General features: G+C 64.0%; 56 protein-coding genes, 2 pseudogenes and 1 riboswitch (2 of these 59 only partly in view). Of the genes and pseudogenes, 25 read left to right on the plus strand and 33 right to left on the minus strand.

Translation table 11 applies throughout. The annotated features are described in order from the left end of the window. Nucleotides 1-282 carry the 3' portion of an urease subunit beta gene (gene ureB, locus OO015_RS02330; protein ID WP_265939390.1) on the plus strand. The gene continues 108 nt to the left of window position 1, outside the view, so only the last 282 of its 390 coding nucleotides appear in the window; its start codon lies off the left edge, out of view; its stop codon occupies nt 280-282. 9 nt (nt 283-291) lie between these two features. Continuing rightward, nucleotides 292-1,992, plus strand: a complete 1,701-nt coding sequence (locus tag OO015_RS02335) for an urease subunit alpha (protein WP_265939392.1) — start codon at nt 292-294, stop codon at nt 1,990-1,992. A gap of 22 nt (nt 1,993-2,014) precedes the next feature. Here OO015_RS02335 and OO015_RS02340 read toward each other — a convergent pair whose 3' ends face one another. The 6 genes from OO015_RS02340 to OO015_RS02365 form a co-directional block, all read right to left on the minus strand. Next, a complete protein-coding gene (locus OO015_RS02340) occupies nt 2,015-2,653 on the minus strand; it encodes an urea carboxylase-associated family protein (protein WP_265939394.1) in 639 nt (212 codons plus the stop codon). Beyond that, nucleotides 2,628-3,599 carry an agmatinase gene (speB, locus tag OO015_RS02345; RefSeq protein WP_265939396.1) on the minus strand — a complete coding sequence of 324 codons (972 nt, stop codon included), beginning with the start codon at nt 3,597-3,599 and terminating at the stop codon, nt 2,628-2,630. Before speB (OO015_RS02345) ends, OO015_RS02340 begins: the two co-directional genes overlap by 26 nt. A gap of 69 nt (nt 3,600-3,668) precedes the next feature. Then, on the minus strand, nt 3,669-4,628 hold the full coding sequence (speB, locus tag OO015_RS02350) for an agmatinase (protein WP_265939398.1): 960 nt from the start codon (nt 4,626-4,628) through the stop codon (nt 3,669-3,671). A 12-nt stretch (nt 4,629-4,640) separates the two neighbouring features. Continuing rightward, nucleotides 4,641-5,996, minus strand: coding sequence for a beta-ketoacyl-ACP synthase II (gene fabF / locus OO015_RS02355; protein ID WP_265939401.1), 1,356 nt, complete (start codon nt 5,994-5,996; stop codon nt 4,641-4,643). Between the two features lie 61 nt (nt 5,997-6,057). After that, nucleotides 6,058-7,149 (minus strand): iron-sulfur cluster carrier protein ApbC, encoded by a 1,092-nt coding sequence (gene apbC / locus OO015_RS02360; protein ID WP_265939403.1) that lies wholly within the window; start codon nt 7,147-7,149, stop codon nt 6,058-6,060. A 74-nt stretch (nt 7,150-7,223) separates the two neighbouring features. After that, nucleotides 7,224-8,426 carry an NnrS family protein gene (locus OO015_RS02365; protein WP_265939405.1) on the minus strand — a complete coding sequence of 401 codons (1,203 nt, stop codon included), beginning with the start codon at nt 8,424-8,426 and terminating at the stop codon, nt 7,224-7,226. Between the two features lie 97 nt (nt 8,427-8,523). Between OO015_RS02365 and OO015_RS02370 the strand changes: the two genes are divergently transcribed. Genes OO015_RS02370 through OO015_RS02390 form a run of 5 tightly spaced genes read left to right on the plus strand, consistent with a single transcriptional unit; the run spans nt 8,524 to nt 14,180 of the window. After that, nucleotides 8,524-9,972, plus strand: a complete 1,449-nt coding sequence (locus tag OO015_RS02370) for a bifunctional folylpolyglutamate synthase/dihydrofolate synthase (protein ID WP_265939407.1) — start codon at nt 8,524-8,526, stop codon at nt 9,970-9,972. 54 nt (nt 9,973-10,026) lie between these two features. After that, nucleotides 10,027-11,145 (plus strand): ABC transporter ATP-binding protein, encoded by a 1,119-nt coding sequence (locus OO015_RS02375; protein ID WP_265939409.1) that lies wholly within the window; start codon nt 10,027-10,029, stop codon nt 11,143-11,145. 14 nt (nt 11,146-11,159) lie between these two features. Continuing rightward, nucleotides 11,160-12,074: an ABC transporter permease gene (locus OO015_RS02380; RefSeq protein ID WP_265939411.1), complete on the plus strand. Its 915-nt coding sequence runs from the start codon at nt 11,160-11,162 to the stop codon at nt 12,072-12,074. Continuing rightward, nucleotides 12,071-12,934: an ABC transporter permease gene (locus OO015_RS02385; RefSeq protein ID WP_265939413.1), complete on the plus strand. Its 864-nt coding sequence runs from the start codon at nt 12,071-12,073 to the stop codon at nt 12,932-12,934. Before OO015_RS02380 ends, OO015_RS02385 begins: the two co-directional genes overlap by 4 nt. A 16-nt stretch (nt 12,935-12,950) precedes the next feature. Beyond that, nucleotides 12,951-14,180: a polyamine ABC transporter substrate-binding protein gene (locus tag OO015_RS02390; RefSeq protein ID WP_265939415.1), complete on the plus strand. Its 1,230-nt coding sequence runs from the start codon at nt 12,951-12,953 to the stop codon at nt 14,178-14,180. A gap of 77 nt (nt 14,181-14,257) precedes the next feature. Here OO015_RS02390 and OO015_RS02395 read toward each other — a convergent pair whose 3' ends face one another. Together OO015_RS02395 and OO015_RS02400 are read right to left on the minus strand one after the other, a co-directional pair. Then, nucleotides 14,258-14,863: an HD domain-containing protein gene (locus OO015_RS02395; protein ID WP_265939417.1), complete on the minus strand. Its 606-nt coding sequence runs from the start codon at nt 14,861-14,863 to the stop codon at nt 14,258-14,260. 19 nt (nt 14,864-14,882) lie between these two features. Continuing rightward, entirely contained in the window at nt 14,883-15,389 is a 507-nt protein-coding gene (locus OO015_RS02400; protein ID WP_265939419.1) for a hypothetical protein, read from the minus strand. Between the two features lie 103 nt (nt 15,390-15,492). Between OO015_RS02400 and OO015_RS02405 the strand changes: the two genes are divergently transcribed. Further along, nucleotides 15,493-16,119: a class I SAM-dependent methyltransferase gene (locus OO015_RS02405; RefSeq protein ID WP_265939421.1), complete on the plus strand. Its 627-nt coding sequence runs from the start codon at nt 15,493-15,495 to the stop codon at nt 16,117-16,119. Between the two features lie 3 nt (nt 16,120-16,122). Here the strand turns inward: OO015_RS02405 and OO015_RS02410 are convergent, their stop codons facing one another. Genes OO015_RS02410 through OO015_RS02430 form a run of 5 tightly spaced genes read right to left on the minus strand, consistent with a single transcriptional unit; the run spans nt 16,123 to nt 19,873 of the window. Continuing rightward, a complete protein-coding gene (locus tag OO015_RS02410; protein WP_265939422.1) occupies nt 16,123-16,989 on the minus strand; it encodes a sulfurtransferase in 867 nt (288 codons plus the stop codon). 6 nt (nt 16,990-16,995) lie between these two features. Next, entirely contained in the window at nt 16,996-17,358 is a 363-nt protein-coding gene (locus OO015_RS02415; protein WP_265939424.1) for a helix-turn-helix domain-containing protein, read from the minus strand. Beyond that, nucleotides 17,351-17,773: a secondary thiamine-phosphate synthase enzyme YjbQ gene (locus OO015_RS02420; protein WP_265939426.1), complete on the minus strand. Its 423-nt coding sequence runs from the start codon at nt 17,771-17,773 to the stop codon at nt 17,351-17,353. Before OO015_RS02420 ends, OO015_RS02415 begins: the two co-directional genes overlap by 8 nt. After that, a complete protein-coding gene (locus tag OO015_RS02425; protein ID WP_265939428.1) occupies nt 17,770-19,278 on the minus strand; it encodes a leucyl aminopeptidase in 1,509 nt (502 codons plus the stop codon). The genes OO015_RS02420 and OO015_RS02425 overlap by 4 nt, the downstream gene beginning before the upstream one ends. Before the next feature lies 1 nt (nt 19,279). Next, nucleotides 19,280-19,873, minus strand: a complete 594-nt coding sequence (locus OO015_RS02430; protein WP_265939430.1) for a DUF1684 domain-containing protein — start codon at nt 19,871-19,873, stop codon at nt 19,280-19,282. Between the two features lie 447 nt (nt 19,874-20,320). Between OO015_RS02430 and OO015_RS02435 the strand changes: the two genes are divergently transcribed. Then, nucleotides 20,321-22,384: a thioredoxin domain-containing protein gene (locus OO015_RS02435; RefSeq protein WP_265939432.1), complete on the plus strand. Its 2,064-nt coding sequence runs from the start codon at nt 20,321-20,323 to the stop codon at nt 22,382-22,384. Here OO015_RS02435 and OO015_RS02440 read toward each other — a convergent pair. Further along, nucleotides 22,354-23,256, minus strand: a complete 903-nt coding sequence (locus tag OO015_RS02440) for an acetamidase/formamidase family protein (protein ID WP_265939434.1) — start codon at nt 23,254-23,256, stop codon at nt 22,354-22,356. The two genes, OO015_RS02435 and OO015_RS02440, sit on opposite strands and share 31 nt — an antisense overlap. 83 nt (nt 23,257-23,339) lie before the next feature. Here OO015_RS02440 and selB point away from each other — a divergent pair, with 83 nt between their 5' ends. Further along, on the plus strand, nt 23,340-25,232 hold the full coding sequence (gene selB, locus OO015_RS02445) for a selenocysteine-specific translation elongation factor (protein WP_265939436.1): 1,893 nt from the start codon (nt 23,340-23,342) through the stop codon (nt 25,230-25,232). Further along, complete coding sequence (locus tag OO015_RS02450) at nt 25,216-26,028, plus strand: PIG-L deacetylase family protein (protein ID WP_265939438.1); 813 nt, start codon at nt 25,216-25,218, stop codon at nt 26,026-26,028. Before selB ends, OO015_RS02450 begins: the two co-directional genes overlap by 17 nt. Here OO015_RS02450 and OO015_RS02455 read toward each other — a convergent pair. From OO015_RS02455 to pdo, 8 genes are all read right to left on the minus strand, one after another. Beyond that, a complete protein-coding gene (locus tag OO015_RS02455; RefSeq protein ID WP_265939440.1) occupies nt 25,953-26,582 on the minus strand; it encodes a hypothetical protein in 630 nt (209 codons plus the stop codon). The two genes, OO015_RS02450 and OO015_RS02455, sit on opposite strands and share 76 nt — an antisense overlap. Further along, a complete protein-coding gene (locus tag OO015_RS02460) occupies nt 26,579-28,228 on the minus strand; it encodes a D-alanyl-D-alanine carboxypeptidase family protein (protein ID WP_265939442.1) in 1,650 nt (549 codons plus the stop codon). The genes OO015_RS02455 and OO015_RS02460 overlap by 4 nt, the downstream gene beginning before the upstream one ends. Nucleotides 28,229-28,465: 237 nt before the next feature. Next, nucleotides 28,466-28,981: a 6,7-dimethyl-8-ribityllumazine synthase gene (gene ribE / locus OO015_RS02465; protein ID WP_265939445.1), complete on the minus strand. Its 516-nt coding sequence runs from the start codon at nt 28,979-28,981 to the stop codon at nt 28,466-28,468. Then, on the minus strand, nt 28,978-30,234 hold the full coding sequence (locus tag OO015_RS02470; RefSeq protein WP_265939447.1) for a bifunctional 3,4-dihydroxy-2-butanone-4-phosphate synthase/GTP cyclohydrolase II: 1,257 nt from the start codon (nt 30,232-30,234) through the stop codon (nt 28,978-28,980). The genes ribE and OO015_RS02470 overlap by 4 nt, the downstream gene beginning before the upstream one ends. Beyond that, nucleotides 30,231-30,896, minus strand: coding sequence for a riboflavin synthase (locus OO015_RS02475; RefSeq protein WP_265939449.1), 666 nt, complete (start codon nt 30,894-30,896; stop codon nt 30,231-30,233). Before OO015_RS02475 ends, OO015_RS02470 begins: the two co-directional genes overlap by 4 nt. 5 nt (nt 30,897-30,901) lie before the next feature. Beyond that, nucleotides 30,902-32,059 carry a bifunctional diaminohydroxyphosphoribosylaminopyrimidine deaminase/5-amino-6-(5-phosphoribosylamino)uracil reductase RibD gene (gene ribD, locus OO015_RS02480; RefSeq protein ID WP_265939451.1) on the minus strand — a complete coding sequence of 386 codons (1,158 nt, stop codon included), beginning with the start codon at nt 32,057-32,059 and terminating at the stop codon, nt 30,902-30,904. A 90-nt stretch (nt 32,060-32,149) separates the two neighbouring features. Further along, nucleotides 32,150-32,298: riboswitch (FMN riboswitch) on the minus strand. A 10-nt stretch (nt 32,299-32,308) separates the two neighbouring features. Continuing rightward, the gene (locus OO015_RS02485) at nt 32,309-33,892 is read right to left on the minus strand and encodes a phytoene desaturase family protein (protein WP_265939453.1); all 1,584 of its coding nucleotides are present in this window, start codon (nt 33,890-33,892) and stop codon (nt 32,309-32,311) included. Then, the gene (gene pdo / locus OO015_RS14125) at nt 33,889-34,608 is read right to left on the minus strand and encodes a protein disulfide oxidoreductase (protein ID WP_416236563.1); all 720 of its coding nucleotides are present in this window, start codon (nt 34,606-34,608) and stop codon (nt 33,889-33,891) included. The genes OO015_RS02485 and pdo overlap by 4 nt, the downstream gene beginning before the upstream one ends. A 110-nt stretch (nt 34,609-34,718) precedes the next feature. Between pdo and OO015_RS02500 the strand changes: the two genes are divergently transcribed. Continuing rightward, nucleotides 34,719-35,567: a DUF72 domain-containing protein gene (locus OO015_RS02500; protein ID WP_265939457.1), complete on the plus strand. Its 849-nt coding sequence runs from the start codon at nt 34,719-34,721 to the stop codon at nt 35,565-35,567. Here the strand turns inward: OO015_RS02500 and OO015_RS02505 are convergent. Beyond that, nucleotides 35,561-36,460, minus strand: coding sequence for a LysR family transcriptional regulator (locus OO015_RS02505; protein WP_265939459.1), 900 nt, complete (start codon nt 36,458-36,460; stop codon nt 35,561-35,563). The two genes, OO015_RS02500 and OO015_RS02505, sit on opposite strands and share 7 nt — an antisense overlap. Before the next feature lie 314 nt (nt 36,461-36,774). On the opposite strand from OO015_RS02505, the gene OO015_RS02510 reads away from it, so the two are divergent. Beyond that, on the plus strand, nt 36,775-37,935 hold the full coding sequence (locus OO015_RS02510) for an isocitrate lyase/PEP mutase family protein (protein WP_265939461.1): 1,161 nt from the start codon (nt 36,775-36,777) through the stop codon (nt 37,933-37,935). A 98-nt stretch (nt 37,936-38,033) separates the two neighbouring features. After that, nucleotides 38,034-39,605, plus strand: a complete 1,572-nt coding sequence (aceB, locus tag OO015_RS02515) for a malate synthase A (RefSeq protein ID WP_265939463.1) — start codon at nt 38,034-38,036, stop codon at nt 39,603-39,605. Nucleotides 39,606-39,815: 210 nt separating this feature from the next. Here aceB and OO015_RS02520 read toward each other — a convergent pair whose 3' ends face one another. Beyond that, nucleotides 39,816-40,547, minus strand: coding sequence for an NUDIX hydrolase (locus tag OO015_RS02520; RefSeq protein WP_265939465.1), 732 nt, complete (start codon nt 40,545-40,547; stop codon nt 39,816-39,818). A gap of 74 nt (nt 40,548-40,621) precedes the next feature. Between OO015_RS02520 and OO015_RS02525 the strand changes: the two genes are divergently transcribed. Both OO015_RS02525 and OO015_RS02530 read left to right on the plus strand, forming a co-directional pair. Next, entirely contained in the window at nt 40,622-40,966 is a 345-nt protein-coding gene (locus OO015_RS02525) for a tRNA-binding protein (protein WP_265939467.1), read from the plus strand. Between the two features lie 183 nt (nt 40,967-41,149). Further along, complete coding sequence (locus OO015_RS02530; RefSeq protein WP_265939469.1) at nt 41,150-42,784, plus strand: MFS transporter; 1,635 nt, start codon at nt 41,150-41,152, stop codon at nt 42,782-42,784. Here the strand turns inward: OO015_RS02530 and uppP are convergent. Further along, complete coding sequence (uppP, locus tag OO015_RS02535; RefSeq protein ID WP_265939471.1) at nt 42,781-43,617, minus strand: undecaprenyl-diphosphatase UppP; 837 nt, start codon at nt 43,615-43,617, stop codon at nt 42,781-42,783. The two genes, OO015_RS02530 and uppP, sit on opposite strands and share 4 nt — an antisense overlap. After that, complete coding sequence (locus OO015_RS02540) at nt 43,614-44,600, minus strand: lysylphosphatidylglycerol synthase transmembrane domain-containing protein (protein ID WP_265939473.1); 987 nt, start codon at nt 44,598-44,600, stop codon at nt 43,614-43,616. Before OO015_RS02540 ends, uppP begins: the two co-directional genes overlap by 4 nt. A gap of 450 nt (nt 44,601-45,050) precedes the next feature. Here OO015_RS02540 and OO015_RS02545 point away from each other — a divergent pair, with 450 nt between their 5' ends. The 9 genes and pseudogenes from OO015_RS02545 (at nt 45,051) to OO015_RS02590 (ending at nt 52,149) form a co-directional block, all read left to right on the plus strand. Continuing rightward, nucleotides 45,051-45,776, plus strand: a complete 726-nt coding sequence (locus OO015_RS02545; RefSeq protein WP_265939475.1) for an ABC transporter permease — start codon at nt 45,051-45,053, stop codon at nt 45,774-45,776. 268 nt (nt 45,777-46,044) lie between these two features. Further along, nucleotides 46,045-46,584: an ABC transporter permease gene (locus tag OO015_RS02550; protein WP_416236582.1), complete on the plus strand. Its 540-nt coding sequence runs from the start codon at nt 46,045-46,047 to the stop codon at nt 46,582-46,584. Then, nucleotides 46,535-46,732, plus strand: a pseudogene (locus tag OO015_RS14130) (hypothetical protein); the annotation flags it as partial. The gene OO015_RS02550 and the pseudogene OO015_RS14130, both read left to right, overlap by 50 nt. Continuing rightward, nucleotides 46,726-47,523, plus strand: a complete 798-nt coding sequence (locus OO015_RS02555; protein ID WP_265939479.1) for an FKBP-type peptidyl-prolyl cis-trans isomerase — start codon at nt 46,726-46,728, stop codon at nt 47,521-47,523. The pseudogene OO015_RS14130 and the gene OO015_RS02555, both read left to right, overlap by 7 nt. 19 nt (nt 47,524-47,542) lie before the next feature. Beyond that, a pseudogene (narH, locus tag OO015_RS14065) lies at nt 47,543-49,027 on the plus strand (nitrate reductase subunit beta). 3 nt (nt 49,028-49,030) lie between these two features. Beyond that, nucleotides 49,031-49,759 carry a hypothetical protein gene (locus tag OO015_RS02575; RefSeq protein ID WP_265939484.1) on the plus strand — a complete coding sequence of 243 codons (729 nt, stop codon included), beginning with the start codon at nt 49,031-49,033 and terminating at the stop codon, nt 49,757-49,759. Continuing rightward, nucleotides 49,756-50,445 carry a respiratory nitrate reductase subunit gamma gene (narI, locus tag OO015_RS02580; RefSeq protein ID WP_265939486.1) on the plus strand — a complete coding sequence of 230 codons (690 nt, stop codon included), beginning with the start codon at nt 49,756-49,758 and terminating at the stop codon, nt 50,443-50,445. The genes OO015_RS02575 and narI overlap by 4 nt, the downstream gene beginning before the upstream one ends. Before the next feature lie 8 nt (nt 50,446-50,453). Then, nucleotides 50,454-51,080, plus strand: a complete 627-nt coding sequence (locus tag OO015_RS02585) for an FmdE family protein (protein ID WP_265939488.1) — start codon at nt 50,454-50,456, stop codon at nt 51,078-51,080. Then, complete coding sequence (locus OO015_RS02590; protein WP_265939490.1) at nt 51,037-52,149, plus strand: tellurite resistance/C4-dicarboxylate transporter family protein; 1,113 nt, start codon at nt 51,037-51,039, stop codon at nt 52,147-52,149. Before OO015_RS02585 ends, OO015_RS02590 begins: the two co-directional genes overlap by 44 nt. 32 nt (nt 52,150-52,181) lie before the next feature. Here the strand turns inward: OO015_RS02590 and OO015_RS02595 are convergent, their stop codons facing one another. The 7 genes from OO015_RS02595 to OO015_RS02625 all read right to left on the minus strand — a co-directional run. Beyond that, nucleotides 52,182-52,919 (minus strand): PIG-L deacetylase family protein, encoded by a 738-nt coding sequence (locus OO015_RS02595; RefSeq protein ID WP_265939492.1) that lies wholly within the window; start codon nt 52,917-52,919, stop codon nt 52,182-52,184. A 33-nt stretch (nt 52,920-52,952) separates the two neighbouring features. Continuing rightward, a complete protein-coding gene (locus OO015_RS02600) occupies nt 52,953-53,324 on the minus strand; it encodes a DUF309 domain-containing protein (RefSeq protein WP_265939493.1) in 372 nt (123 codons plus the stop codon). A 26-nt stretch (nt 53,325-53,350) separates the two neighbouring features. Then, the gene (locus OO015_RS02605) at nt 53,351-54,646 is read right to left on the minus strand and encodes a S41 family peptidase (RefSeq protein ID WP_265939494.1); all 1,296 of its coding nucleotides are present in this window, start codon (nt 54,644-54,646) and stop codon (nt 53,351-53,353) included. Nucleotides 54,647-54,727: 81 nt separating this feature from the next. Beyond that, nucleotides 54,728-55,099, minus strand: coding sequence for a carboxymuconolactone decarboxylase family protein (locus OO015_RS02610; RefSeq protein ID WP_265939496.1), 372 nt, complete (start codon nt 55,097-55,099; stop codon nt 54,728-54,730). A gap of 155 nt (nt 55,100-55,254) precedes the next feature. After that, nucleotides 55,255-56,655: an NAD(P)(+) transhydrogenase (Re/Si-specific) subunit beta gene (locus OO015_RS02615; RefSeq protein WP_416236583.1), complete on the minus strand. Its 1,401-nt coding sequence runs from the start codon at nt 56,653-56,655 to the stop codon at nt 55,255-55,257. Next, entirely contained in the window at nt 56,655-57,008 is a 354-nt protein-coding gene (locus tag OO015_RS02620; RefSeq protein WP_265939500.1) for an NAD(P) transhydrogenase subunit alpha, read from the minus strand. Before OO015_RS02620 ends, OO015_RS02615 begins: the two co-directional genes overlap by 1 nt. Continuing rightward, nucleotides 57,005-57,061 carry the 3' end of a Re/Si-specific NAD(P)(+) transhydrogenase subunit alpha gene (locus tag OO015_RS02625; RefSeq protein WP_265939501.1) on the minus strand. Its footprint extends 1,107 nt past the window's final position, so only the last 57 of its 1,164 coding nucleotides appear in the window; its start codon lies beyond the right edge, outside the window; its stop codon occupies nt 57,005-57,007. Before OO015_RS02625 ends, OO015_RS02620 begins: the two co-directional genes overlap by 4 nt.

Genomic DNA, 57,061 nt, shown 5'->3' on the forward strand with positions numbered 1-57,061 from the left:
GTCCCGGTCCATCTCACTGCCCATTTCCACGTTTTCGAAGCGAACCCTGCCCTCTGCTTCGACCGGCGCAAAGCGTACGGGATGCGGCCCGATCTCCCGGTCGGCTGGGCGATCCGGATCGGACCTGGTGAAACAGTCCAGGTACCCGTGGTACCGATCGGGGGACGCCGCGTCGTGCGCGGCTTTCACGGTATCGTCGACGGGCCGCTCGATGCGACCGACCCTTCGGGCGCCCTCCAGGAACTGCTCACGCGTGGCTTCTGCCACGAGCCCGAGGAGTGAGGAACGGAGATGCCGATCCGTATCTCCCGCCAGGATTACGCTTCTTGGTACGGACCAACGAGTGGTGACCGGGTTCGGCTGGCTGACACGAACCTCTATGCCCGCATCGAACGCGATGACACGCTGCCCGGCTTCGAACCGCTCGTCGGGTTCGGACGCCCAGTCCGAGACGGGATGCTGGCCGGCCGTGACCATGGTCCGAGCAAGCTCGACCTGGTGATCACGAACGTGATCGTGATGGATCCGGTCCTCGGCATCTTCAAGAGCAACATCGGCATCAAGGACGGACGAATCGTCGCCATTGGCCGCGCTGGGAATCCGGATGTGATGGACGATATCGACGTCCTGATCAGCAACGCCACCGGCATCATTCCCGCCGAAGGACTGATCGCTACACCGGGAGCGGTCGATGCGCACGTCCATCTCTCCTCCACCAGCGTCGTTGCGGCAGCATTGAGTGCGGGGATCACGACACTGGTCGCGCAGGGTTCCGGTGGTGTCTGGGACCTCGGCGTCAATCCGGTGACGAACCTGCGCCACCTGTTCGAAGCGTTCGAGGCGATTCCGCTCAATCTCGCTGTGCTCGGCCGTGGATCCTCCGACACCGCGCAACTCGTCGAGCATCTCGAAGCGGGCTGCGCCGGATTCAAGGTGCACGAAGACGTCGGCGCGTTTCCGGCAGTCATCGATGCCTGCCTCACGGTCGCTGATCGAGCTGGTGTCCAAGTCGCGCTCCATACCGACGGCCTCAACGAAGCAGGCTCGCTACGCGAGACGATCGCTGCGATCGCTGGTCGCTCGATCCACGCCTACCACGTCGAGGGATCCGGCGGCGGACACGCCCCGAACGTCCTCGAGATCGTGTCGGAACCGAACATCATCGGCTCCTCGACCAGTCCGACCATTCCCTACGCTCGAAACAGTACGGCCGAGCTCTTCGACATGATCGTCGCGGTCCACCGTCTCTCGCTCAGCATTCCGACGGATGTCGCCGCGGCCCGTGACCGCGTCCGCGCCTCGACGATCGCTGCCGAGGACGTGCTGCATGACCTCGGAGCGATCGCGATCATGTCTTCGGACTCGCAGGGAATGGGACGGATCGGAGAAGTGATCACGCGCACTTGGCAGCTCGCGCACCGCATGAAGGAAGTTCGTGGTGGGGGCTTCGACCCGGTAACGGGCGAAGGAGACGACAACCCGCGTATCCTCCAATACCTCGCCAAATACACGATCAACCCCGCGATCGCGCACGGGCTCGACCATGAAGTCGGCAGCCTCGAACCAGGCAAACTGGCCGATATCGTGCTCTGGCATCCCGCCTTTTTCGGCGCGAAGCCGACTGCCGTCATCAAGGGCGGTTTCGTCGCCTGGGCACCGGTCGGAGACGGGATGGGCTCGACCCGCTGGAGCCAACCGCTGATCTACCGTCCCATGTTCGGTGGGCTCGGCCGCGCGCCAGCGGCACTGTCTCTCGCCTTCGTGGCTCCGGTGGCGGCCGCAGCGCAGCGCTTCGAGCGGTTCGGACTCCAGCGACGCGCGGTTCCCGTACGCGACACCCGTCGCACCTTCAAGGCAGCCATGCGGTATAACACCGCATCACCGCGCGTTGTCGTCGATCCGAAAACGCTCGAGGTCAGTGTCGAAGGCGCGGTGATCGACATTCCGCCGGCCGAGGAACTACCACTCACCTTTCGCTCCTTCATCGCCTGAGGAGCGCCACCCGGAACCGAGCTCAGTCGTACACGCGCACCAGGATATCGGTCGGGTTGAACGCATTGCAGGCATTCTGATCTTGCGGGCAGGCCGAGACTGCCACGATCAAGTCGGTCAACGCGCGGAGCAGCACGTAGTCGTTCCGCTCGGAAAGCGGCTCACGAATCTCGAAACGGCCTTTCGCGACGATACCGACGTGCATGAACCAGTGGACGGGATCAGGAAGATCGTCCTCACCGATTCCATATTCAGCCAGCACATTCACGAAATTATCCTTGCAGTTCGGATGATCGGGAATCCCGTAATCCTCGAGGTAGCCGCGCCGGTCACACGCTGGAAAGAGCACATCATGCCGCCCCACCGTATCCTCGAGCAGGACGAGCATCGGATTGCGTCGATTGCTGTAGAGGGTCATTCCCTGCACGATAACGAGCGAGTTGTTGATGGCACGGGTATGGGACGGAGAGAGGTACTCCCGAACATCATGCATGTTGAACGCGACCATATCGGCCACTTGCTTACCCTGCACATCGGTGATCTGGAGGAGTTGTCCCTCCTTCAGCGGAAACGCGATCGGCACCGTGGGGCGAACCTGAGCAGCTCGCTTCGGTACGCGACCGAAGAGGAGATGTTCACTCGGCGCGATCGGCTGCGCCATGGCGTTGCTCCTTCCTGGTGGCTGCGATGACCGCGATCAGATCGAAGACGAGATTCGCCGCGATGAGTGCAGTCACACCGGTCGGATCGCGGTCCGGCAGGACCTCGACGAGATCGGCAGCGACGATCGGAAGGCCCACCAGTCCCCAGAGAAATTCCTGTGCCTCCCACGTCGTGAACCCGCCGACTTCGGGCGTCCCCGTTCCCGGTGCGAAGACCGGATCGAGAAAGTCGATATCGAAGCTCAGGAAAACCGGAGAGGTCCCGACTCGCCGCCAGATGGCGGCCAGAACTTGACTCGTACCAGCCTGACGAACCTGGCGCGCGGTCCAGACTTCGAAGCCGAGCTCACGCGACTGGTCAAGCTCGGCTCGCTCACCCAGCGGTCCCCGGATACCGATCTGGATCGATCGCTCCGGATCGATCAGCCCCTCCTCGACCGCTCGCCGGAACGGTGTACCGTGGTTGTACCGCGTTCCCCAGATCGTATCCCAGGTATCGACGTGGGCATCGAAATGCACCAGCGCCACCGGTCCGTACCGACCAGCGACCGCCCGCAGTTCCGGTAACGACACGGAGTGGTCACCACCCAGACCGATCGGCACGATACCGCACCTGACAAGTGGCTCCAAGGTCGTCGTGATATAGTGGTAGGTTGTCTCCGTCTCCATCGGGACGACCGGTGCATCGCCATAGTCGATCACGGAGACATAGTCGGTGACATCGATGTCGAGCACCGGATGGAAATACTCGATCCGCGACGAGTGCTCGCGGATCGCCGCTGGTCCGAAGCGTGCACCTGGACGATAGGTGACCCCGCTGTCGAACGGAAGCCCCACCAGCGCGATATCGACACCTTCCAGTGCGGTGGTGTGCGGGAAGCGAGCGAACGTCCGCAGCCCACTGAACCGCGGCCGCCAGGGGATACCCTGTGATCCCTCCGACACAGCGACTTACCCCATTTCTGCATCGAGCGCACGGCGCCGACCGGCGCGGAAGAGGTCCAGACGATCGTCTCAGTCTACTCCAGCACTCCGCCGGTTGAAGGCGAGCACAGCGAGGAGCTCGAACAGGAGATTCGCTGCAGCCAGTGCAGTCACGCCGCTCACGTCGTGCGCCGGGAGGACTTCAACGAGATCGACTGCGACGATGTCGACGCCGACCAAGCCCCGCAGCAACTCCTGTGCCTCTCGCGTCGTAAAGCCGCCGACTTCGGGCGTTCCCGTCCCCGGTGCGTAGACGGGGTCAAGAAAGTCGATGTCGAAACTGACGAAGACCGGACCACGTCCCACTCGACGACGCACGGCCTCGATAACCGCACCGAGCCCAGTGCGCCGCATATCGTCAGCCGTCCACACCTCGAAGCCGAGTTCCCGGGACTGGTCGAGATCCGCCGGACCATAGAGCGATCCGCGCATCCCGATCTGGATCGCCCGGCGCGTATCGATGAGTCCCTCCTCGACCGCTCGCCGGAACGGTGTCCCGTGCGTGTATTTCTTTCCCCAGTACTCGTCCCAGGTATCGGTGTGCGAATCGAACTGCACGAACCCGACCGGGCCATACCGGGCTGCCACCGCCCGCAGTTCCGCCAGCGTAATGGAATGATCGCCGCCGATCACGAACGGCACGACATTCCGCTCCAGGATCGGTTGCAGCCCCCGTTCGATCGCCGCATAGCTGTCCTCGATGTAGCCAGGTACGACCGGTAGATCGCCATAATCGACGACCGAAAGCACCTCGTACACATCGACGTCCAGGGCTGGATGATACGACCGGAGCATCGCGGACATCTCTCGGACCGCAGCCGGACCGAACCGTGCTCCGACTCGATAGGTGACACCCGTATCGAACGGCACGCCGACGACGGCGACATCGACTCCATCGAGTTCGCGGACGTACGGCAACCGGGCGAACGTACGGATGCCAGCGAAACGTGGCAATTCGAGCCCACTCACCGGCGCGTAGTGCTTCGGCATGCATCGCCCTCCCTAATCGCGCGAGCCCTCCTCGCGCTCCTCCCATGCCGCGAAGACGAGACAGCAATTCTGCCCACCGAGCCCGAACGAATTCTTCAATGCGACCCGAATCCGGTGGTATCGTGCCCCTTCGGGAACATAGTCCAAATCGCATTCCGGATCCCGGAACGTGTAGTTCCGGGTCGGATGGATGACCCCATCCCGGATACTCAAGATCGTCACGATCGACTCCACTGCTCCAGCCGCACCCATGAGATGGCCGATCATCGACTTCGTCGAACTGATCGGAATCCGGTACGCATGCTCGCCGAACACCGCCTTGATCGCGACCGTTTCTGCTCGGTCACCCAGCGGCGTTGATGCGGCATGCGCATTGATGTAATCGACGTCCTCCGGACGTACCCCGGCATCAGCCAGCGCTGCCCGGATCGCCCGGGCTGCACCGCTCCCTTCCGGATCCGGTGCGATGGGGTGGTACCCATCATTACTCGAGGCATAGCCGAGCAATTCAGCGTAAATGCGCGCACCACGAGCCTGGGCATGCTCGAGACTCTCGAGGACGACGATACCAGCGCCTTCCCCCACGACGAAGCCGTGCCGCTCGGCATCGAACGGTCGGCTCGCCTCCTCCGGACGATCGTTCCAGGTCGAGGCCGCCCGCTGTACCGCGAAGCTCGCGATGAAGAGCGGGAAGACGCAGTACTCCGTTCCGCCAGCCAGTGCGAGATCAGCAGCACCGGAACGAATCATCTCCGCCGCTTCCCCGATCGCCTGTCCACCGGTGGCGCAGGCGGTCGAGACCGTGAGACTCGGTCCGATGCACCGAAACGCTTGCGCGAGATGGTAGGCTGGCATGTTGTGCGGGAAGGTCGTCATGAAGTGCGGGGAAATCCGCATTAGGCCCCGCCGCTGTGCGATCTCCTGCGTTTCCAGGATCGTCGCCATGCCGCCGGCCCCCGTACCGATGACGACCGCCGCACGGGCCGGATCGAAGGCGTCCGGAGTCAGTCCTGCATCGCGGACAGCTTGCCCGCCAGCCTCGAGTGCGTACTGACTGAACATCGCCATTTGCCGAGCCGTCTTCGGGTCCACCCAGTCACCGAGCCGGAAATCTCGCACCTCGGCAGCGATCTGCACCGGAAGGTCGCTCGCATCGAAGCGCTCGATCCGTCGCACACCGGACTCGCCGCGGAGGATACGCTGCCAGGTTTCCTCCGCCGTCAGGCCCAGCGGCGTCACCGCACCGACGCCGGTGACCACCACTCGGCGCCGAGCTGGCCGTACCCCGCTTCCTGTCGGCGTTCCGCACCAGGGGCAGAACCGCGCACCGCCGGGAACCTGTCCTCCGCAGTGGTGACAGCGCTGCATACCCTCCCCTTCCTGCGCGCATGGTAGCAGACGAGTCGACGCCCGTCCCTTCTCGGACGAGTCAGCGATTCGGCCGGAGGAGAAGTGTGGGCTTCCGCGGTTTCTTCGCTGCCTCGACCGACAGCCGAGCAGCCGCCTGACGAGCGGCCTCCCGGAAGGCGAGCGCCGTCGGCGAACCCGGGTGACTCACCACGATTGGGCGACCGGTGTCGCCTCCCTCGCGTACAGCCGGATCGATCGGGATCTGGCCCAGCAGCGGAACACCGTAGGTGTTGGCCACCCGTTCGCCACCTCCCGAACCGAAGATGTCGACCCGGTGACCGCAGTGCGGACAGACGAAGTAACTCATATTCTCGACGATCCCCAGCACGGGCGTCTTGACCTCGCGGAACATCTGGAGCCCTTTGATCGCATCCGCCAGCGCGACGTCCTGCGGTGTCGTGACGATGATCGCGCCCGAAAGCGGAATCGTTTGCACCAGCGTCAGCTGGACGTCCCCCGTCCCGGGCGGAAGGTCGATGACGAGATAGTCGAGTTCACCCCATTGCACGTCGCTGAGGAACTGGCGGATCAGCTGCGAGACCAGCGGCCCGCGCCAGATCAGCGCCTTCTCCGGATCGAGGATGTACCCCACCGACATCACCGCGAGACCGTAGGCACGACCCGGAATGATCTTGTTGTCCGCCAGACCAGGCTGCTCATCAGCCCCCAGCATCAACGGGATGCTCGGTCCGTATACATCCGCATCGAGGAGACCAACCTTCGCCCCTTCCTGGGCCAGGGCAACGGCGAGGTTGACCGCAACTGTCGACTTTCCGACCCCACCCTTACCGCTCGCCACAGCGATCGTGTTCATGACACCAGGGATCGGTTGTCGATCGGGAAGGCCAGTTCCGGCAGCACGGACCCGCGCGGAGAACGCGACTTCGACTTGCTCGACTCCGGGCAACGCCCGCAACGCCTGTTCTACGTCACCCCGGATCCGCTCGCGGAGCGGACAAGCTGGAGTCGTGAGCTCGACTTGCACGCGCACCGTCGAGCCATCGATCGCCACGTCCTTGATCATGCCGAGCTCGACGAGGCTGCGACGGAGCTCGGGATCCTGTACTGGGCGAAGCGCCTCGATGATCTGCTCGTAAGTTAACTGGCTCATCGTCCTCGGCCCCTCTACTCGCGGTGAGCCCGCCAGCATTTCGCAACGCATTCGTATCGTAACACGTCGGTCCCCTACTTCGTCAGCTGACGCAGGCTACTCAAGCCCGCATTCCATGCGAAGACCACCATCGCTGCCAGACCGAGTACCCCGGCTGCTGCACCGCTCACCGCAACACTGCTGCCACGAGCGAGAACGGCCCAAAGGCGCAGCACGAGCGCTCCCGTCAACGATATCAGCACGACCCAACTCGCGTACTGCGATCGTGGTCGCTGCCGGGCGAATCCCGGAAGGAGATGTGCGCCGACCCCAGCGATCAAGCAGGTTACGTAGCCGACACCCAGGAGATGCCACTCGAGCGACTGGGGCGGCATCCAGCCTGGCCAGACTGCTCGCAGGAGCGCCAGTGCACACAACGCGAGGCTTAGATAGGCGATGTGCACCAGCCAGGCAGTCGGGTCACGCCACAAGACGCGTGCTGAAGCGGCGCGCTTCTCGCGCGGTTCGAGCATCCGTAGTGCCACGATCGCTCCCAGAATACCCGTAGCCTGCAACGCGCAACCCAATCGTACGCCACCGTTCCATGCGAATGCGACGCCGCCGAGCCGAACATAGAGCCCCACAACCTCAAGCGCGATCCAAAGGGCAAGACTTCGCCGGGCGGGAAGCCGCGTGCGAAAGTAGAGCGGAAACAACCGACCAGACATGGCGAGGGCTACGGGAACCAGCACCCCGTAGAACGCCAGTACATAGGAGGCCTGCACACCGGCTGGCGAAAGCTGCCAGGTTGGCAACAGCGAAACCGAGTAGGCGAGCGGCAGCGCGAGGGCCGCGGACCCGAGCGCAGTGATGAGCGCCGGATCGTTGCCTTTTCGCGACTCTCCACGCCGGTACAGCAGGCTCGCGAACTCGCCTACGACGAAGACAGCACCTGTCACCTCCGCAACCGAACCGAACGCCAGGAGCGAGCGCACCGCAGTGATAACGCCCACGAGGACGATCAGGAGCCCGCCGAACAAGAGCGCGAACGCTGTCCAAGCACGCCAGGCTGGTGGAACCGGGCATCCCCACAAGCGAGGCAGGAACGAGTAGAGTACCCCGATCGTCATCAACACAGCGAAGGCAAACACTTGCACGTGTCCATGTAACGCTGGCAAAAATGTTGGGGTTCGTACCCCAGGCAGGAACCGGACAGCGAAGAGGAGCGTTCCGATCGAAAACCCTGCAGCGATGCTCGATCCGACCGCTGCACTCGCGAACAATCGCCATATCGGCATGTTGCAAAACTGTGGTCGCGCCATCGCTCGCGTTAGAATCACCCACGCTACCATCGATGGTAGTGTAGCGGACAACACAAAAAGGACTCGATGAGCAATGTGCGAGCAGTCATACCTCGATCCGCGGTACCGCTGGGCAGTGGCCTACCTCCGCGCTCTCATTCAGGCTCCGCCCGGTCCCCCACCTGGAACGCCGCCTGAGGTCGTGCGGGAACGTGCTCAGCAGCGACTCGAGCGCTTGCGCGCGTTCCTGCATTTTCTCGGGGATCCGCATCGAGCCTACCCGGTGATTCACGTGACCGGAACGTCCGGGAAGGGCTCGACTAGCGCCTTCATCGCCAGTATCCTGCATGCGGCGGGCCTGCGGGTCGGCTTGCACATCTCTCCGTACCTCCAGGTCGAAACCGAGAAGCTCCAGATCGGTGGTGCGCTCATTGCGCCCGATCGCTTCGCGGACTCTGTCGCGGAACTCGATGAAGCCGTTCGTGCGTGGACCGCACGGGGCGAGCAACCCCTGACCTACGGCGAGTTCTGGACTGCGCTCGTCTTCCACGCGTTCCGTCAAGAAGCTGTCGACTTCGCTGTCGTCGAAGTCGGCGTCGGTGGGCGATTCGACCTGACAAACGTCGTGCTTCCGGAAGTCGCCGTCATCACGACCGTTGGACTCGACCATATCCGCACGCTCGGTCCGACGATTCGCGATATCGCCTGGCACAAGGCGGGCATCATCAAACCTGGTCGCCCGGTCGTCACCGGCGTCAACGATCCCGAACTCCTCGCGATCATCGTCGAAGAAGCGAGGAAGCTCGGTGCCCCGCTCCGAACCGTGCGGGAGGGCCACGATTTCACTGTACGCGTCGAAAGGGACTCGACGCTTCTGATCGACTCCCGTATCGGGGCCCGCTACCGCCTCGGGCTGAGCGGGCGATTTCAGGCGCAGAACGCGGCGCTCGCCATCGCCGCGATCCACGCCCTCGGCTGGCCACAAGACCGCGCCGGTCCGGCGATCGCAGACGGGCTCGCTGCCACGCGTTTCCCGGGTCGTTTCGAGATCGTGCAAGAGCAGCCAATGGTCATCCTCGACGGGGCGCACAACCCACAAAAGCTCGGTGCGCTGCTCGCTGCCCTAAACGATCTTCCAAAACCAGTCCGTCGCATCGTCGTCTTCGGTGTCCTGGATGGCCACGATGCTAGCGAAATGGCAGCCCTGCTCGCCGAGTACGCAGATGTGGTGCTGACGACGGCTCCCGAAGCGACGCTCCGGACGGCTGCTGATCCGCTCGAGCTCGCGCGGCTGTTCGAGCAACACGGCGTTACCGCTGTACCCATCCGGCGCGTCGAGGATGCCCTCGACATTGCCCTTCGCGTGGCTCAACCGGACGATCAGATACTCGTCACCGGTTCGCTGTATCTGGTCGGTCAAGCGCGCGAGCGATGGTACCCGAGCGCCGAGATCGTTCGGCAACGAACGTGCTGGCCGGAGCCGAGAACCGACTCAGGGGCGGACGCACGGCCGATTTGCCGCGAGCAGCACGCTACGATGTAGAATACGCTGCGGCCAGTTCTCTGATCGGCCAGGACGAAACGGATCACGATCGGCATGGGAGGGTTCGGACAATTGGAGCGCCCCATCGACGTCGAGTTGGTCGACGTGACGAAAGTGTTCGACAACGGCGTGGTCGCAGTCGATCGGGTTTCGCTCCAGATCTACCAGGGAGAGTTTTTTTCGCTCCTCGGTCCGTCTGGCTGCGGTAAGACGACCACGCTGCGCATGATCGCTGGATTCGAGCATCCGACCGCGGGGGAAGTCCGCATCGAAGGCCGCCCCATGGGCCACACCCCGCCGTTCCGTCGCAACGTGAACACCGTGTTCCAGAACTACGCGCTCTTTCCGCATATGACGGTGTTCGAGAACGTGGCTTTCGGCTTGCTCATGAAGCGTGTTCCACGCGACGAGATCGCCCGGCGGGTGCGCGAGGCGCTGCAACTCGTTCGGTTGAGCGGGTTCGAGGAACGGTATCCGCGCCAGCTTTCTGGTGGGCAACAGCAACGGGTCGCATTGGCCCGCGCTCTCGTCAACCGTCCCCGGGTTCTCCTGCTGGACGAGCCTCTCGGTGCCCTCGACCTCAAGCTCCGTAAGGAGATGCAGCTCGAACTCAAGCATTTGCAGATGACGGTCGGCATCACGTTCATTTACGTGACGCACGACCAGGAAGAAGCGCTGACGATGTCGGACCGGATCGCGGTCATGAACGCCGGTCGCGTCCTGCAGGTCGGCACACCGGTCGAGATTTACGAACGCCCCACTTCGCGGTTCGTCGCCGACTTCATCGGCGAGTCAAACTTCCTCCCCGGTCGGATCGTCGATGCCGACCGCGATGTGGCAACCGTTCTCGTCGCCGGCCATCAGCCAGTCCGGATCCGCCTGGACTCGCCACTACCGACCGGAGAACAAGTGACGGTTGCGGTTCGACCAGAAAAGATCCGGATCGTACCAGTCGAGGCGCCGGAGGCGAACGGCTTCTTGAGCGGTCGTGTGGAGGAAGTCATCTACATCGGCACCGACACCTTCTATGTCGTGCGGATCGACGAGCAAACAGCGCTCCGCGTCCGTAGCCAAAACGACCGGAACCGGCTCGACGGTGGGCAACTCATACCGGTCGGCGCACGGGTGACGCTCAGCTGGGCCGAGGATGCAGCGCGCGTGCTCGTTGATTGAACGAGGGCACACTGATGGCGATCGTCGAGCAGATCCAAGCGGGGGAACGGACGGCAAGCTGGCGAGAGCGCCTTGGGGATGCGATCCGGCAACGCGAGGGACTGCGCGCCCTGCTACTCGCTGGCCCCGGCGGCTTGTGGTTACTCCTCTTCTTTTTGCTTCCGACCGCTATCGTCTTCGCCTATAGCTTCGCGCGTCGTGGTCCGTACGGGACGGTCGCCTGGACGTTCACGCTCGAGAACTATGTCCGATTCTTCGACTGGCTCTACATCCGTGTCTTTCTCGTCTCCGTCTGGCTCGCTCTTCTGACCACGCTGATCTGTCTCCTCATCGGTTATCCCTTCGCGTTCGTGATCGCGCGCAGTCCGCGCCGCTGGCGCAATGCACTCCTCGTCCTCGTCTTGATTCCCTTCTGGACGAACTTCCTGGTGCGGACGTACGCGATCATGTTGCTCCTGCGCTCGGACGGACTCATCAACAATCTGCTGCAGAGGCTCGGTCTCATCGATCAACCGTTGACGATGCTCTTTACCCCCTTTGCGGTCGTGCTCGGCCTGGTTTACGGATATCTCCCGTTCATGATTCTCCCTATCTACGCCTCGATCGAAAAGTTCGATTTCACGCTCATCGAGGCCGCGCAAGATTTGGGTGCGAATGCCTGGCACGCCTTCTGGCGGGTCTTGCTTCCGCTGACATTGCCCGGCGTCCTCGCTGGGTCGATCCTGGTCTTCATCCCGTCGGTGGGTGCCTTCGTCACGCCTGACCTATTGGGCGGCGGGAAAGTCGTGATGATCGCCAACCTGATCAACCAACAGTTCCTCACTGTCCGCCACTGGCCCTTCGGTTCGGCCGTGTCGTTCGTGCTGATGGCCATCGTTCTCGCTGCGACCATGCTGTACTTCCGGATCGGGGAGACTCGGCGCATATGACGGTTGGCCAAACGACAGCGCCACGACCGGCAATACGACCGACCCGGCGACGGTTATCGGCCGGTTGGGCAGCGCTCTGGCTCAACGTTCTGGTGACGTTCGTCTTTCTCTACGCACCGATCGTGGTGATGTCGGTCTTCAGTTTCAACGCGTCGCGGCAGATGCAGGTCTGGATGGGATTCACGCTCGACTGGTACGTCCGCATGTTTCATGACGAGCGGGTTCGCGTGGCAGCCGAGAACTCACTCATCATCGCTTTGGTCTCTACGCTCGTCTCGACAGTGATCGGTACGCTTACTGCATTGGCGCTCGAACGTACCCGCTTCCGTGTCAAAAGCCTCTATGAGGGTGCGATGTACTTGCCGATCATCGTGCCGGAGATCGTGATGGCTATTGCTCTCCTCGTCTTTTTCAATCTCACCTTTCAATGGCTAGGCCAGCTGTTCGGCCTGCGCTTGAACTTCGGCCTCGGCACGATCACCATTGCGCACATCGCATTCTCGTTCCCCTTCGTCGCCGTCGTCGTGCGTGCCCGACTCGCCGACTTCGACCGCACGCTCGAGCAGGCTGCCCAGGATCTGGGTGCGAACGATTGGCAGACGTTCCGCTACGTCACGCTTCCTTTGCTCATGCCCGGCATTATCGCCGGTGCGCTCCTCGCCTTTACGCTCTCGATCGACGACTTCGTCATTACGTTCTTCAACGCTGGTGTCGGTTCGACGACGTTGCCGCTGGAGATTTATGGACGCGTCCGTCGCGGCATCACACCAGACGTCAACGCGCTGTCGACAGTACTCTTGCTTGCCTCCATGCTTCTGGTCTTGGGTTCGCTCGCGCTGCAACGCCGACGGTCGACATGACGTGAGGAGGGTATCGATGCAACGCGACCGATTGATCCGACGGTGGCTCACCGACTGGCAGCGTGGCCGTCTGTCGCGACGTGAGCTCCTGCGCCGACTCGCACTGCTCGGCCTCAGTTCCTTCGCGATCGCGAACCTGCTCGCCGCCTGTGGTCAGGCAGAATCGACCCCCACACCGGCGAGTGGTGCGACGACACCGAGCGAGAGCACCGGTACGCCAGCCTCCGGCACTGCCGGCATTCCCGACTACATCGATCCGAGCAAGCTCGAAAAAGAGCTCAACTTCTACAACTGGTCGGAGTATATCGACCCTGACATTCTCACCGAATTCGAGCAGACGTATGGCGTGAAGGTGACGATGGATACCTACGCCTCGAACGAGGATCTCCTCGCCAAGCTGCAAGGAGGGGCGACCGGCTACGATGTCATCGTTCCCTCCGACTACATGGTCAGCATCATGATCAACCTCGGGATGCTCGAACCGCTCGACTACTCCATCATCAAGACGATCGAGAACATCGACCCCGAAAACCTCCACGCGTATTACGACCCTCAAAACACGTACAGCGTCCCGTACATGTGGGGGACGTCCGGTTACAGCTACGATACCGCTACCCTCGGCGACGACCTCGCGAGCTGGAAGGAAGTGTTCGAGCCACGCCCTGAGGTGAGGGGTAAAGTCGTGATGCTCGACGACCAGCGTGAGGTGATCGGCGCTGCACTGATGTACCTGGGGTACGAGATCAACGAGACGAGTGACGAGGCCTTAGCGCGGGCGAAAGAACTGTTGCTCGCCCAGAAGCCCTATGTCCTGGCCTATTCGAGCCAGAACAACGACGACTTGCTGGTTGCTGGAGAGGCACTCATCTCGCATATCTGGACCGGTGACGCGCTGATGAGCCAGCAGGAAAAGCCCAGCCTCCGCTACGTCATTCCCATCGAAGGCTGCACTGTCTGGCAGGACAACCTGTGCGTTCCCAAGACAGCACCGCATAAGTACGCAGCCATGGCGTTCATCGATTTCCTCAACCGAGCTGACGTTGCGGGACGGAATGCCAACTACATCATGTACGGCTCTCCGAACAAGGCAGCGCGCGAACAGGGGTATATCGACGAAGAAGTGCTCAAGAATCCCGGCGTCTACCCACCACCAGAGGTCTGGAAGCGCCTCCAATGGATCAAAGACGTGGGAGAAGAAGGCGCTCTGAAGTTCGACCGTCTCTGGACGGAAATCAAGACCGGTTGAGCGACGCATGTCAACAAGCGAGCCGGAACCTGCTACCGCGGCAGGTTCGGCTCGCTGCGCTCATGCTGTGCTCGCCGCTATCCAGCTTCGACCGGCTTCCGTTCCAGCCCGAGTTCCTCTGCGATCTCCTTCATCGCCTCGAGGACGATACGGATATGCTCGTCGAGCGGCACGCCGAGTTCCGCGGCTGCCTTTTCGATCTCCTGCCGGTTGACCGCTGCGGCGAACTCCTTGGCCTTCCACTTCTTCTTGACGCTCGAAACCTCGACGTCGAGAATGCTCCTCGTCGGACGCACGAGCGCTACAGCCACAAGGAAGCCGGTCAGCTCATCGACCGCGACGAGGGTCTTCTCCAGGAGTGACTCAGGCTCCACGCCCGTCACGTCGCTCGCGTGCGCGAGGATCGCGCGGATCACCTCCTCGGGATACCCGCGTTCCCGCAGGATGCGCGATCCCACGACCGGGTGTCCCTCGGAACTGATCGTCGGATACCGCTCGTAATCGAAATCATGCAAGAGCCCGACGAGCCCCCACAGTTCCTCGTCCTCTCCGAAGCGGCGCGCATACGCCCGCATCGCCGCTTCGACGGCGCGCATGTGGCGCAGCAGATGCGGCTGCGTCGTGTACTGCCGCACGAGTTCCCAGGCCTCCTCGCGTGTCGGCAAACGCCGCTCGACCGTCACTGTACCCCTCCCGCTTCACTCACTTGCGCTGGCTTCGTGTTCCGGCAACAAATGCGCGGAAAGCGCGTATCCACGGATTCTTGCGGCGCAGTTCGGGCACGAAGACGCTGGCTGCCGCGCGACCGAGCATCCGCCCAGTGGCGGTCAAAAAATCGTCCGAACCCGTTGGCCCGCGTTCTAGTGCGTTCGCCCTACCTGCGCCACGGTTCCCACCTGCACTCGCTCGCCCGAGCGCTCCAGCGATCTCGCGCATGACGTCCCGTCGTGGCGTCAAATGCCCACCGCGGCGCTTCCAGCGCCAGCGGCTGATCAGCATGCCGGCGAAACCACCGAGTACGGCGATCAGCGCACCCGGTCCATTCGGTCGCGTATCGATCAGATCCATACCACCGAAATCGGCCAGCCACAGAATGCCAGCCGTTCCGAAATAGCCAACGACCCAGGCGACCGTCTCGTTGAACGCTTGACCGAAACGCCGGGTCGTCCGCCAGGAGAGCACGAAAATGAGCGGAACGATCAGCCACATCCTCCGAGCTTCCCTCCCCGGATCAGCCGCTAGCACAAGCCTACCGGTTCGCCCCCTCCCCGGCCAAGTACACTCAGCTGGCAGAAGGCAGGACGGAACCGCTATGGCGCACGACGAGTTACTCACTCTCGCTCGGCATTATGACACACTCGCGCAGCACTACGACCGGATGCTCGATCGCTTCGAGCGCCGGCTCCTCGGCGATTGGCGCGCGCGAGCGGCTCACCAGGCCTACGGCTGGACTTTGGAAATCGCGATCGGTACGGGACGAACCATCCCACTCTACGCTGAACGAGCGACCGTGATCGGACTCGAGCTCAGCTCCGGCATGCTCGCGCACGCGAAGCGACGCCTCGCCACCGCCCGTGTGCCTGTCTTTCTGATCCGGGGCGATGCCCAACGTCTCCCGATCCGGAACGACAGCATCGATGTGGTCATCTCGATCCTCAGTCTTTGCACCATCCCCGACGATCGGCGAGCGCTGGCCGAAGCGTACCGCGTCCTGCGCCCCGGCGGGAAACTCCTCCTGGTCGAGCACGTGCGGAGTCCCAATGGTCTGGTCCGGGCAGTGCAGCACCTGCTCGATCCGCTGAGCGTTCGCTTCGCACACGACCACCTGCTTCGCGACCCGCTCGATCACCTCCAGGAGATCGGCTTTCGCGTACTCGACGTCGAGCGCCGTGCCCTGGGCATCGTCGAACGCGTGCTCGCCGAAAAGCCAGCGACCTGAGCGCTAGGGGGTACCGAGCGCGATCGGGAGGTCGTCTCGATTTCCCCACTCGGCCCAGCTGCCTACGTACACACGCACGTCCCGGAAGCCAGCCAGTCGCAATGCGAGGGCCGCATGAGCAGCACGGACACCACCGTGGCAGTACGTGATGACGGGCGTGTCCGGGTCGACACCGACCGCCCGCAGACTCTCCACAACCTGCTCCCGAGGCACGAACCGCCGGTCGCTGTCCCAATCGAGGCTCTGCTGCCAGAACCAGTGCTGTGCGCCCGGGATGTGCCCACCCCGGCGTGCCCGTACCTCCTCACCGGTGAACTCGCTGAGCCGACGGACATCGAGCACGACCGCTGACCGTTCGGCGATCGCGCGGAGCACTGTCTCGGCCTCGACGACGAGTTGTGGATCCGGCTGCATGCCAGGAAGAGTGAAGTGAGCAGCTGGCCACGTCGGCTCCTCGGTACTGACCGGCCGTCCTTCCAGCCCCCAGCGCGTCCAACCGCCGTCGAGGATCCGAAGGCGGTCCGCCCGGCCGTAGCGAGCCAGAGCCAACCACAGCCGGGCCACGAAGTGCCCACCCTCGTCGTCATAGCCGACGATCGTATGCGCGTCTCCGATACCGAGTTCGCCGAGTTGCGCAGCGATGTACTCCGGGGACGCCAGCCGGTAGGCGATCGGATCGTCCGGATCGACCGTCACGCGGGTCCAATCGAAATAACGAGCGCCCGGAATATGGCCTGCGCGATACTCGGCGTACCCGTCCCGCCCATCGAAGTAATAGCGGCAGTCGAGGACACGAACGGTGTCATCGTCCAGATGTTCGGCGAGCCAGTCCGTACTGACGAGCATCGCCTCACGGTGGAGCATCCCCATCGTCGGTCACCCTCTCTCGCTTATCCCATCACTGTGTGCTCGCTTCCAGCGCAAGTACGCACGGTACCGCTCCAGCTCGGCGCGTTCCTCGTCATCGAGATCAGCGCACGCGCTGCATCCATGTGCAGCCGACGACTGACCGTCCAGTCGTGCAGCCAGCGAGCGGAGGAAGTCGGCGAGCGAGACTTGGTAGGCCTGGGCCAGCTGGGCGAGCGCTTCCAGCGTCGGCAACTTGCGACCGTGTTCCAGTTCGCTGACGTACGCGATCGAAAGCCCGCTCCGTTCGGCCAGCTCGCGGAGCGTCCACTGTCGCTGCGCCCGAAGATCAGCCAGGAACCGGGCGATCGCTTCACGAAGTCGGTCACTCACCCAGCACCTGCACCCAAACCGTCCGTGTGCGTGCGTGCGTATCGAAGTCGATGAGCACGATCCGCTGCCAGGTGCCGAGCGTCAACGCACCACTGACCAATGGGACCGTTACCGAGGGCCCGACGACGAGCGCACGGAGGTGACTGTGCGCGTTGTCGTCAGCGTTCAGTCGGTTGTGCGCATAGTTCCCCCGTTCGGGGGCGATCCGCTCGGCAGCGACACGGATATCCTCCACGAGCCCCGGTTCGTATTCCGAGACCGAGACAGCAGCTGTCGAATGAGCGACGAACACACAGACGAGCCCGTCGCGGATCCCGCTCGCCTCGATCACGTCGCGTACCTGCGGCGTGATGTCGAGCAGCTGGTCGTGACCGACTGTCGCGACCTGAAAGCGGCGCGCGAATGTCCGGCTCACCGCCTCTCGCCTCCGGCCCCAGCACAGGATTCGGCCCAGAGTTCGAGAAATCGCAGCAGCGTCCGCACCCCGTGCCCAGTCGCCCCCGGCGGCCCGAACGGCCCCGGCTGCTCGGACCAGGCGGGCCCAGCGATGTCCAGATGCAGCCACGGCCGCCCATCAGTGAACTCGCGCAGGAAGAGTGCAGCGTTGATCGCAGCGCCCCACCGGCCAGCCGTGTTCTTCAAGTCGGCGTGCTCGCTGCGCAGAAGGTCGCGGTACTCGTCCCAGAGTGGCAGTGGCCACATCCGTTCGCCCACTTCGCTGGCTGCTCGCAACATGAGATCCCGCGCACGCTCATCAGTCGCGAACAGGCCGCTACCTCCCCGCCCGAGCGCGACCGCACACGCGCCGGTCAACGTCGCGACATCGATCAATAAGTGCGCGTCCTGCTGAACAGCGTACGTCAGCGCATCGGCGAGGAGCAAACGCCCCTCCGCATCGGTACTGATGACTTCGACTGTCTTGCCGTTCAGTGTTCGCACGATATCGCCGGGCCGGAATGCGTCGCCATCAGGCAGATTCTCCGCAGCGGCGACGATACCGTGAACCTCGACCGGCAAGCCGAGTGCCGGAAGTGCTCGCAGCACGCTCAGGACGACAGCCCCACCGGCCATATCTCCCTTCATCCGTTCCATACCTTCGGCCGGCTTGAGGCTCAGCCCACCCGAATCGAAGGTCACCGCCTTGCCCACGAGCGCCAGGCGCGTCGCAGCGCCGTTACCCGGCTTGTAGACGAGATGCACCAGGCGTGGTTCCCGACGGCTTCCCTGACCGACCGCGAGGATGGCACCGGCGCCGAGTTCCTCGAGCAGTGCCCGGTCATAGATCGAGCACTGCAGACCCACTTCCTGCGCCACCTCCCAGGCGATCCCGCTCAATCGCTCGGGATCGAGCACATTTCCTGGCTCGTTCGTCAGATCTCGTGCGAAGTTGACCGTCTCGTACACGATCTGGCCCCGACGGCTAGCGGTCTCGACCCCCTGACCGGTACCAGCGACGACCAGCCGTTCGATCCCGGAAAGCGTGTCGCTACTGCGATAGCGGTGGAACCGGTAGCTCGCCAGGCCGACGCCTTCCACGATCGCCTGGACGACCGACTCGATCGGATGGCGCAGCAGTCCTACCACCGGCCAGACGAGGATGCGGCCACCAGCGTCGGTTGTCACCTTCGCGGTCAGAGCCGCTACCCGCCTGATATCGGAGAGTGTCCGCTGCTCTGGCGTGCCGAGGCCCACCAACACGATACGCTCTGCGTGCCACTCGGCTGGCGGTGGCACGGCTGCGACCTGACCGACTCGTCCAATGACCCCGGCCGCACGGGCAGCTCGCATCACCCACTCGGCGAGTGCACGCTCGCCCTCGCTGATCGACTCATCGAGCCGAAACTCCGGAACGACCGGCAGCACGATGCTGCCCGCGAGTGCGTCGAGCGGCTCGCTCCTCGTGACGACCTCCAGCGCCACGTCACCCCCCGATCAATGGAGCTGGCCCGCGTGGCTTCTCCTGCTCGGTCACCGAAACGTAATCCGGATAGGCCATCTCACCAGCCCGGATCGGCACATCGACGATATTTTCCCGCGGCGGAATCGGACAAGTCCAGCGATCGTTGTAGGCACAGTACGGGTTGTAGGCCATGTTGAAATCGAGGATGAGCTTCCCGTCCGGCGTTTCCTGGGGATCCAGGTAACGCCCGACCGAGTAGGTCTCGGTTCCAGCGGTCGCATCGCGGAAGGGTAGGAAGTAGCGACCACGGCCGACTTCTCGGTAGACTGTGAACGTCACCGGTTTCCCTTCGATTATGACCGTTGCCCGCCCCGCGACGATGAACTCCTTCGGCTCGCCGGTCGTCGTACCGAGGACGACACGCTCCTGACTGATCCCTTCCCGGTCGAGCTCGACGACGAACCGGTACTCCGGCTTCACCGGATAGTAGCGGAGCCCTTGGAACCGTTCACGCTGCTCCGGGAGAAGCGGTGAATTGGGATTCGTTCGAAAGAACTCGTCTCGTCGCTTCCTGTAGTCCTCGATGCGCTTGATATAGGCCTCAACATTCTCCATCGCCGTCGCTCCCTCCTCGTTCGAGACGTCTCGCGACTGACACACGCGCAAGGATACCGGAAAAACACCGAACCGGCCTGATGAGGCCGGTTCGGTGGTTCGCGTGGGCGCCCCCGTGCGGGGGTCGGCTAACCGACCACCTCCACGGTGACGCCCGGAAGTTCGTGACTACTCATTCCGGGCATCACCCCCTTTCCCCTGCACGGTCTCGACTCGAGAACCGCACACGCGCTGAGGCTAACACGCGCGCGAGCGCTCGTCAAACCGAAGACCTAGAGGCTGGTGCAGCGGGCTCGCACCGCCGGCCGTGATGGAGCAACCGAGTCCGGCATGCTTTCTCCACTTCCGGCAACTCACCATGTCCTGCTCTCTACGGTATCCTTGGACGAACCCGCTCTGCCGGGTGTCGTATCCGCCGATCCAGCGACTCCGAAAGCGAGGACTGCCATGCCGAACCGTCTCGCCAACGAGAAGAGCCTCTACCTTCGCCAACACGCCGACAATCCGGTCGACTGGTACCCATGGGGCGAAGAAGCGTTCCGCGTCGCGCGCGAGCAGGACAAGCCGATTCTCCTGAGCATCGGCTATTCGTCTTGCCACTGGTGCCACGTCATGGAGCACGAGTGCTTCGAGAACCCCGCAATCGCCAAAATCCAGAACGAACTCTTCGTCAATATCAAGGTCGATCGGGAAGAACGCCCGGATCTCGACGAGCTGTACATGAATGCCTTGCAAGCGATGACCGGCTCGGGCGGCTGGCCGCTCAACATCTTCCTTACCCCGGACGGTAAACCGTTCTATGGCGGCACGTACTTCCCACCGGAAGACCGTGGCCAGCTCCCCGCCTGGCCGCGCGTGCTCGTCGCTGTCGCCCAGGCCTTTCGCGAGCGGCGCGAGGAAGTCGAGCGCGCTGCCGACGATCTGGTGCAGTACCTCCGTCAGCAGACCCGGCCACCGCTCGCACCCAACAGCTTGCGCGAGCAGTTCCTCGACGAAGCAGCGCGCAATCTCGTCCCGCACTACGACCGGGTGCACGGTGGCTTCGGTGATGCACCGAAGTTCCCCTCGCCGCTGCAACTCGAATTCCTCCTGCGCACCTATCGCCGTGCCGGAGCACCGCGGGCGCTGGAGATGGTCTTGCAGAGTCTTACGGCCATGGCGCGCAGCGGTATCCACGACCAGATCGGCGGGGGGTTCCACCGCTACGCGGTCGACAACGCCTGGTTGATCCCCCACTTCGAGAAGATGCTGTACGACAATGCGTTGCTGGCTCGTCTGTACACCCATACTGCGCTCGCGTCCGGCTCCTCCTGGTGCCGTGAGGTCGCCGAGGACACGCTGACCTATCTCCTCCGCGAGATGCGGGGGCCTCACGGCGCGTTCTTTTCCGCCCAGGATGCCGACAGCGAAGGTGGTGAAGGTGCCTACTACCTCTGGACGCCTGAAGAAATCGAAGCAGTACTGGGGAACGAGGAAGCACGGCTCGTTTGCCGCTACTATGGCGTGACCCCGCAGGGCAACTTCGAGGGCAAGTCGATCCTCCATGTTCCCGATGACCCAGAGGTCGTCGCAACCGAGTTCGGGCTTTCCCTCGACGAACTGCACGCGCGCATCCGCGATGCCCGCGCACGGTTGTTCGAAGCACGCAGTCAGCGCCCAGCCCCGGCCCACGACGAAAAGGTGATCGTCGCCTGGAACGGGCTAGCCATCCGAGCCTTCGCGGAGGCCGCAACGGCATTCGATCGACCGGACTATGCGGCCGTCGCCGCGGAAGCTGCCGATTTCATCCGCACGCACCTCTGGGATGGCACCACCCTCCGTCACGTCTGGGAAGAAGGTGAAGCCCGCTTCCCCGGATTCCTCGACGACTACGCTGATCTCGTCAACGGACTCGTCTCGCTCTACGAGACCACGTTCGATCCATCCTGGATCGACTGGGCACGCAGCCTGGCCGAGGGCATACTCGAGCGGTTCCTCGACCCGGAGACAGGAGATTTCTACGACACCCCGGCGGACGGCGAGCAGCTGATCGTTCGCCCCAAGACGTTCGTCGATCAGGGCACCCCGAGCGGGAACGGTGCTGCAGCCGAGGCATTGCTCCGCCTCGGCACTGTCCTCGGTGAGCAACGCTATCTCGATCGCGCGACGCATATCCTCGAACGATACGCCCAGATCGCCGTCGAGCATCCGATCGCCTGTGGGCAACTCCTGGTTGCCATGGACTTCGCGCTCGGTCAACCGTACGAGATCGCCATCGTGGGCGCTCCGGAAGACGCCCGTACCCGGGCGTTGCTGCGCGTCGTCTTCGGCAATTACCTGCCGAACCGTGTCGTCGCGCTGCGCCGCCCAGACGACGAGATCGCACCCGGGATCATCCCGCTTCTCGCCGATCGCGCCACACTCGACGGGCAGCCGACTGCCTATGTCTGTCGCCAGTTCGTCTGCCGGCAACCCGTCACCAGCCCGGCCGAGCTGGCGGCTCAACTCGGTGTGGCGGTACCGGACAGCTGATCGAGCACGGCGAGCGGCAAGGAAGCGAGTACCACTGGCCCAGCGGGGCCACCGAACCGGTAGGAAAGGCAGCTGCAGGCGAGCCCGTAGGCCTCCGGTGGGGTGAGTCCATACTCGTCGCGCAGGGCTTCCAGTGCTTGTTCGAGAGCATGCCGTTGGGCTGCCGCGATCGTCTCACCGATGCCGACGAAAATCAAGTCGTGCTCCGTACGGATGCGTGGTGCTCGGCAGCGGATACCTGCAGCCCGATCGACCCGTACCCGAACACGCGCGGCTGCCTCGATACCCACGTGTGCTGGTTCTCCCCAACCGACTGCTGCATGCACGTCACCGACGAAGAGGTATGCCTCCGGTCGTTGGACGGGTAACCAGACCGTACTGCCGGGGCAGAGCTCAGGGAGATCGAGGTTACCGCCCCACGGCCAGACAGGACGAAAGGTGGAACTTCGCCCCTGCTTCGGTGCGAGCCCGAGACAGCCGATACTCGGCTGGAAAGGAATGCGCAGACGGGGGGAGACCACCAACGTCTGCCCCTCGAGAGGCAACGCACGACACACGGTCTCCGGCAGGAGAGAACCGAGCGGGCCGAACGAACGGAAGAAGGCGAGCCAGGCCCGCTCGATCACGATCTCGAGGATATCGACACGTAGGGCCTGCCCAGGAACGGCACCCTCGATCGCGAGTGGACCCGTCACAAGATTGAAACGCTCGAGTGCGAGATCGTCGAGCGGGACACCGCGAGCCAGCTGCTCGTACGGCTCGTCGCTCGTCTCGAACTCGACCACGCTCCCCGGCGGCCCGCGCGCAGCCGGCTCGGCATGGCCATCGAGCGTCGCGCTCCGCCACTGGCGAGGAATCGTGACGAACGCCATCAGGGCCCCCTTCTCCACCGGTCGCGTATCCGAACGGTTACACTACACTGCGGAAACTCGGCAGTGGAGGAGTCCTTCCACCTATGAGCCGCCAGACCTACGTCATCGGTACCGCCGGGCACGTCGACCACGGCAAGTCGACGCTGGTGAAGGCACTCACCGGCATCGACCCTGATCGCCTGCGCGAGGAAAAAGAGCGCGAGATGACCATCGACCTGGGCTTCGCTTGGATGACTCTGCCGAGCGGCCGGCGGCTGAGTATCGTCGACGTGCCTGGCCACGAGCGGTTCATCAAGAACATGCTCGCCGGGGTGGGCGGCTTCGACGCTGCCCTCTTGATCGTGGCTGCCGACGAGGGGCCCATGCCGCAAACGCGCGAGCACCTGGCTATCCTCGACCTGTTGGAGATCCGCCACGGCATCGTCGTCCTCACGAAACGCGACCTCGTCGACGCCGACTGGCTCGATCTCGTCACGGTCGAGGTCGAAGAACTCTTGCGCGGCACCTCGCTCGAGGGTGCTCCTATTCTTCCCGTCTCGGCCATCACGGGAGAAGGGTTGACGGAGCTCATTGCCGCGATCGATGCGCTGCTCGACTCCGTACCGCCGCATGCGTCGAGTGGACGACCGCGCCTGGCGATCGATCGCGTCTTCACGTTACCCGGTTTCGGAACGATCGTGACCGGCACGCTGCGGGACGGTTCTCTGGAAGTCGGTCAGGAGGTGGAAATCCTCCCGCGTCGTTTGCGCGCTCGCATCCGCGGTCTCCAGAGCCATCGGACGAAAGTCGAGCGTGCCCTGCCGGGATCCCGGACGGCTGTCAACTTGAGCGGTGTCGAGGTCGACGACCTCGAGCGCGGTGATGTCCTGACTGTCCCCGGTTGGCTCGAACCGACGACGTTGCTCGATGCCAGGCTCCGCATGCTCGCCGATGCCCCAACGGCGCTGGAACAGAACGACGAAATCGATGTCTTCATCGGCACCAGCGAGACACTCGCGCGCGTGACGGTGCTGGATGCCGAGCGGCTGGAACCCGGCCAGAGCGGTTGGGTCCAGCTCCGTCTCCAGGACCCCATCGTCGCCGTCCGTGGTGATCACTTCATCGTGCGTCGCCCCTCGCCTAGCGCGACGCTCGCCGGCGGTATCGTCGTCGAGACCCATCCGCGCCGGCACCGGCGGTTCCGGCCAGAAGTCATCCGCGCACTCGAGGCGCTCGCTTCCGGCGACCCATTAGCGATCTTGCTGCAGACTCTCGGCGGCCAGGCGCTCGAGTGGCGGGAACTCGTCCAGCGGTCGAACTTGGACGCGGAGAGTGCCACCCAGGCCCTGTCGCAACTCATCGCGAGCCAGGAGGCCATCGCACTCGATGCGACCGGCGAGGCAATCGGACCGCAGACGATCATCCTCAGCGTCCGGACTGCCGAGCGGCTCGAAGCGCAGTTGCTCGCTGCGATTTCCGAGTACCACACCCGCTACCCACTGCGCCGCGGTCTCCCGCGCGAAATGGCACGCAGCCGTCTCGGTCTGTCCCAACGCCCCTTCGACCTCTTCGTCCGGCGTTTGGCCAGGCTCGGCAGGCTGGTCGAAGATGGGGAAGTGCTACGGGCCCCCGACCATCGCATCCGCTTGACCCCCGACCAGGAAGAGCGTGCCCGCGCGTACGAGGCAGCGCTGCAGCGTGAGCCGTTCACGCCACCTGCCCCGTCCGAGTTCGGGCTCGATCCTGAACTCGTCCAAGCGCTCGCCGATCTCGGCCGCGTCGTGCGCATCACCGATGATGTCGTCTTCGCGCCGGAGGCGTGGCAGACGATCCAGGAGCGCGTGCTGGCCCTCCTCGACGCACACGGCAGCGTGACGCTGGCCCAGGTGCGTGATGCGCTCGGCACGAGCCGCAAGTACGCGCAAGCGCTACTCGAGTATCTCGACCAGTTGCGCATCACGCGGCGGGTAGGAGATGCCCGTGTCCGCTACGCATGAGCCCATCGCCACTGCGCTCTTCGTTGCGCCGCACTTCGACGATGTGGCGCTCTCCTGTGGCGGTACCGTTGCACTCTTCGCCCAGCAGGGTATCCGCACTCACATCCTCACGCTTTTCGGTGGCGCACCACCTGGCCCGCTTTCGTCCTTCGCGCGCCAGCAGCACCGCTGGCGCGGTCTCGACGACGAGGCCGTCCTCACGATCCGACGCACCGAGGAGCGTGCCGCTGCCGGTCTGCTCGGAGCGCAAGCGAGCTGGTTCGAGGTACCGGATGCCATCTACCGCGATGCTCGCTACAACTCGGACGACGAACTCTTCGGCACTGTGCACCCGGACGACTGGGACTTGCTCGATGTCCTCCTCGCCGACACGGAACAGCTTCTCGCGACGCTGGCGGCTCCCGTCGTGATCTTCGTTCCGCTCGCCATCGGCAACCATGTCGACCACCAGATCGCCCGCGCTCTCGGCCAGCGACTTGCGGAGCGTCGGTTCGTCGTCTGGGGCTACGAAGATATCCCCTATGCCGTGACCGAGCGAGGTCAGCGAGCGGTCGAAGCCATTCGGCGACAGGCGCCACCCCCCTGGCTCGTCTTCCTCACGGAGGAACTGTTTCAGCGACGCCTTCGCGCGATCGAGCAGTACGAAAGCCAGTTGGCCTTCGTCTTCCGGGATCTCGGCGACGTCGAACGGACGCTGCGGGCCTATGCGCTCGAAGCTGGTCAGGGCACGCTCGCTGAGCGGTTCTGGGCGATCGACCAGAGTGACCTGCTCGACCCGCGGTCCAGTCGGGCGTGAGCACAGGCTTGCGCGTGTCCACGGGCGTGGAGCGTGAGCTGCGGTCGTTCTGCCTCGTCTGCGCCCCGCAGGAAACCCGGCGCGACGTCATAGGCCGAGGGAGTGCCGAGAAGAGAGAGCAGCCCGAGAGCTGCCGCGACGCCCTGGACCGACGAGCGCTCCTCCTCTCCAGCCACTCCAGCCAGCGACGGGGTCTCTGCCACCAGCGCGCAGGCAATGCCAACAGCTGCGACCGATCCTCCAGCGAGGAGGATCGCGCCGTACCCGGGGAGACAATCGCCAACCAGAGCAGCCACTCCCTGCGCGCGTCCGAGGTGCAACGCAACTCCATCACGGAGGCGAACCGAACCAGTCAGTGTGCCAGTGGCGCCCAGCGATACCACGAGCCGCTCTCCGACATCGAGGAGAACGAGGTGCTGCGTCGACAGCGACGCAATAGCGCCGTAGGCGATACGGAGCACGGCGAACAGAACCAGCACCCAACATGCCGACGGCGAGAACCGCTTCACCACCGTGTCGTAGGTGCTCGCCCCGTGCCGGACTCGCTCGATCACCCCACGTGTCCGGCGACCAGTGCAGGTACGTCGAGCCTGCCGGCGACCCACATCCGGTAGTGCACCCCGATATTGCCCATTTCGACTTGCCACTCCGGTGCGTTCGCAGGCGTGAACGTCAGGCAGCGTCGCTCGAAGCACTGGACGAGGACGTCTCGCTGCACGCCACCCACCGGCACGCGAATCCAGTACGGCTCGGTCACCGGGTATCCGAGGAGAGCGACCCAGGGCGAGAACAGTGGTTCCTCCCGAAGTCGCTCGCCGACCCGCACCAGCCCGCGTTGTTCCACCCACTCAGCGAATATCGAAGCCATACCGTGCCCGGTCTCGGTGAAGGCCTGGCCGTATCGGACACCGAACTCGGCCAGCTCAGGCCGCTGCACGTGCGAGCCATCCGGGAGAAGCTGGATGGTGATCACTTCCCCCGCTGTACCAGGCGGCTGCTGGACCATGCGACCGAGGAGCGCATACGTGATCGGATTCCCCGGGTCACCGGCGACAGCGATCGCCGCCGGAGCACGCGGGACGACGGCCGCATCGCCGATCTGCTGCCGCCCGGTCAGGAGTTCCCATGCCAGCCGACCACCGGTCACGCGCCAACGTGCATCGACCGGCAGAGCTGGATCGGTCAACTCCATCCGCCCCTTCTCGAAATACTGGACGTACCGCTGTCCACCGGGCGCGTCCCGGTACGGCTCCCGCTCGACCGACCCGAGTGGTCGACCCCACAGCCAGCTCCGCTCGACGAGACCACGCGCGACCGGGTCGTCTGTCCGCTGCCACCACCACTGGAACAGCCGTGCTGCGTCCTCCGGATCCTCGATCGGATCGATCAGTGTCCAGCCGTAATCGAAGAGCCGCGCTGCATCCTCGTACCACGCGTCGAAGGTCGACCCAGTCAGGACCACGATCAGTCGATGTCCAGCTCGCTCAGCGACCTCGATGAGGCACAACCCTGCATCGTCTGTCCAGCCGGTCTTCCCGCCGATCACGCCCGGATAGCGATCCGGCAATCGGTTCGTGTGCCGCCAGCGGAAGCCCTCTCCCTCGTACGCGTTCGCACCGAAGATCGCGACGAAGCGTGGGTCATCGAGGGCAAACCGAGTCAGGCGAGCTAGGTCGAGCGCGCTACTCGTATGCCCTGGTTCGTCGAGACCATGCGGATTGCGGAAGTGCGTCTGGTCGAGGCCGAGCGCCCGCGCCTTCGCGTTCATCCAGTCGACGAAACGGGCTCGCGCAACCGGATCCTCCTGGTCCGGACTCCCACCGACAGCTCGGGCGATCGCCATAGCCGCATCGTTCCCACTCCGCAGGAGCAGACCGTAGAGCAGGGTACGCAGCGTGACCGTCTGCCCGGCCCGCAGACCAGCCGACGATTCTCCGACCAGATCCTCTGGTACGATCGTGACCGTCCGATCGAGTTGCCCACGCTCCAGGGCGACCACTGCCGTCATCACTTTAGTCAAACTGGCGATCGCGACCGGCTGACGAGCCGCCTGTTCAGCGACGACGCGGCCGTTCATCGCGTCGAGGATGACCCAGTGCCGAGCCACGACGGCCGGTTCCGCGTGGAGCGACGCGCGACAGAAGGGAGAAACCACCAGAAGCGCGACGAGCGCGCAAAGACCAAACGCTCGGACAGCCATCGGCAGCACCGTTCACGCTCTCAATCACCGCCCCACGCGCACCGTGCTCAGCTTGCCGGCTGGCGAGATACAGCGCAAGAGGGACTGCGCCGCATCGCCCGGAAGAAGATTGCCGGATGGCTGTTCGCGCTGCTGAGCAACGGGAAGCGGGTAGCTTCCGCTCGCACCGCTCCCGGTTTCCCATAGCGGGGCAGGTAAACGTCGCTCGGTGCAGCGACGCGCGGTAGGTTCGGAACCTCACGCTTCCATCGCTGCCGCAGTCAGTCGTTCCAACTCGGCGAACAGATTCGCCATCTCCAGGGCGATCAAGGCCGCATCGAATCCCTTGTTCCCCAGCTTCGTACCCGCGCGCTCGACCGCCTGCTCGATCGTATCGGTGGTCAGAACACCGAAAACGATGGGGATACCTGTCTCCAGGGCAGCATTGGCGATCCCTTTGGCCACCTCCCCCGCGACGTAGTCGAAGTGCGGTGTCGCACCACGAATCACCGCACCGAGGCAGATGACCGCGTCGTACCGGTTGGTCTGGGCCAGTCGCTTCGCCGTCAAGGGAATCTCGAACGAACCGGGAACCCAGACCACGTCGATCGCCCTCGGGTCGACATCATGGCGGAGCAAGCCATCGAGCGCGCCGCGCAGGAGCTGGCTGGAAATGAGTTCGTTGAAACGACTGACGACGATCGCGAAACGCCGCCCACGTCCGTTCAATGAGGCTGTCACCGTCCGTATTGGTTGGCCGTCAGCGACGATCATTCCCCACCTCCTCGCTCCGCTTCACCGCTGATCGCCGTGAGTTCCTGCAACAAGATCAAATGCCCGAGCTTGTCGCGCTTCGTGCGCAGGTATCGCCGGTTGTGCTCGCTCGGCGGAAGCTCGATCGGCACGCGCTCGACGACCGCGAACCCCAGCTCCTCGAGCGCCGCGACCTTCCGCGGGTTGTTCGTCATCAAGCGAATCTTCTCGACACCGAGGTCACGCAGGATGATCGCCGCCTCGCGGTAGTTCCGTAAATCGGCTGGAAAGCCCAGCTGCAGGTTCGCCTCGACGGTGTCGAATCCCTGATCCTGCAAGTGATAGGCCCGCAGCTTGTTCAAGAGACCGATCCCGCGCCCTTCCTGCCGCAGGTACACGATCACGCCACGCCCCTCGGCAGCGATGCGCGCCATCGCCGTCTCCAGCTGTGGGCCACAGTCGCACCGTTGGGAGCCGAACACGTCCCCGGTGAGACACTCGGAATGGAGCCGAACGAGCACCGGCTCGTCTCCGTCGAGCGTACCCATCACCAGGGCCAGATCGATCTCCTCGCCACCGAGGCGCTGGTAGGCACGGAGCTGGAAGGTTCCGACGGTCGTGGGGAGCGTCGTTTCGGCGACACACTGGGCGACGCGCTCTCGAGCCAGCCGGTAGGCGATGATGTCCGCGACGTGCACCAGCGCAATATCGTGGACTGCCGCGAACCGTTCGAGTTCCGGCAACCGGGCCATCGTGCCGTCAGCGCTCATGATCTCGCACACCACTGCGACCGGATACAGTCCGGCCAGTCGCGCGAGGTCGACCGAGGCTTCGGTCTGCCCGTCCCGTTCTAACACCCCACCGGGACGCGCTCGCAACGGGAACACGTGGCCCGGCATGACGAAGTCGTCCAGGGTCGCGGTCGGATCGGCGAGCTTCTGGATCGTTACCGAGCGGTCGAACGCCGAAATACCCGTCGTCACCCCCTCGCGCGCCTCGACCGAGACCGTGAACGCTGTGCGAAACCGCGAGGCATTGGACGTCGGCGGCACCATCGGCGGCAGACCGAGCCGGTCAGCCCACTCGGCCGCCATGGGAACGCAAATCAGTCCACGCGCCTCGCGCGCCATGAAGTTGACCGCTTGCGGCGTACAAAACTGGGCCGCGATCGCGAGGTCTCCCTCGTTCTCACGGTCCGCGTCATCGACGATGATGACGAAACGACCAGCCCGGAACGCCTCGATCGCCCGCTCGACCCGCTCGAATCGTGTCACAGTGAACCTCCGACCTCGTCAGTGGTGATCCCAGCACGTTCCAGGATCTCCGTGCTGAGACCGCTCGCCGTACCGGCGCGCAAGAACTGCTCGACGTACTTGGCAACGATATCGACTTCCAGATTGACCGGGGCACCGGGTTTCTTCCGCGGTAACGTGATGTGCGCTTGCGTGTACGAAACGAGCGACACCTCGAACTCGCCTGGCCACCGGCGCTGGACGGTCAAGCTCGCTCCGTCCACCGCGATGAAACCGCGCTCGACGACGTACCGCATGACCTCTGGGGGCGCCGCGACACGCACGACCAGAGCGGGACCATCTCGGTACAGTGTCACCACGCGCCCAACCGCATCCACATGTCCCTGAACGTAGTGGCCGCCGAAGCGCCCACCGACGGCCAATGCCCGTTCGAGGTTCACCCCATCACCAGGTCGCAGCGTGCCCAGCGCCGATCGCCGCAACGTGACCGGTTGAAGCTCGACAGTGAAGCTCTCGGGCGCGAGGTCGGTCACCGTGAGGCAGACACCGTCGACTGCAATACTGTCACCCACCTTCGTGCCCTCCAGCACGATGTGGCAGCCGATGCGGAGTCGTGCACCGCCCCCGCGTGTCGGTTGCAGCGAGAGGACTTCTCCGATCTCTTCGATGATTCCCGTAAACATCGCCTTCACTCCGGTATCTCGACTGGGCGGACACGCCCTTCGATCACGACGTCCGTCCCGAGTTCACGGACGCGTACATCGCGGAGACGCACGGCCTGATCCATCGTCTCGACGCCGCGTCCCGCGAAGGGAACCGGGGCTTCGGAGCCACCGACCAGAACCGGTGCGACGAACGCCACGATTCGATCGACGAGTCCCGCGTCGAAGAGCGAGCCGAGAACTCGACCGCCCCCTTCGACCAGGACGCCGTTGATGCCACGCGCACCGAGCGCGAACAGCGCACTGCGGATATCCACTTTGCCGCATCGGGCTGGTACCGTGACGATCTCCGCACCAGCCTCGCGCAGCGCGGCGACGCGATCCGGTGGTGCAGCGTCCGTCGTTACGATCAGCGTCTGCCCCGGTACCGCTGGCGAGAGCATCCGCGCCGTGGGTGGCGTCCGCGCCTGACTGTCCAGGATCACGCGCAGCGGATGGTGCGGTCCTCCGTCACCACATTCGGAGGGATCGAGTCGGGTCGTCAGTTCGGGGTCATCCTGCAGCACCGTTCCCACGCCGACGAGGATGGCGTCATGCCGGTCACGCAGTCGGTGGGCATAGCGACGTGCTTCCGGGCCGGTGATCCACCGCGAGTGACCCGTTCGCGTGGCCAAGCGGCCGTCCAGTGTCATCGCGTACTTCAGCGTCACTTCGGGAAACCCTGTCCGGAGGCGCTTCAGATAGCCAGCGACGGCTTCTGCTGCCGCTTCAGCTTCCAACCCGACCTCGACCTCAAGGCCAGCCGCGCGCAACGCGGCGATCCCACGACCGTCGACTTCAGGGTAGGGATCGCGGATGGCGATCACGACGCGGCGGATTCCAGTCCGGAGGATCGCATGCACACAGGGAGGGGTACGCCCGTAGTGCGCACACGGCTCGAGCGTGACGTAGAGCGTGGCTCCGCGCGCTCGTTCTCCCGCCTCCTCGAGTGCGACCACCTCGGCATGCGGCCCACCGGGCGGTTTCGTGCATCCCTCGCCGACGACGGTACCGTCGCGCACGACGACCGCCCCCACGGCTGGATTCGGCGCGACCCGCCCGGCAGCTCGCCAGGCCAGGGCGATCGCGCGCTGCATCCAGAGGCGGTCTCGTTCGCACTGGGTACGTTCTCGCGTCGCTTCCATCAGCAACTCACAACGAAAAACCCGGGTGGCAGAGCCCCCGGGTTCAGGTTCGGTCGAAGTCGCTCATGCGCCGGTACGATCGACCGGAGCAACGACCTTCTCCCATCCGGACTGTACCGTCGGCCCCGGAATTGGCGCTTCGTGCGCCTCACCGGATCCTGCGGCCGGAGGCCGCTCGCGGGCTTTACCGCCGGTCGGGAATTGGCGCCTTCGCGCCTCACCCTGCCCCGAAGGTCTTGCACATGCAGTCTACGGCGCCAGCGTCGTCACGTCAACTCGTCCTCGCTGACGCCGGCGAGGACCAGCAACCTGCTCCTCCCCCGCTAACCGGTCACGACCGGGCGAGGCAAGGCTCGCTTGCGATGACGGTCCGAACTGTCGCAACCAGCGCTCGACTGATCGGCTCGCCCAATATCCGCACATACCGTGCACTCCACCGCCTGGCGGCGTTGCTGCGCTCGCCAGGAAGATAGCCGGATCCGGGGTCCGATAGGGTGGCCAGGGCCACACCGCCGGCCGCGTGAAGAGTTGCGTCAGTGTCGGCCATCCGCCGGTCAGGTCGCCACCGAGCAGATTGGGGTTGGCGCGTTCCAGGTCGAGCGGTCGCCAGCAGCGTCGTGCTACGATGCGTTCGCGAAATCCTGGCGCGAACCGCTCGATCTGTGCCTCGATCGCCGTCGTCGCGTCGCCTATCCAACCTGCTGGCACATGGCAGTAGCCCCACACCGGCTCGATACCGTCGCGTGCTCGTGAGGCATCGAAGCGGCTCGCCTGCACGAGAATGACGAACGGTCGGTCCGGCATCGTCCCCTGCGCGACCGTTCGCTCGGCAGCCGCAATTTCTTCCCACGATCCCCCGATGTGGACGGTCGCTGCGAGCTGGCAGCGCTCGTCTCGCCAGGGCACCCCGTCTCGCACCAGCCAATCGACCTTGAAGACACCCGGCCCTGGACGATACCGCTCGAGCTGGCTGCGATACCAGCCAGGCCAGCGGCTGCGCGCCAACGCCAATGCAGCATGCGGTACCAGATCGAGCACGATCGCTCGTGCTGGCGGTAGATCATCCAGCCGTTCGACCGGACAGGAGCATCGGATAGTCCCTCCGGCTGCTTCGAGCTGCTCGACCAGCCAGCGTGCGAGTTCGACGGCACCACCCTGCACCATCGGCCAACCAGTCAGATGCGCACAGAGTGCAAGCACCAGCGCGAAGGCAGCCGACGGCGCCCGCTCGAGCGGCAGCGTACTATGCGCAGCCAGGCCCGCGACGAGTGCACGTGCTCGTTCTGTCCGGAACGAACGGCACAAGCTCGTGACCGGACCAGTACCGACGTGCGCGAACCGCAACGAGGCGGTCACTGGAAGCCGGTATCCTGGATACCGGAAGATGCCAGGCAGTGGCCCCAGCAGGGTCGCCAGGAGCGCTGGTCCCTCGGCGAGCAACGGCCCGAGCAATTCCGCATAGCGGCGACCATCCGGGCCGAGTTCCACCGCTGTCTGCTGCAGGTCGCGCCACAGGAGCGCGACATCACCACTGTCGAGCGGGTGCGCGAGGACCGCTGGCGACTCGACCCAGGGCAAGGCCGAATGGATCCCGAGTTCGTTGAAGAACGGCGAGGCCGCTGCGAGCGCGAAGACGGTCGCGCAGTGGTCGTGGCGCAGGCCCGGGAAGACACTCGCCTGCGAACGCAGCCCTCCACCCGGTACCGGTTCGCGTTCGAGCACGAGCACACGGCGCCCGGCGCGCGCCAGTGCCAGCGCGGCGGCGAGCCCGTTCGGCCCCGCTCCAACGATGACCGCATCCCAGGTCGCCGACGCCCCGGAAGCGCGTCTCATCGATCCGGCGATGATCCGCCCTCCGGCTCGCTCTCCGCTGGCGGGACGGTCCCGGCGACCGATTCGACCATCGCGACGAAGGCGGCCTCCGGTCGCGCGCCCTCGAACTCCAGCGACTCGTTGATGACCACCTTGGGTACGGCGAAGACGCGATACCGCTGCGCGATATGTGGGAACTCGCTCACCTCGACGACGTCAGCGGTTACCTTCTCGCTTTCGATCGCCATCATGTGCGCCAACCTGGCAACACTGGGACAGTAGGGTCAGGTAGGTGTGACAAACACCTTGATATGGACCGGCTGGACCAGCTTGGCCAATGTCTCGCGACTCAGGGGAGTGAGTTCGGTCGTCCCACGCGACACGTCGATGATGTCTTCGATCAAGGTCGCGAACTCGTAGCCAGCGGGCACGCCGATGAAGCGCACGGTCCCCTTGTTGTGACCCTTCAAGATGATGGCCGGTATCTCCTCGACGCCAGCCTGTTTGGCTCGCTCGGCCTCCTGGAGAAGGTCGAACATCTGCAGGGTGATCTTGTCGGAGAGTCCGGCAACCTCCTCCATAAGCTGATTGGTTTCCCGGCAGGTCGCGCACTCGTAGCCAGGGATGCTGATCTGCGTCACCCGCTGGGTGAACAGTTCGATCGTGACCGGATCGCGCAGGCGCTCGGCAAAGACGTGCCGGAGATAGTCCTGATCGCTCGCTGAAAGGATCGGCATGTGGCCCCCTTCCCTGTACCGTGTTGCTCAACCGAAGCAAGCGTAACGCAAGACGCGGCGCTCGACCATCACCAGACATGCTACGCTCCACGAGGAGACCGGAGGGTGCCATGGGACGTCTCTTGATCGGAACATCGTCCTGGACCGATCACGAAGGCTTCTATCCGCCGGGGATCGAGTCGCGGGAACGGCTGCAGTTCTATGCACGCTATTTTCCGATCGTCGAGGTCAACTCGACCTACTACGCGATCCCTTCCCGGCGAGTCGTCCAGGGATGGGTGGAGCGCACACCGCCCGATTTTGTCTTCGACGTCAAACCACCTCGGCAGCTCACGGCGACCCCCGAACAGCCGGGTGGCGAAGCACCGGCACCCGACGCCGATGTCGCGAAACGCTTCCTCGATGCGATCGAGCCGCTCATCGCGAGCGGCAAGCTCGGTGCCATCACGTTTCAGTTCCCGCCGTCCTATCGGAATACCGAGGAGCACCGCGAGTACTTGCGGCTTCTGCCGGAACTCTTCCCCGGTCTGTTGATCTCGGTCGAATTCCGCCGGCGCGACTGGTTGGACGTGCGCCACCGCGAGGAAACGCTGGCGCTGCTCCGCGAGGCGGGCCTCGCCTATACGATGGTCGACGAACCGCAGGTCGGTGTGGGATGCGTCCCGCCCATCTACGCGATTACCAATCCGCGTCTTGCCGTCGTCCGCTTCCACGGCCGCAATGCCGAGACCTGGTACCGCTTTACCGGCAAGACAGGGGAACGCTTCAACTGGGAGTATCGCCCGGAAGAGCTCCGAGAATGGACTCCCAAGCTGCAGCGCGCCCGTAAGGAGGCGCAGGACGTCCACGTCTTCTTCAATACCAATTACGGGAACCAGGGGCCGCGGAACGCCATGCTCCTGATGGATCTCCTGGGCCTCGAGCACCCACCGCTTCCGGGGCTGGAACCCGGTCAGTGAGGCTGGAGCCGATATTGCAGGAGGAAGTGCCAGAGGGCATCAGCAGCTGGCGACACCGGTCGGCTAGCGCGACGCACCAGTGACCACCAGCGGCGAACCGGAAAACCCTGCACGTCAAGAACGACGAGACGTCCGGTCTCCAGTTCCAGACCGATCGCGTCGCGCGGCATGATGGCGACACCGAGGTCAGCCGCTACCGCCTGCTTGATCGCGCCATTGCTCCGGAGCTCCATGGCGACGCGCAGCGGGAGGCCCGCTTCGGCGAAGATTCGTTCCGTATCAGAGCGCGTGCCGGATCCGATCTCACGGACGAGGAACGGTTCGCGGGCGATCTCGTCGAGCGGAATCTGATGCCGCCGGGCGAGCGGATGGCGCGGCGAAGCGATCACCACCAGCTCGTTGGGAAGAAACTCGGCGATCTCCAGATCCTGAGGGTCCTCGATGAGTCCCATGATCGCGAGATCGGCATCGCCAGCGAGCAACCGCTGGTGGACTGCATACCGGTTGAGAACGTCGAGCGATAGCTCGACACCAGGGTAAGCGCGGTGGAACGCGCCGAGTGCTTTCGGCACGACGTAGATGCCGGCGGTCGTACTCGCAGCCACGCGGACGCGACCGCGCTGCGCTGCCCGCAGTTCGTGCACTGCGGTGATCGCTTCTTCCAGGAGATCCAGCATGCGTTCCGCATACGGAAGCAGCTGCCGGCCAGCCTCGGTGAGTTCCACGCCGCGGCTGGTTCGCTGGAAGAGCGGGACGTGCAACACCTGCTCCAACGCCTTGATCTGTGCTGAGACCGCAGGCTGGCTGATGACCAGCTCCTCAGCCGCCCGCGAAAAGCTCCGATGGCGGGCCACTGCCCGAAACACCTGGAGCTGACGCAGACTCACATCCATATAGGTTCCTCCTATATAGTCTATCACGAAGTACTATTGGTCATTATATCCCGATATCGATAAGCTGTGAAGCGGAAGGCAGGCGCCAGCCTTCGGGTGACCGACCGGGAGGAACCGAGATGGACAGGCGAACACTGAAGCGGATGCGTCGACATCTCCTCTCCTCGAAAAACCTCCTGAGCGGCCCGCTCGTAGGCCGCTGACCCTTTCGTCCTCAATACAAATTTCCCGAAGAACTCGCTACCTACTCATAACGGTGTCTTTCAATCCCCTAGCGCTGTCCGGGTTCGAGTCCGAAGGAAGGGAGGAGTCTCATGTGGTCGCTGCCTCAGCCACCGGTCGCTCCTGACGAGCTTCGCGAAACGCCCCTCTTGCCGCCCGGATTCAAGGTTCCCGCATCGCGTTGGACCCATCCCAGCACGCGCCTGCGCCAGTTGCTCGACACGCTCCCGTATGTCTTCGCCCCCGGCGTCTTCGATCCGCATGCTGCCGAACTCGTGATGTACTACGGCTTCCCAGCGGTCTACTTCAGCGGCTACTCCTTCGCGATCGGCCACCTGGGAACGACCGACATGGATCTCTATTCCAGCGTCGAAATCGCTGACGGTGCCCGACGGATCGTGTCCGCACTCCGCAAGTTCCAGCTGACCATGGCCGTCGGCGATCCCGAGAAGGGAATTCCTCCCAGGCACCTACATATTCCACCGGTCGTCGCCGACATGGACACTGGCTACGGCAATATCTTCAACGTCCAACGGACCACCGAACTGTACGTCACCGCCGGAGTGGCCGGAGCGCACATCGAGGATCAGGTGATGCCCAAGCGGTGCGGCCATATCGCGGGCAAAGCCCTCATTCCTGCCCAGGAAATGGTCGGCAAGCTCAAGATGATGCGCGCGGTGGCCAGCGATCTCGGTAATCCCGATTTCGTGATCATCGCCCGCACGGACGGTGTTTCGGCTGTCGATGCGCCGGAATCGAAGCGTGGCCTCCCGCTCGCCATCGAACGGGCGCTCCGCTATCTCGACAGCGGCATTCCCGATCTCGTCTGGTGCGAGTTCCCCACCTCGGAGCGCGGGCCGCTCGAAACCTTCGTCGAGGAGGTGCGCAAGCGCTTCCCGGATGCCCGTTTCGCCTTCAACTGGTCGTCGTCGTTCAAGTGGTTCACCGATCCCGACCCGATCAGCTTCCGCGAGCTGGGCGAAATGGGCGTGCGCTTCGTCTTCATCACGCTCGCCGCACAGCACGCGATGGGCCTCGGTTTCAGCGAGCTGCTCCAGGACCTCGCGCAGCGGCAGGAGCAAGCGTACATCGACCTCCAGAAGCGCGAGTGGGCACCCGGCACCGACTTCCCGACCCGCAGCCATCACTTCTTCTCCGGCGTTCCCTACCATCATTTGCTCGGGCAGGTGTACGACGCACCACGGCTGGGAACGCAGTTCGAGGGGGACTTGCCCGAGGAAGCGGTCGTGTAACGAGCTCAGGCCGGAGTCGGGGTCACTCCCACTCCGGCCTTTTTCCGCTACACTAGCCCCAGCGGATCGCGTCGTCACCAGGTGAGGGAGGATCAGGTATGGGTCAGGAAGTGCGCGTCGTCGGCCCGGTCACCGAGGAGTTCGCCGAAATCCTCACCGAACCGGCGCTCGACTTCGTCGCTGCCCTCCACCGCGAGTTCAACCCCCGTCGACTCGAGCTCCTCGAGCGGCGTGCCGAACGACAACGCGCCATCGATGCCGGGAAGTTTCCCGACTTCCTGCCCGAAACCGCCCACATCCGCGAGAGCGAGTGGCGGGCCGCTCCCGCACCGCCTGACCTCGAAGACCGCCGCGTCGAGATCACGGGTCCAGTCGACCGCAAGATGATGATCAACGCCCTCAATTCCGGTGCACGGGTTTTTATGGCCGATTTCGAGGACGCCCTCTCTCCGACCTGGGCCAACGTCGTGCAGGGCCAGATCAATCTGCGCGACGCTGTCCGCCGGACGATCAGCTTCGAGAGTCCCGACGGACGGATCTACCGTCTGGCCGAGAAGACGGCGACCCTCGTCGTCCGCCCGCGCGGCTGGCATCTGGTCGAGCGCCATGTGCTCGTCGACGGGGAGCCGATCTCGGCGAGTCTGTTTGATTTCGGCCTCTACTTCTTCCACAACGCACACGAACTCCTCGCTCGTGGCTCGGGCCCGTACTTCTACCTTCCCAAGCTCGAGAGTCACCTCGAGGCGCGCCTCTGGAACGACGTCTTCAACTTCGCCCAGGATCGGCTCGGGATCCCACGCGGCACGATCCGCGCGACCGTCCTCATCGAAACGATCCTGGCAGCCTTCGAGATGGACGAGATTCTCTGGGAACTGCGCGACCATGCTGCTGGACTCAATGCCGGTCGCTGGGATTACATCTTCAGCGTCATCAAGAAGTTCCGTCGCCACCGGGAGTTTCTCTTGCCCGACCGCGCGCAAGTCACGATGACGGTTCCCTTCATGCGCGCCTATACCGAACTCCTGGTGCGCACCTGTCATCGTCGCGGCGCCCATGCGATCGGCGGCATGGCCGCGTTCATCCCCAGTCGCCGCGATCCGCAGGTCAACGAAGTCGCGCTCACCAAGGTTCGCGAGGACAAGGAGCGCGAGGCGAACGACGGCTTCGACGGAACCTGGGTCGCTCACCCTGATCTTGTCCCGGTTGCCATGGAAGTCTTCGATCGTATCCTCGGCGAGAAACCCCACCAGAAGGAACGGCTACGTGAAGACGTGCGCGTGACCGCTCGCGACCTGCTCGACGTGCGCGTACCGGGTGGGCGGATCACTGAGGCAGGTTTGCGGAACAACGTCAGCGTCGCGCTGCAATACCTGGATAACTGGTTGCGTGGCCAGGGGGCCGCGGCGATTTTCAACCTGATGGAAGATACCGCGACCGCCGAGATCTCGCGGGCACAGCTCTGGCAGTGGCGCTACCATCGCGCCGAGCTGGACGACGGCCGTCCGGTGACCGCGGAACTCTACCACCAGATCCGGGACGAGGAACTCGCCAAGCTGGGCGGAGAGCAGGCTGGCCGACTCCGCGAGGCCCGCGAGATCCTCGACCAGCTGGTGCTCGCGGACGACTTCGTCGACTTTCTGACCTATCTGGCCTACGACTACATCGACTGAGCACCAGCACAGGGTTGCCCCGCTCGGACGAGCTGGTGGAGCAAGTCGGCGAGTTCAACCAGCTCGCGCCGGGCACGACGGACACGCGCGCAGCGAGACGGATCGGCCCAACAGCGGTTCGTGCGCCGTCAGGGCCCGGGGGAGGGCGTGATGCGGTGCGGGTATCGCCGCCACGGTTCACGGCGGTACTGACCGTTTCCAGAAGGCCTCTCACGCGCGCAGGATCAGCGGCTCGGTTTTCTCGCCTCGTAACCAGCGTTCGAGCGTCGTCAGCATGGCCAGCCAGTAGCCTCGCCGTCCTGGGATGAGATCGTCCCGCCGGAGACGCGCGTGCGAGCGTGCGGAACGGTCGAGTTCCCCGCCCGCCTGCCACAGTACCGACCCGTTCGCTTCGTCCTGCGCCTCCGTGAGCAGGAGACGGAGATCGTGGCTCGATACCGCATACACAGTCGAGACCTCCCGGTGATCCGCCAGGATCCGCGCTGGTAAACACGCCATCGAGCACGCATAGAGCTCCTGGATCTCACGGTCGATGACACCGGGTCCCGTCCCGACCGACCAGCGCCGGCCCAGCCAGTGCACCGCCTCGGGTTCCACGTCGAGACCGAGTTCCTCCCGAAGCTCGCGGAGGACAGCGCGCCGCGGCCTTTCAGCATGCGGAGCAGCCGGAAGATATTCGCCCGCGCGGAAATGCCCACCGACACTCACGTCGACCTTGCCGGGCATCGTATCTTTCGTCCAGCTCCGGCGCTGGAGCAGCACACGGAACTGGTCGCCTTCCCATGACACGATCCAGAGATGGAAAGCCGGATGCCACAGGCCGAGGCGGTGGACCTCCCCGCGAGGCATGACCAGTCCCACCAGCGATCCGTCTTCCGCCAGGACATCGAACGGCTCGTCTTGGGGGTCGGTCGTCGGTTCTGGGTGCTCCACGAACTGCACGTCGCAGCTCCTCCCCGTAGGTGGACAGGCTGCACCAATGGTAGGCTATGGGAGGGCTGCAGGAGGCGGTACGTATGGAGCAGAAGCCGTTCATCGATATCGACCTGTTTCAACGCGTCGACATGCGAGTGGGGCGCATCGTCGCGGCCGAACCCTTTCTCGAGGCTCGAAAGCCATCGTACAAGTTGACGATCGACTTCGGGCCGCTCGGCCTCAAGCGATCCTCGGCAGCGATCCGCCCCTGGTACGATCCGGAAGACCTGGTCGGCCGGCTGGTCGTTGCAGTGGTCAATCTCCCAGTGCGGCGTGTCGCCGGGTTTCCTTCCGAGGTGCTCGTCCTCGGTGCCATCCAGCCAGACGGCCGGGTCATCCTGCTCCAACCCGACAGCGAGGCCGCCCTCGGCAGCCCGATCGCGTAAACCGCACACACGCCGCTGAGCGTGGAGCGGCGCGCCAGAAAGCCGCTCCGCACGGGGCGCGCCCCTCTCGTCGCGTCACACCGTTCACTCTCTTCGCGTTGGATCGGCTCACCACCTTGTGGTATACTAGGTGACGGGAGGTAATGAATATTTGTTCATAACTGGTAGGATTGGAGAAGTTCAATGAACGATCGGTCATCTCGACGCTGGCTCGGGCTCGCCTCGCTTGCGCTCGGTCTGGCGATGATCATCGTTGACGCCACCATCGTCAACGTCGCCATCCCCAGCATCATCGCCGACCTGCGTCTCCAGCTCACCGATGCCGAGTGGGTGAACACCGTCTACTCGCTGGTCTTCGCTGCGCTTCTCGTCACAGTCGGACGACTGGGCGACCTGTACGGACGCAAGCGGATCTATCTCCTGGGTCTCGCCCTCTTCGTCGCTGCCAGTTTGCTTGCGGCGAGTGCTCCCACCGGCTCTCTGCTCATCGCAGCGCGTGCTCTCCAGGGCGTCGGCGCCGCGATGATCCTCCCCTCGACCCTCTCCAGCGTCAACGCGATGTTCCGTGGTCGGGAACGCGCCATCGCCTTCGGTATCTGGGGCTCGGTAATCGGTGGTATGGCGGCACTCGGTCCACTCCTCGGGGGCTGGTTAACCACTGATTTCTCTTGGCGATGGGCCTTCTACATCAATCTCCCGATCGGCCTCGTGGCCGGAACCGTCGCCTTGTTGACCGTACCAGAGACGCGTGACACCCGAGCAGCGCGCGGCCTGGACCCGATCGGCATCGGGACCAGCGCGCTGGGCTTTGCAGCGCTGGTGTTCGGCCTCATCGAAGGTGAACGCTACGGCTGGTGGCGTCCGACCGAGACGTTTCGCATCGGTTCCTGGGAATGGCCTTTGCAGGCGGTATCACCCGTACCCGTGGCGCTGGCGCTCGCTGCACTCCTGCTTCCGGTCTTCGTGCTCCTCGAGCTGCGGCGCGTCCGGAACGGCCAACCGGTCCTGCTCGATCTCCGCCTCTTTCGCTATCGGAGCTTCCGCTGGGGGAACCTCGCAGCGCTCATCGTCAGCCTCGGCGAGTTCGGCATCGTCTTCGTGCTGCCGTTGTATCTCCAGGCCGTACTCGGCTACACGGCGTTTCAGACCGGACAGATCCTGCTCGCAGTCGCACTCGGCGCCTTCCTGGGTGGTCCCACAGCAGCCAACTTGGCGCAGCGGTTCGGCGCACGCCAGGTGGTCCGGGCTGGCATGCTGCTGGAGGCCGCTGGCCTGCTCCTGCTGGTCCCCTTCCTTGCCCCGGATACCCATGGATGGCGGCTCGCACCAGCCCTCTTCGTCTACGGACTCGGCGTCGGTCTCGCTACCGCGCAGTTGACCTCGGTGATTCTCGCCGAAGTCCCGACCGCACAATCCGGTCAGGCATCGGGGACTCAGAGCACCACCCGCCAGGTCGGCGCGGCACTGGGCATCGCTATCCTCGGTACCATCCTCGCCGCCACGCTCGCCAGCGGTACCGAAATGCGTCTCATCGAGCGTCTCGGTCTTCCCGCCGAGCAAGCGGCCACCTTGGCTCGTGCCACCAAGCAGTCTGCCGGACAGATCCTCGTCCAGTTCCGCACACAGCCGGGCAGCGAGGCGATCGTCCGCGCGATCGAGGACGCGTTCACCGAGGCCGCCCGCCGGACCGCCATCGTTGCGGCGGCCTTCATCGCTGTCGGTTTCGTCGCGAGCTGGTTGATTCCGGACATCCGACCGGGTGAGGAGCCAGCGACCGGCACCGCACCGAAGGAGGCGGCCGCGGAGGCACGACACTAGCGCACAGCGATCAGCCACACCAGGATGCATGCACCGAGCAGGAATCGGTACAGGACGAACACCCCAGTACTATGTCGTTGCAGGAAGCGGAGCAAGAAAGCGATGGCGAGAAAGCCGGTCACGGCTGACCCGACCATGCCGACGAGAAAGAGCGTCCGCTCGCTCGCTGGAAGGCCAGTGCGCAGCAAGTGCATCGTCTCGAGCATCCCCGCACCGCCGATCGCCGGGATGCCCAGCAGAAAGGAAAACCGGGCTGCAGAGGCACGCTGGAAATCGAGGAACAGACTCGCCGTGATCGTACTCCCGGACCGCGACACGCCAGGTAAGAGGGCCAGCGCTTGCGCCAGACCGACGAGAAAACCGTCCCGGAGCCGGAGGTCGGCGAGGGATCGCGACTGTCTCCCAGCTCGCTCGCCCAACCAGAGCGCGGTACCGAGGCCGATGAGGAGCACGGCAGTGAGGGCGATCGCGGACGCCCCACCGCCCCCGGAATGGAAGTACTGGTCGATCACGTCATTGAGGAGAACCCCCGCCACGCCGGCCGGTACCGAGCCGATCAGGATCGCCCAGCCGAGCCGTGCCTCCTGACTGCCGAACGGCTGACGCTGGGCGAGGCCGACCAACCATGCCCGGGCGATCCTCACGAGATCGCGCCCAAAATACGCGAGGACTGCAGTGAGCGTCCCGAGGTGCAGCGCCACATTGAACGCCAGCCCCGGTTCCGGCCAGCCCAAAAGCCACGGCACGAGGATGAGATGCGCGGAACTACTGATGGGCAAGAATTCGGTCAGTCCTTGAACGATGCCCAGAACGAGCGCTTGCCAGACATTCACGAAGGGACGACCTCCTCCGTACGGGCACGACGCAGAACGGCCCAGTCGAGCTGCAACTTCGACCAGAAAGCGAGCCCGACCAGCGTGATCGGCAGGTAGAGCGCCGCGTGCAGGACGATCGCGTAGGAGAACGCGAGCGGTCGAGGAACCCCAGCAACTCCAGCCAGAACGAGCAGCACACCAGCCTCGAAGGGCCCGATATAGCCGGGAGAAGACGGAATCAACGTCGCCAGATTCGCTACCGCTGTCGTCAACAGGATGAGCACGAGCGAGAGATCCAGTGCGAACGCGCGGGCGACCAGTGCGTACATCGCAGCTTCGGCAAGCCACGCTGCGACCGAAAGACCGATGGCCTGCACGAGCGCCGAGCTGTTCCGAAAGACAGCGACGCCGCTGAACCCGGACCGCACCATGCGCTCCACTCGGGCACGCAGAGCTGCTGGCATGTAGCGCAGGAGCCAAAGCACGAGTGACAGAAGACGGCTCGAACGAGCGGCGACGATCAACAGTCCGAATGCCGGAAGAAAGAGCACTGTAGCGACGAGCGCAACGCGCTGCAACGCGCTGTCCAGTGCGACGGCAGTCGCCGCGACGACGATGAACCCGAGCATCGTCAGTCCGTCGAGCAAGCGCTCGAGCACGATCGTGGCGAGGGTCGCGGTCTTGCTCACACCGAATTGCCGACCGACAGCGTAGGCTCGGACGATTTCTCCAGTGCGGAAAGGTAAGACGTTGTTCGCCATGTAGCCGACACTCACAGCAGGCAAGAGCTGCCGCCAGCTGAGGGATCGCACGGGAGAAAGCAGTATCGACCAACGTATCGCCCGCAGAACGACACCGACAAAGTACACGGCGACGGCTGGCAGGAGCCAACCGTAGGAGGCGCTCCGCAACGCCGCGACCAGCGCGGCATAATCCTGGCCGCGCAGTGCGAGAACGAGAAAGACGATACTGAGCACGATCCCGAGACCGATGCGTCGCACGCACCCCATCGCTTTCCGAGTCGAGCACGCACACCGGCGTTGGAGTATAGCGGAGTCCGAGACCTGACAATGACTCGGATGCGGGCGCCCCGGCCGGGTACGGCAATCTGGGGAAGAGACTGGAAGCAGCCCGATCCCACTCTCCTCGGATCGGGGTCTCCCCTGTTGTGCTCTCGGCCGCCCCAGGCCTCTGTCGCTCCTGGGTGCCGCCGCATCCCCCTCGCCCCTTGACGAGGAGCTCGATTCAGCCTAGGCTAGACCCTACCTCGATGCGGCACCTTCGAGGCGCAGGACAGGAGGAAGGTTCGTTCGGGCAGGGAATCCCTTCGGGCGTGCAACGTACCGTTCTCGAGAGATTGACTGCATCGCCAGTGCACGGTGTCTCGACAGGGCTTCGTCACGCTTTCCGGTCGTCCGGTTGGCCCGTCGGTACGAGGGTGCATTCACCGCATGCGACCGGACTTCACTCTTGCGAATTACCTGCGTCTGCTCACGTCTCCTGTCTACCGAGGAGTCCTCATCCGTTCTCTCGAGATCGCCTCGGTGAGCACGGTCATCGGCCTGCTCCTCGCGTACCCAGTCGGGTACACGATCGGCTTCGTGGTGCCGCGTCAGCGACAGGCTCTGCTCCTCCTCCTCGTGATCTTGCCGTTCTGGACCAGTTACATCGTCCGCACCTATGGTTGGATCGGTTTTCTGCAGAAGGACGGATTCCTCGACAGCGTCCTCTCGCTTCTGCTTCCCGGACGCGTTGAACTCGGCTTGCTCTACACGCGAGTCGCCGTGATCATCGGCTTCGTGCATGTCTATCTTCCGCTGCTCATTCTGCCCATCTATGCCTCCACCCAAACGCTCGATCCTCGGTTGCTCGAAGCGTCGGCCGATCTCGGCGCACCACCGTGGCGTACTTTCCTCCGCGTCACGCTGCCGCTCACGCTTCCCGGCATCGTCGCCGGTACGACGCTGTTTTTCATTGCCGTCTTCGGTTCCTTCGTGACACCACAACTACTCGGCGGTGCCAGCGACCTGATGATCGGTAATTTGATCGCCGACCAATTCGGTGAGGCCTTCAACTGGCCGTTCGGGGCAGCGATGGCGATCGTCATTACCCTCGTGGTCTCGATCGGACTCTTCGTCTTCTTCCGATTCGCCCGAGTGGAGCAACTCTATGGCTGACGCACTGACTCGAGTCGAGCCACGCCCGGCGCCACAGCATGGTCGAGTGCACTGGGCCAACGTCGTTCTCCTCTCCCTGACGAGTCTCGTCTACGCATATCTTTTCGCACCGATCGTCGTCGTCATCATTCCCTCCTTCAACGCGAGCGGACTGACCTCGTTCCCCCCGACGGGATTCACGCTCGCCTGGTATCGGGAACTGTTGCGAGACGGCGACATCGTCCGCTCCCTGCGCATATCGGTGTCGATCGCGCTCGTTGCTGCCCTCATGACGGTGGTGCTCGCCACAGCTGCTGCCCTCGGGTTCCGTCGTCTACCAGCGCACTGGCGGCGAGTGCTGCAGGCAACGTTCTATCTTCCGGTCGTCGTGCCAGGAATCGTGACTGGTATCGCGCTCGTCTTCTGGTTCAAGCGTGTCGGGATTCCGCTCGGCTATCCGAGCATCCTCATCGCACACGTCGTTCACGCCTTTCCCTATGCGCTGGCTGTCATCCTCAGCTCGTTCGCCAGTCTCGACCCGCGCCTCGAGGAAGTATCGCAGGACCTCGGTGCCACGCCATGGCGGACGTTTTGGCGCGTCACGTTTCAGCTGGTCCGACCCGGCCTTCTCGGTGGCGCGTTACTCGCCTTCACACTGTCCTTCGACAAGTTCGTTCTCACGTTCTTCGTCGCGGGTGGCGGTGTGATTACGCTCCCACTGGAGATCCACAGCCTGGTTCGCTTCCTCATTTCGCCAGTCGTCAACGCGATCGCCGCGGATCTACATCCCGAAGTCCCAAGAACGCGGGCGGCGTGGCGGCGGTCATAACAGTCCCACCCGCACACGCTTGAACCCGGTCGAGCTGGCAGGCGGCTACGCACAGTTCACCTACGCCATGAACTACTGGGGCCCGATCGGTGTGACGACGCGCGACACCTTCGTGGTGGTGCGCAAGTTGGAGAAGCTCGAATGGTAGTCGAGGCGGGCAAAATCGTCGCGATCTACTACGTCCTCAAAGTGCACGGGGTGGTGCGCTACATGCGCTCGCCGATGCTCGGTGACCCACCGCTCGAATACCTGCATGGGGCGGGACACCTCGTTCCAGTCCTGGAACGAGCACTCGAGGGTCGCCGCGTCGGCGAGCGCTTCACCGTCGTGGTACCACCGGAACTCGGCTATGGTGAGCGGAAGCGTTCGCTCCAACAGCGCGTGCCGCTGGACGCGTTGCACCCGCTCGGGCCGCTCGAAGCTGGCATGGTGCTGCAAGCCGAGACGGAGGACGGTCGGCGCGAGGCACTCGTCATCGCCGAGATCGACGAGGAGAACGGCTTCGTCATTCTCGACGCGAACCATCCGCTGGCCGGCCAGACGCTCGAGTTCGACGTCCATGTCGTCGATACTCGCGATCCGACCCCCGAGGAAGTCGAACGGTTCCGCGCGCTGCCACCGATTCGCCGTCGTCCTGCACCGCCCGACCGTGAAGCTGAGCTGGCACAGCTCGTTCGCGAAATGACCGCTCCCCAGCCCGTCCAGCCTGTCGTGCCATCGCCTCGGCCGAAGGAGAGCAGCAACAAGCGCACGCTGCTCCCCGTCTTCCGAGCCGCGGAAGCGGCCAGTCCACCCGTCCTGAGCACGCCGCATCGGTCAGCCCGGAAGAGCGACAAGAAAGGCATCCGACTCCCCGTCTTCCAGCCCGGTCAGGCACCGACTGAGGTCCTCCGGAACGGAAGTCGGGCACCGGGTGCCCCCGCTGAACGCGACGACTGAGACCGGAAAGGAGGCAACGATGGACGTCCGCGCGCAAGTCTCGATGGTCTTCCACCTGGACAAGTGCATCGGCTGTCACACCTGTTCGATCGCCTGTAAGAACATTTGGACCGACCGGAAAGGGACCGAGTATCACTGGTGGAACAATGTGGAAACGAAGCCAGGTACTGGATTCCCGACACTCTGGGAAGACCAAGAGAAATATCGTGGTGGTTGGGAACGCGACCCACGAACTGGCAAGGTCCGACTGAAGTTGCAAGGCAAGCTCGGAACGTTGACGAATATCTTTTACAATCCCTATTTACCGCGCATCGACGACTATTACGAGCCGTGGACGCACGAATTACGAGAATCTTTTCACCGCACCGCTCGGTGATGACCAGCCGACCGCGCGCCCCATTTCGATGATCACCGGCGAGTACATCGACACGGTCGAGGCCGGGCCGAACTGGGACGACGATCTCGGTGGCTCTCCGGTCTACGCCGACAACGACCCGAATCTCAAGAACCTCTCTCCCGAAGAACGCGAGTCGATGAAGAAACTCGGCAACCTCGTTGCCCGGCCGGCGCGATCTACAAGCGCGGCGAAGACGGCATCGTCCTCATCAGCCAGGAGAAGTGCCGGGCGTGGCGCATGTGTATATCCGGTTGTCCGTACAAGAAGGTGTACTTCAACTGGTTTACCGGCAAGTCCGAGAAGTGCATCCTCTGCTACCCCCGACTCGAAACCGGACAGCCGCCAGCCTGCTTCCACGCCTGCGTCGGCCGCATCCGCTATCTCGGCCTCATCCTCTACGACGCCGACCGGATCACCTGGGCGATCTCGCAGCCTGACGACAAGCTCGTCGAAGCACAGCGCGAAGTCGTGCTCGATCCCTTCGATCCGCAGGTCATTCGAGCTGCTCGGGCAAACGGGGTCACCGATCTCATGATCGAGTATGCACAGCGTTCTCCCGTCTACAAGTTCTTCAAGCTCTGGAAAGTGGCACTGCCGCTGCACCCGGAGTTCCGTACGCTCCCGATGTTGTTCTATGTCCCGCCGATGCAGCCAGTTCAGGCTGTCCAGCGGAACAGTCTGTACGAGACAGTGGACGCCGGCGCTGAGGGTCTCGCACCGATGCTGGCGGCTCTCGAGAAGAATCGGACGCCGATCACGTACCTGGCGAGCCTCTTCTCGGCCGGCAATACGGCGATCATCCGCGACGTGTATCACAAGCTGATCGCGGTCCGCAGCTACATGCGGTACAAGAAAGTCGGTGACGTTCCGCTCGGTGAGGTGCAGCGGGCGCTCGAGCTCGGCCAGACGACACCCGAAGAGTGCGAAGCGATCTGGCGCTTGACCTCGCTTCCGACATTCGAGGAGCGCTTCGTGGTACCACCGCTCGCACGTGAAATGGCGGTGGAGAATCAGTTCCCGGAGCTCGATCCCGAACGGCGAAACTACCCGACGTACAGAGCCGAAGTCGGCTTCGGGTTCCGCAAGGGACCTTCGCGAAGGTGGTGAACCGTGGCGCCGATCAGCGGTCGTCTCCTGCGTCACGAGCTCCTCTCGTTGCTCGCTGACTTCCTGGACTATCCGCACCCGGGGCTCGCGTCCACGGTGGCACGGCTGGTGGAGCTGGCACGCGAGCTAGCTCCTCCGGCTCTGCCCTACCTGCGCACGTTCCGCGGTTACGTGGAACGGACTCCTGTCGGCCTACTCGAAGAAGTCTATACGGCCCTCTTCGATCTCAACCCTGTCTTCTACCCGTATGTTGGATATCAGCTCTTCGGTGAGACATACCGCCGAAGCCACTTCCTTATCGCCCTCAAGGAGCGTTACGCGACGGTCGGATTGCCGACCGATATGACGGTAGTTCCCGATCGCCTCTCGCTCATGCTCCGGTTCGCGGCACGGGCTGATCCGCTCGAAAGCTCGACAGTCGTTCAGGAAGCGCTTCTTCCCGCCTTGCGTCGCATGCTGGGCGAGCGCGTACCCGAGTTCGAGTCGATCCTGGAGGAAGAAGCGGGACTGGCAGACGAGAGCCATCAACTCGAGGGACACAGTTTGGGCGAAGTCTTGACGGGCGGCTTCCTTCTCGCGCTCACCGAGGGACAATCGAGCGTCAAGACGAACCCCAGCCGCACCGCGTATCGCTGTGCGCTCGTCGCCACACGCTTGCTCCTCGAAGCGCTCTGGCAACGGAGACATGAGCTGGACTGGGACGGTGGAGCAGAAGGGAACGGGCACCGATGAGGACGCTGGACATTCTCCTGTTCGTGGTCTTCCCCTATCTGGCCGTCGCCCTGGCTGTACTCGTCGGTCTCTACCGGTACTTTTTCGACCGCTTTTCCTTCTCGAGTTTCTCGTCGCAATTCCTGGAGAATCGGGCGCTCTTCTTCGGTTCAGCACCGTGGCATTACGCGCTCCTCATCATTCTCGCCGCGCACTTGGCCGGCATGTTCACCGGCATCTGGTCACGCTTCGTCGCCCCGCCGAGCCGACTCTATCCGCTCGAGGCGCTCGGGGCAGCGCTCGGTCTCTCGACGGTGGTGACACTGGCTGTGCTTACGTTGCGGCGGCTCGTGAACCCGCGTATCCGCAAGGTCACCACCTTGCCTGACTGGCTCCTCGTCATCGTGCTCATGGCCCAGCTGTCAGTCGGTGTCTATATCGCGCTCTTCTATCGCTGGGGATCGCTCTGGTACATGTACACCGCCGTGCCGTGGATGATCTCGCTCCTCAAGTTGCAGCCGCAGATCCAGTTCGTGACCTCACTACCGTGGATCATCAAGCTCCACTATCTCGGTGGCTTCTTGCTCGTGGCCATTTTCCCGTTCACGCGACTCGTGCACGTCGTCGTGTTTCCGATCACCTACTTGTGGCGGCCGTATCAGGTGGTGGTCTGGAACATCCGTCGTCGCATCGCACCCGCACGGTAGGTGCCGTCATGCCAGCTCTGAGCGAACTCCTCCAAGCGAGTGCCCGGTTGCACGAGGGGCGACCGTGTCCCCGCCAAGTCCCCGGCGTACGGATGAGTCTCCTGGCGGGAACGTTGCTCGGCCTGGAAGTCCCACAACGAGACAAACGGTTCCTCGTCATCGTCGAAACCTACGGTTGCGCTGCTGACGGTATCGCAGTCGGAGCCAACTGTTGGGTCGGTCGCCGCACCATGCGGATCGTCGATCTCGGTAAGGTGGCTGCGACCTACGTGGACACACACAGCGGTACGGCGGTTCGACTGCACCCGCATCCGGTCGCCCGAGAGCGAGCAGCAGCCTGCGCACCGGAAGCACCCAGCCGGTGGCATGCACAGCTCCTCGGCTATCAGCGGATGCCGGACGAAGAACTCCTCGCCTGGACGTGGGTCGAACTCGCAATTCCACTGCCGGTGTTGCTCGCCCGCGCTGGTGGGCGGGTACACTGCTGGCGCTGCGGCGAAGAAGTCCTCGATCAGCGCGAAGTGTGGATCGAAGGGAAACCGGTCTGCCGGAGTTGCGCAGGTGAGGCGTACTATTGGATCAGAGAACCGGGTGCGAGAGCGGATCGACCAGCGGCTCTCACGCAACGAGCATGACAGGCGCCGGACGCGCCGAGAACGACGGCGCTCCGCACGGGCGACGCTCGTCGAGGCGGTCGCTCACCTCCATCCGGCGTACTTCGCCCTCGCCATGGCTACGGGTATCGTCTCGATCGCGGTCGATCTCACTGGTCAGCGGTCGATCGCCCTCGCGCTCTTCGGAGTGAATCTTCTCGCGTACCTTATCCTCTGGTTTCTTCTCGCCTGGCGTATCCTCCGCTTCCCGACACTTCTCGCCAGAGACCTCGCTGATCACAATCGCGGTCCGGGCTTTTTCACCACAGTCGCCGCAACAGCCGTCCTCGGACGCCAATTCCTCACCCTCACCGATCGCCCGGGCATCGCCCTCCCTCTCTGGATCCTCGCGCTGCTCCTCTGGATCCTCACGACCTACGGCTTCTTCACCGCGATCACGATTCGCGAGGACAAACCCTCGCTCGATCACGGCCTCCACGGCGGCTGGCTGCTCACCACAGTCGCGACGCAGTCGCTTACGGTTCTGGGTGTCCCACTCGCGAGTCTGCTCTCCAAGAGAGCCAACGTCCTGCTCTTTGTTTCGATAACGTTTCATCTGGCAGGTCTCACGCTCTACTTCATCGTCATCACCCTGATCATGTACCGTTTTACGTTCTATCCTGTGCAGCCCGACGCCTTGATCCCCCCGTACTGGATCAATATGGGTGCAGTTGCCATCACGACGCTCGCTGGAGCGACCCTCGTCAGTCAAGAGGCAGCATCCCCGCTCGTCGCGACACTCAGTCCCGTGCTCCGTGGCAGCACCTGGCTCGCCTGGTCGACCGGAACATGGTGGATTCCCCTGTTGCTTCTCCTCGGAGTGTGGCGGCATGGCTATAAACGCTTCGCCTTCCGGTACGACCCGCAGTACTGGGGCATGGTCTTCCCGCTCGGCATGTACGCAGCGTGTACCGATGCCTTCGCCCGGACGATGCACATCCCGTTTCTCGTGCCGGTGTCGCACGCCTTCGCGTACATCGCGCTGGTAGCCTGGTTCGCTGTGTTCGCTGGGCTGCTCCGGTGCTTGTTCGATCTCTTGCGCCCGCGGTGATTACCCCCGGAGCAGGGAACAGCGTCGACCGCTCACTCACCGATGTCGAAAAATTTGAACGATTCCGCGAGGAGCATCTGCTCGGCACCCGGCCAGCCCAGCCGTCGGGCTTCCGCGGCGGTATCCTGCGCCCACAACCGCAACATCGGCTCGGGGTCCCAGTCGCCGAGCTGGCTCCGATGCGCCCGCAGCGCCGCGATCTTGCGGTCGAACCACGCCGTAATGTCCACGAAGACGTCTGGATGCTGCGATCCAGTGAGATACACGTGCGGGACGATATGCGGTTCCAAACCCTCCTCCAGCAGTTCCGGGAACGTCAAGCGATCGCGAGCACTCGGAAAGACCGCAGCCAGCGTCGCCTCCCCCACCGCGATGTGATCGGGATGCTGGATATATTGCTGGCCGAAATAGCGGCTCGTCGGATCCTGACAGACCACCGCATCGGGTTTGAAGCGACGGATGACTCGCACGAGATCCCGGCGCAAATGGAGATCGGGCATCACCTCAGCATCCCGATAGCGGAGAAACTCGACGTGCCTGACACCGAGGATCCGCGCTGCCTCGAGCTGTTCGGCCTCTCGGATCGCCACGAGTCGCTCCGGCGTCATGGTCGGATCGTTGCTCCCTTTGTCGCCGCTCGTCACGAGCACGTACACGATCTCGCTCCCCTCGCTCGCCCAGCGAGCGACCGTTCCCGCGCAGATGAACTCCGCATCGTCCGGGTGGGCCATGACGACCAGCACCCGCTGCGGGCGATCCGGTACCCGCACGCTTCACGCTCCTTTCGTGACTTTCAGCGTCGCTCACTCGCACTCCTGTACCGACCGAACCCAGCACCACCGCGGGGGCTCCGGTCGGGGCCCGGTTGCCCCCGCCTCGATCCAGTGGAGATACGACCTCGCTCCCTGACAGAGCTGCACGAGATCGATGCCGACGCATGGGCTCGGGTACCGCTCGACGCGCGCCAGCCCTCGCGCCAGCACGTGCCGGCCGCCCACGAGGTTACCGCGCTGGACATGGTAGAGGCCGACGACAATCTGGATCAGACCACGGTAGAGCTCGCGGAGCGGTCCTTCCGTCCCCCGCCAAAGCGCTTCCAGCACCTCGTGACAGGTGAAATACTCACCTGCCTCGTAGAGCGTCGCTGCCTCGACGAGCAACGATGGCGGTTCCACCTGGCACGCTCGTGCGACCGTATCCATCACGGACACGCGACGCATTCCCACTCAGTGGTCACGAAGCCGGAATCGTCCGGCGTCAGCGTGCGCCAAGCACGCTCGAGCTGCGGGTCGGACTCGAGTTCGCTCGACGTCACGACCTGCCCACTGTACGGTACGAGCGGTGCCGTCTCCGCACCGAGCGAGACGACGATGTCCGGCTCGATACCGTTGCGCCAAATGACGCGTCCATTCGGCGTGACCCAGACTTGTGTTCCGATCAGCAAGGCCGAGCCGTCCTGTAACCGAAACTCCGTGAGGACCGTCCCCGTCCCGAAGGTCCGCTCGCCGACGAGCACCGCACGCCGGTAGTCCTGGAGCGCTCCAGCAACGATTTCCGCTGCCGATGCCGTGCCATGGTCGACGACCACAACCAGCGGCAGCGTTACCGGTTGGCTATCTGGCTCGGTACGATACTCGGTCACGTTGCCAGCACGATCGCGAGACGTGAACACGAGCGTTCCAGGAGGGAGAAACAGGCCAGCAGCGTCGACAGCCTCGTTGACGAGCCCGCCCGGGTTCCCGCGCAGGTCCAGGACCACCCCGCGGACTTCGCGAGCAACGAGACGATCCAGTGCTCGCCGGAGATCGGTGCTCGCACCGCTCGCGAAGGAACTCAAGCGAACGTATCCGATGTTCGATGGCAGGATAGCCCAGCGGACGACGCTCACACGCACCTTCGCACGTACGAGGGTGACTTCGATCGGCTGGCCCGTTCCTGGACGAGCGAGCCGGAGCGTCACCGTGGTTCCTTCCGGACCCCGCACGTGCTGAACGACTCCGTCGAGTCCCAGTTCGTCGACCGGAATACCGTCGACAGCCACGAGCATATCGCCGACCCGTATCCCGGCCCGCTGCGCGGGTGATTCCTCGAAGACATCGCGGACGATAATCTTCCCCTCACGGTCCTCGATTTCGACACCGATACCGGTGTACTCCCCGGACAGCTGCTCGGAATGTTGGGACAGCTCTTCAGCAGTCAGGTAGCGGGTGTGTCCGCTATCGCCAACAGCGTCAGCCAGGCCGCGGAGAGCGCCAGCGAGCAACTGCTTGTCATCCAGCGCAGTCGGTTCGACGTAGTGCTCGTGCAACAAGGTCCAGGCTTCGCCGAACACCGCCACTGCGGTCGGCATTTCCGCCGCTGTCGTCGACGAAGCGAGCGGTTCTCGCCACGTTTGGCCGAGCAGGAGTCCAGTGAGGAACAGCGCCAGAGCGACCAAGATCCACGGTCCTTGTGGAGCCGGTGGGCAGTTGCCCACCTGTTTCCGACCAATGTTCACCGCACGCCTCCACCGCGCCTCGACCGCGTATCGACCGGTTAAGCATAGCCCGCGCCGGTGGTCCGAACCCTATTCCTCGCTTCACTCGGACGAGCGCCCCGGCTGTTCCGCCCGGAGCAGGTCGAGCGTTTCCACCGCATGACGGAGATGCGGAATGACGATGCTCCCACCGACGATGAGCGCGACCTGCATCGCATCGTACAATTCGGCATCCGACCAGCCCAACTCGACGCAGCGATCGAGATGGTAGTCCACGCAGTCGTTGCAACGCAAAACCAGCGAGGCAACCAGGCCCAGTAGCTCCTTCGTGCGAGCATCCAGTGCCCCGTCTCGATACGTCGCACTGTCCAAGGCGAAGAAGCGGTTGATGTCACGGTGACCGATCGCACTGATCCGCTGGTTCATGCGAGCACGGTAGGCACGGAATCGCTCGAGGCGATGTTCGTCCGTCATGGTGTTCCCAACTCCTTTCACGTCGAGGCGCACCGGTCGCGACTCCGTTCCAGTCGAACGTCAGAACGAAGCACTACCAGCGTAGCGGTCACCCCGTCGAAAACGATACAGCGGCCCGGGCAGGAACCCGGGCCGCGCCTTTGGAGCGAGCAGCGTCACACCGCTTTCACCGCCTCGACGAGTCGCTTGAGCGTCTCCTTGGCATCACCGAAGAGCATGCGCGTCTGCGGCATGTGGAACAGCTCGTTTTCGACACCAGCGAAACCGGGACGCATGCTCCGCTTGAGCACGATCACGTTCTTGGCCTGGTCAGCGTTCAGGATCGGCATCCCGTACAGCGGACTCGAGGGATCGGTGCGGGCAGCCGGGTTGACGACGTCGTTCGCCCCCACGATCAGCGCCACGTCCGCGCGCTGGAACTCCTCGTTGATCTGCTCCATTTCGTACAGCTTGTCGTACGGGATATTCGCCTCAGCCAGCAGCACATTCATATGACCCGGCATGCGGCCAGCGACCGGGTGGATCGCGAACTTGACTTCGACGCCGCGCTTCTCGAGCTCGTTCGCCAGTTCCGCCAGCTCATGCTGCGCTTGCGCGACGGCGAGACCGTACCCCGGTACGATGATGACCAAGTTCGCATAAGCGAGCAGCACCGCGGTGTCCTCGACGGTGGTCTCGCGGATCGGCTTGGCCTCGCCGACTGCCGCGCCAGCGGCCCGCAGCCGATACGCCCCGAACAACACATTGGCGAGCGACCGGTTCATCGCCCGGCTCATCAAGATGGTCAGAAGCGAACCGGATGCACCGACCAACGCGCCAGCGACCACCAGAATCTGGTTTTCCAGCACGAATCCAGCTGCAGCCGCCGCGAGACCGGTCATCGAGTTCAACACCGAGATCACGACCGGCATGTCAGCGCCACCGACCGGCAAGACCAAGAGAATCCCGAAAAGGAGAGCCAGCCCGAACAAGATCCAGACCGACGCCGATGCGCCGCCGAGTCCCAGAAGCCAGACCCACATCGCGACGATGCCAGCGGCAACCGCGACATTGAGCGGGATCTGGAGCGGGAACCGGACAGGCCGTCCCGTCATCAGTTCCTGAAGCTTCAGGAACGCAATCACGCTACCGGTAAAGGCGATCGAACCGACCGTCGTCCCGAAGGCGACCGAGGCTCGCTCGCCTCCGCTCACCGCCCCACTCGCGACGAAACGCTGGAACTCGGCGACCGCAACGAGCGCAGCCGTCGCGCCCCCCATGCCGTTGAACAGCGCGACCATCTGGGGCATCGCCGTCATCGGCACGACACGGGCAAGGTAGATCGACCCCGCCGCACCGATCGCGGTACCGATCACGATCACGGCCACGTTCGCGAAGCGCCACTGCATATGCGGATCCAGCAGTGTGACCGCGACAGCCACCAGCAAGCCGAGCGCGATGAGCTGGTTACCCGAGCGCGCCGTCCGTGGCGTACTCAGGCGCTTGAGACCGAGAATGATGACGATGGCGCAGGCCAGATAGACGAGATCGATGACAGCATCGCGCACGTTCTCGATCATCGCTGCCCCACCACTTCCTTTTCACGCACGGCTGCAGGAGCCGCGCCGGGAACCTTCTCCGCCCCTCGCTCTTTCGTCTTGAACATCTCGAGCATGCGATCGGTCACGACGATGCCACCGAACAAGTTTCCAGCACCGAAGAGACAGCCGAGCAGGCCCAGCAGCAAGGTGAGCGGATCGTCAGCCGTTCCGGCCACGAGAATGCCGCCGAGAAGGACGATTCCGTGAATCGCATTGGTTCCCGACATGAGCGGCGTGTGCAGCAGGGTGGGGACACGCGAGATTACCTCGAAGCCGAGGAAAATCGTCAGCATGAGTACGTACAGACCGAGAAGCAATTCCTGATTCACCGCACTTCCTCCTTGAGGCGCTCCAACGTCGGTTCATGCAGGATCTGCTTGTC

It is taken from the genome of Thermomicrobium sp. 4228-Ro (assembly GCF_026241205.1).
Classification (GTDB): domain Bacteria; phylum Chloroflexota; class Chloroflexia; order Thermomicrobiales; family Thermomicrobiaceae; genus Thermomicrobium.

Excerpts from the sequence above, each read along its gene's own strand:
- OO015_RS02390 (WP_265939415.1), top strand. The coding sequence starts at position 12,951 with ATGCAACGCGACCGATTGATCCGACGGTGGCTCACCGACTGGCAGCGT.
- OO015_RS02400 (WP_265939419.1), bottom strand. The coding sequence starts at position 15,389 with ATGTGGCTGATCGTTCCGCTCATTTTCGTGCTCTCCTGGCGGACGACC.
- OO015_RS02505 (WP_265939459.1), bottom strand. The coding sequence starts at position 36,460 with ATGGATGTGAGTCTGCGTCAGCTCCAGGTGTTTCGGGCAGTGGCCCGC.
- OO015_RS02475 (WP_265939449.1), bottom strand. The coding sequence starts at position 30,896 with ATGTTTACGGGAATCATCGAAGAGATCGGAGAAGTCCTCTCGCTGCAA.
- OO015_RS02335 (WP_265939392.1), top strand. The coding sequence starts at position 292 with ATGCCGATCCGTATCTCCCGCCAGGATTACGCTTCTTGGTACGGACCA.
- OO015_RS02370 (WP_265939407.1), top strand. The coding sequence starts at position 8,524 with ATGTGCGAGCAGTCATACCTCGATCCGCGGTACCGCTGGGCAGTGGCC.
- selB (WP_265939436.1), top strand. The coding sequence starts at position 23,340 with ATGAGCCGCCAGACCTACGTCATCGGTACCGCCGGGCACGTCGACCAC.
- OO015_RS02500 (WP_265939457.1), top strand. The coding sequence starts at position 34,719 with ATGGGACGTCTCTTGATCGGAACATCGTCCTGGACCGATCACGAAGGC.
- OO015_RS02530 (WP_265939469.1), top strand. The coding sequence starts at position 41,150 with ATGAACGATCGGTCATCTCGACGCTGGCTCGGGCTCGCCTCGCTTGCG.
- OO015_RS02585 (WP_265939488.1), top strand. The coding sequence starts at position 50,454 with ATGCCAGCTCTGAGCGAACTCCTCCAAGCGAGTGCCCGGTTGCACGAG.
- OO015_RS02405 (WP_265939421.1), top strand. The coding sequence starts at position 15,493 with ATGGCGCACGACGAGTTACTCACTCTCGCTCGGCATTATGACACACTC.
- ribE (WP_265939445.1), bottom strand. The coding sequence starts at position 28,981 with ATGATCGTCGCTGACGGCCAACCAATACGGACGGTGACAGCCTCATTG.
- OO015_RS02410 (WP_265939422.1), bottom strand. The coding sequence starts at position 16,989 with ATGGGGATGCTCCACCGTGAGGCGATGCTCGTCAGTACGGACTGGCTC.
- fabF (WP_265939401.1), bottom strand. The coding sequence starts at position 5,996 with ATGCAGCGCTGTCACCACTGCGGAGGACAGGTTCCCGGCGGTGCGCGG.
- apbC (WP_265939403.1), bottom strand. The coding sequence starts at position 7,149 with ATGAGCCAGTTAACTTACGAGCAGATCATCGAGGCGCTTCGCCCAGTA.
- OO015_RS02440 (WP_265939434.1), bottom strand. The coding sequence starts at position 23,256 with ATGGCGTTCGTCACGATTCCTCGCCAGTGGCGGAGCGCGACGCTCGAT.
- OO015_RS02380 (WP_265939411.1), top strand. The coding sequence starts at position 11,160 with ATGGCGATCGTCGAGCAGATCCAAGCGGGGGAACGGACGGCAAGCTGG.
- OO015_RS02510 (WP_265939461.1), top strand. The coding sequence starts at position 36,775 with ATGTGGTCGCTGCCTCAGCCACCGGTCGCTCCTGACGAGCTTCGCGAA.
- OO015_RS02385 (WP_265939413.1), top strand. The coding sequence starts at position 12,071 with ATGACGGTTGGCCAAACGACAGCGCCACGACCGGCAATACGACCGACC.
- OO015_RS02485 (WP_265939453.1), bottom strand. The coding sequence starts at position 33,892 with ATGAGACGCGCTTCCGGGGCGTCGGCGACCTGGGATGCGGTCATCGTT.
- OO015_RS02545 (WP_265939475.1), top strand. The coding sequence starts at position 45,051 with ATGCGACCGGACTTCACTCTTGCGAATTACCTGCGTCTGCTCACGTCT.
- OO015_RS02555 (WP_265939479.1), top strand. The coding sequence starts at position 46,726 with ATGGTAGTCGAGGCGGGCAAAATCGTCGCGATCTACTACGTCCTCAAA.
- OO015_RS02340 (WP_265939394.1), bottom strand. The coding sequence starts at position 2,653 with ATGGCGCAGCCGATCGCGCCGAGTGAACATCTCCTCTTCGGTCGCGTA.
- OO015_RS02550 (WP_416236582.1), top strand. The coding sequence starts at position 46,045 with ATGACGGTGGTGCTCGCCACAGCTGCTGCCCTCGGGTTCCGTCGTCTA.
- ribD (WP_265939451.1), bottom strand. The coding sequence starts at position 32,059 with ATGGAAGCGACGCGAGAACGTACCCAGTGCGAACGAGACCGCCTCTGG.
- OO015_RS02525 (WP_265939467.1), top strand. The coding sequence starts at position 40,622 with ATGGAGCAGAAGCCGTTCATCGATATCGACCTGTTTCAACGCGTCGAC.
- OO015_RS02430 (WP_265939430.1), bottom strand. The coding sequence starts at position 19,873 with ATGGAGAATGTTGAGGCCTATATCAAGCGCATCGAGGACTACAGGAAG.
- narI (WP_265939486.1), top strand. The coding sequence starts at position 49,756 with ATGAGGACGCTGGACATTCTCCTGTTCGTGGTCTTCCCCTATCTGGCC.
- aceB (WP_265939463.1), top strand. The coding sequence starts at position 38,034 with ATGGGTCAGGAAGTGCGCGTCGTCGGCCCGGTCACCGAGGAGTTCGCC.
- OO015_RS02365 (WP_265939405.1), bottom strand. The coding sequence starts at position 8,426 with ATGCCGATATGGCGATTGTTCGCGAGTGCAGCGGTCGGATCGAGCATC.
- OO015_RS02435 (WP_265939432.1), top strand. The coding sequence starts at position 20,321 with ATGCCGAACCGTCTCGCCAACGAGAAGAGCCTCTACCTTCGCCAACAC.
- OO015_RS02375 (WP_265939409.1), top strand. The coding sequence starts at position 10,027 with ATGGGAGGGTTCGGACAATTGGAGCGCCCCATCGACGTCGAGTTGGTC.
- speB (WP_265939398.1), bottom strand. The coding sequence starts at position 4,628 with ATGCCGAAGCACTACGCGCCGGTGAGTGGGCTCGAATTGCCACGTTTC.
- OO015_RS02460 (WP_265939442.1), bottom strand. The coding sequence starts at position 28,228 with ATGGCTGTCCGAGCGTTTGGTCTTTGCGCGCTCGTCGCGCTTCTGGTG.
- OO015_RS02610 (WP_265939496.1), bottom strand. The coding sequence starts at position 55,099 with ATGACGGACGAACATCGCCTCGAGCGATTCCGTGCCTACCGTGCTCGC.